Raw genomic sequence first — 55,377 nt, 5'->3', positions numbered from 1 at the left:
GGCGGACGGCGCAGCGCCTGCAGCCGGCGCGGCGACGCCGCCCGCCAACCGCGGCCCCGCCCAGGGCACGACGACCCGCTTCGACTGACGGCAACGGGCAGGAGCGGCGCAGCTCCTGCCCGTTGATCCATCGCGATCTTCCACGTCACGCCAGGGCACGACGCACCGCCAGAACAAGGAACCGCGGGGCATTCGATGCCCCGCGGTTTTTCAGTCGATCGGCACCACCACGAAGCGGACGTCGCCGTTCGATGCGGTCAGAAGCAGCAGCGCGTTGCGCCGACCTTCCTCCTTCAGCTCGTCGATCTTTTCCTTCACCTCGGCAGCGCTCGCCACGGGCTCCTGCGCGACCTCGGTGATGAGCATGCCGGCCTCGACGCCCTTTTCCGCCGCAGCCGAATTCGCCGACACCGCCGTCACCACGGCTCCGGAGGCATCCTCCGCAAGGTCGAACTTCTTGCGTGCTTCCGCGTCGACGTCGCCGAGCGTCAGGCCGAGCGTCTCGACAGCCCCGGTATCCTCTGCCGGTTGCGCCGCGTCTGGCGACTGGGTGGTGTCGGTCTCGGCCATCATCTTCTCGCCGTCCTCGAGCCGTCCGAGCGTGATTTCGACAGTCTCCGGCTCGGCAGCGGCCGACACCGACTCCTTGCGCAGGATGCCGATCTGAACCTTCTTGCCGACCTTCGTCTCGGCGACCATGCGCGGCAGATCGTTGGAGCCCTCGACCTTGCGCCCGTCGAAGGAAACGATGACGTCGCCGACCTTCAGGCTGCCATTGTCCGACGGCCCGCCGGGGACGATGCCCATGACGACGGCACCGTCGCTCTGCTCGACGCCGAGCCCCTTGGCGATGTCCTCGTTCAGCGCCTGCAGGCGGATGCCGAGCCAGCCCCGGCGCGTCTCGCCATATTCGCGCAGCTGGTCGATGACGTTGACGGCGAGATTGGAGGGGATCGAGAAGCCGATGCCGATCGAGCCGCCGGTGGGCGAGATGATCGCCGTGTTGATGCCGACCACGTTGCCGAACATGTCGAACAGCGGGCCGCCGGAATTGCCGCGGTTGATCGCCGCATCGGTCTGGATGAAGTTGTCGTAGGGGCCGGCATTGATGTTGCGTCCCCTGGCCGAGACGATGCCGATCGAGACCGAGCCGCCGAGGCCGAAGGGATTGCCGATCGCCATCACCCAGTCGCCGATCCGAAGGTCTTCCGAATCACCCAGCTTGACGAAGGGTAGCGGCTTGCCCGCATCGACTTTCAAGACGGCGATGTCGGTCTTGGCATCCTTGCCGATCAGTTCGGCGTCGAGCTGGTCGCCATTGGGGAAGTTCACGGTGATCGTATCGGCGTCGCCGATGACGTGGTTGTTGGTGACGATGATGCCGGTCGGATCGATGACGAAGCCCGAGCCGAGCGACTGGACGCTCCTTTCGCCCGGCCCCTCGCGGTTGCGCAGGAGATCGTCGAAGAAATCCTGCAGCGGCGAGCCTTCCGGCGCCTGGAGCGGCGGAACGCCGCGCCCCGGCCGATCCACCCCTTGCGAGGTCGAGACGTTGACGACGGCATCGAGCAGCAGGTCGGCCAGATCGGCCACCGACAATGGGCCATACCGGGTCGGCCGCGAGGCTTCGTCCTGCGTCTGCGGAGCGGTCGTCGATGCGCCGGGCAGCGCATTGCCGTTGGCGGGAGCCCTCTCGGTGGCCCCGTTGTCGGTGGGCGGAACCGGGAGCGCCGGCACGCGCTCCTCGTTGCCGGCCGGAGGCTCCGGCGCCGCCGGTGCTTCGGGCGCTGCCTGAGCCGGCTCTGCCCCGCCCGGCGTCTGGGCGCCCGCCATGCGAGGCGGCGCCACACTCGAAAGGAGCACCGCCAACAGAACGGGAAGAAGAGCTTGAACGCGCATCGAAGTCATCGCGGGGGCCTCAAAAGTCTGGCGTCACGTCGGGGAACCGGACGGGTCGCACTTCACGACTGCGAGCGGACCGGAGAATTTCGACTTAATCAAGGGGACGGGCGACAGTTGGAGAAATGGTGATCGAAGCGGGAGCTTCGCACCCGACATCGTCATCCCACGTCGGGCGTCACTCGCATCCGCAATGCCGGGCAGAGCTTTCCCGTCAATGTCGGGCGATCCAGACGACCCCCACGCCGAGACAGGCGACGACGAGCCCGCCATAGCGCAGCCTTTCGGCCGAAACCTCGAGCGCCGACTTGGCCATGCGCTTGGCAAAGCCCGGAAACAGGCAATAGACGATGCCCTCGATCACCAGAAGGAGACCGAGGGCATCGAAGAAATCGGTCATCGCCGGGCCGTACGCTACTGAACGGTGGTCGGGGCGGCCCCTTGCGGATCGCCGGCAGTCGCGGGCTCGGCGAGTTCTTGCGGAGATGCCGCATCCGTGTCTGACGGATCGGACGGCGCGGTCGTTCCCGCATCCGCCGCCGGCAGAGCCGGCGTCGCAGCCGAGGCAGAGGCGGCATCGTCGGCGCCCGCCGGCGCCGCCGTCCCCTGTTCGGCACCATCGCCGCTGGCGCCGCCGGAAGGCGACACGACCCCCGCAGGTGTCGTTCCGCCCGAAGGCTGAACCGCGCTCGACTGGTCGTCCGGCGGGGTGGGGCTTTCCGGCGCCGAGCTTTGCGGCGAAGCGTCTTCCCTCTCGCTGGGTGCTGCCCGCGGCGAGTTCTGAATCCCGCCTCGTCCGCCTTCACCGTTGAAATAGCGGAAGAACTCCGAATCCGGGGATAGAACCATCGTCGTGCCGGAATTCTCCAGCGACGTGCGATAGGCCTGCATGGATCGATAGAAGTCGAAGAATTCCGGGTCGTTCTGATATACGTTGGCGAAGATGCCGCTGCGCTCGGCCTCGCCCTGACCCTTGATGATCTCGGACTCCTTGCGGGCGGTCGCAACCGTCTCCGTCACTTCGCGGTCGGCAGCGGCCCTGATCTCGCGCGCGGCGACCTGACCCCTTGCCCTCAGCCGCTCGGCCTCGGCGAGACGTTCGGCCTTCATGCGCTCATAGGTCTGCTGCGAGACTTCCTGCGTGAGATCGGTGCGCCGGATCCTGACGTCGTCGATCGTCACGCCGAGGCTGGCCGCGTCCTGGCGGATCTCGTCGCGCACCTGGCGCATCATCTCGCCGCGCTCGTCAGACAGCGCCGCCTCGAAGCCGCGCAGGCCGTAGACCCGGCGCAGCGCCGCATCGAGGCGGGTGCGCAGGCGCTGCTCGGCCTGCAGCATCGATCCCGACACGGTCTGGCGGAATTTCGCGGCGTCGGAGATGTTGTAGACCAGGAACGCGTCGACTTCGTAGAACTTGCCGCCCGAGACCTGGACGCGGATGTCCTCGAGATCGAAACGCAGCAATCGATCCGGCAGCATCTGCACGTTGTCCGCCCCGATGAAGGAGAAGGGCGACTTGAAGTAGAGGCCGGGCTCGTCGACGACGCGGCGGATCTCGCCGAAGCGAAGGACGATCGCCTGCTCCCTCTCGTTGACGACGAAGACCGAGTTCCACAAGAGGAGCGCGCCGACGGCCAGAACGATCAGAACGGCATAAAAACGGTTGGCCATCAGTTGTTCGTGCCCCTCTCGACGGTCCCGCCCGTGCGGGGGGAGCTGTTGCGGGTGATCTCGTTGAGCGGCAGATAGGGAACGACCCCCTGCCCGCCGCCCGGAGCGTTCTGATCCAGTATGATCTTCGAGGAGTCCTTCAACACGCCTTCCATCGTCTCCAGGAAGAGCCGCTTGCGGGTGACGTCGGGCGCCTTGCGGTATTCTTCGAGCACCGAGAAGAAGCGCTGGGCCTCACCGGTCGCTTCCTGGGTCACCCGGCTCTTGTAGGCGGCAGCATCCTCGCGGATCTGCGCCGCTTCTCCGCGTGCCTGGCCGAGCTGCTTGTTGCGGTAGAGATTGGCCTCTTCGACGAAGCGGTCCTCGTCCTGCTCTGCGCGCTGCACCTCGTCGAACGCGTCCGCGACCTGCGAGGGCGGCGCGGCGTCCTCGATCGAGATGGCGTTGATCCGGATACCCGCCTGATAGGTGTTCAGCGTGTCCTGGGTGATCTGGCGGACCTCGTCGGCGATTCCGGCGCGATCGTCGCGGAAGACGTCCTGAACCGGCCGGCGACCGACCACTTCACGGATCGCGCTCTCGGAGACCTGCTGCACCATCGAGATGGGATCGTCGACGTTGAACAGGAAGTTCTTCGGGTCGTCGACCTGATAGAGAACCGCGAACTGCACGTCGACGATGTTCTGATCGCCGGAGAGCATCAACCCCGAATTATCGCCCCGTTGGCCCGAACCGAGGGTGATCTGGCTTTCGACCACGGGCACGGTATCGACCGTTTCGAACGGCCAGAGGAGAAAGTGCAGGCCCGGCTCGGAGAGCTCGGCCTTCGGCTTGCCGAACAGCATCTCGACGCCGACCTCGTCCGGCTGGACGGTGTAGACGCTCTTGAACAACCACAACACACCACCGACGACGAGAACCAGGAGCACCCAGCCGAAGGCGGACTTACCGCCGCCGCCGCCGCCCCCGGGCATCGCCCGGCGCAAGCGATCCTGACCGCGACGCAGGATGTCCTCCAGATCCGGCGAATTCGCACCGCCGCCCGTGGGCCGCGGTCCCTGCGGACGCTGGCCCCAAGGACCACCGGTTCCGCCGCCTTTCCAGCCCCCGTTGCCGGTCTGATTGCTCCAGGGCATCGATATCCTTTCAACGTAACGGGAAAATCGGGTATCGATCTCCTCGAAACCCGCGCGTGACGCGTGCTCAGCCCTTATAAGTACTGCAAAATCTGCTTTCAACGCATCGACGGTGTTTTCGGCCCCGGCAATGGTCGCAACGTTACGATTCCATGAGCGCCCGGCCGCTGGCTGCGCAGCTTCAGCGTGTGGCGGCGATCCGACGATAGATGGTGAAGCGCGTCGCCGCGCTGTCTCGCCCGTGCCTAACCGGCCCCTCGCTGTGGACGGGCTCGAAGGTCGCCGGATCGATCGTCGGGAAGCGTGCGTCGCCTTCCGGTGCGGCCGCCACCTCGGAGACATAGAGCCTTTCGAGCTTGTCGAAGAAAAGGCGATAGATTTCCTCGCCGCCTGCGATCACGATTTCGTCCGCGCCACGTGATGCCGCACATGACGCCGCGATTTCGAGCGCCGCCTGGGGCGTCGCGGCAAGACGCGCCCCTTCGAACGGCGCATGGTCCTGTCGGGTCAGGACGATCGTGTCGCGGCCGTCGAGGACGCGGCCGATCGACTGCAGGGTCTTACGGCCCATGATCATCGGCTTGCCCATGGTCAGGCGGCGATAGCGCTTGAGATCGCTCGGGATCGACCAGGGCATCGAACCGTTTCGTCCGATGACGCGGTTCTCGGCCATCGCGACGACGGCGACGAGGGGGATGGAGCCGCTCACACCGCAACCCTCGCCGCGATGTGCGGATGGGCCTCGTATCCCTCGATCTCGATGTCCTCGAATCGGAAGGCGAAGAGATCGCCGATCTCGGGATTGAGTTTCAGGCGCGGCAGCGGCAGCGGCTCGCGGGAAAGCTGCAGCCGGGCCTGGTCGAGATGGTTGCTGTAGAGATGAGCGTCACCCAGCGTGTGAACGAAATCCCCGGGCTTCAGCCCGCTCACCTGCGCGACCATCGCGGTGAGCAGCGCATAGGAGGCGATGTTGAACGGCACGCCCAGGAATACGTCGGCCGAACGCTGGTAGAGCAGGCAGGACAGCCGGCCGTCGGCGACGTAGAACTGGAACAGGCAATGGCAGGGCGGCAGGGCCATCTCGTCGACCAGCGCCGGGTTCCAGGCCGAGACGATCAGCCGGCGCGAATCGGGCGTCTTCTTTATCGCGGCGAGAAGGTTGGCGATCTGGTCGATATGGCCGCCGTGATAGTCCGGCCAGGAACGCCACTGTGCCCCATAGACCGGGCCGAGTTCGCCGTCCTTGTCGGCCCATTCGTCCCAGATGCGGACCCCGTTCTCCTTCAGATAGGCGATGTTGGTCTCGCCCTTCAGGAACCACAGGAGCTCATGGACGATCGAGCGAATGTGCAGCTTCTTGGTGGTCAGCAGCGGAAACCCGGCGGAAAGATCGAATCGCATCTGATGGCCGAAGACCGAACGCGTCCCGGTGCCGGTGCGGTCGCTCTTTTCCACGCCTTCGGTGAGGACGCGATCGAGAAGGTCGAGATACTGGCGCATCGTCTCCCCATGGCGGGACGAGGTTAACCGGCCACACGGTCCGGACGAGATCGGGTGGGACGGCTGCCATTCGTCGGCATTTCACCGTCCCACACCTCAGGAAGTGGCGAAATCTCGCTCCGGAGTCGACTCCGGCGGGCCAAGTTTCCCCGAATTCTTCGCCCGGCCACCCTTCCTTTCGCATCCGCGCGGCATCGAGGCCGATCCTCCTCTTTTCACAGGGACGTAATATCCTTATATTCGGCTCGCCGGGCATTCGTCCGGCTATGGCGATAAACGTTCGTTGGAATAAGCCTTTCGGACCCGGGGGCGGTACCCGGCGCCTCCACCACATGCCAGCTTGGCGATTCAGGCTGGCATGTGGCGGGGGCGAAATAGGATCGACGAGGGTGTAAAGAGCGAATTTTTGCTCGGCATGGTTCCGCCGTTATCGGGCCGTATCAATAGTTGCCAACGACAACTATGCGGAAGCACGTCTCGCAGCGTAAGCTGTGCGATAGCTTCAATTCAAGTCCTGGGGGTTCGCACTTCTAGGCGGGGCTCGGAGGCGCCTGGCAACAGAAGCCTCCACTTTTTATGGTCCGGCATGCGGAAGAAATCCGTGCTCGGAAAGGGGACTGAGGGGATCGGAACGCCGGAATGGGCCAGGATCTTATTCGTTACGACGTTCTTGCGCAGGAGGCGCTTCGCGGCGTCATCCGCAAGGTTCTCAGCGAGGTGGCCAAGACGGGTCTGCCCGGAGAACATCATTTCTTCATCACGTTCCTGACCTCGGCTCCGGGGGTGCGAATCTCGTCGCGCCTGCGGGAGAAATATCCCGAGTTGATGACCATCGTGGTCCAGCATCAGTTCTGGGACCTGCAGGTCACGGAAGCGTCCTTCGAGGTCGGTCTGTCCTTCTCCGACATTCCGGAGCGGCTGCTCGTGCCGTTCAGCGCGATCCGTGGCTTCTACGATCCCGCGGTGAATTTCGAGCTGGAATTCGACGTGCAGGGCGCGGTCGCGGCCAACGGCCAGACGGAGCCGCAGGAGCCAGCTTCCGCGCCGACGCAGTTGATGACGCCCTCGGCGATCCCGGGTCCCGCCGCCCGCAAGGGCAAGGACGCGGCCAAGGCGGAGAAATCCGCCGGCGAGGACGACGGGGACGAGGCGGACCGCAAGGACGCCGAAGTCGTCTCCCTCGACGCCTTCCGCAAGAAGACCTGAGCGCCCCTCAGATGGGCGATCTCGTCAATCTGCGGCAGGCCCGCAAGCAGCGCTCGCGCGACGAGAAGGAGCGCCTCGCCGAAGAGAACCGCAGCCGGTTCGGACGCGGCAAGCTCGAACGGACGCGCGAGGCGGCCGAGCGCCGCCGCAGCGAGGCTGTGCTCGACGGCGCCAGGATCGATCGGCCCGAAAAGCCGGGCGCCTGAGAACGGTGGCCATTGTCAAGCGATCGGTCTCGATCAGCGGCCATCCGACGTCGATCAGCATCGAGGACCGGTTCTGGCAGTGCCTGCGTGAGATCGCGGCCAGAGAGGGCGTGGCCCTGGCCCGGCTGATCGCCCGCATCGATGCCGAGCGCGATCCCGCCGCCAATCTCTCCTCGGCCATCCGGCTTCACGTGCTGGAAGACGCGCTCGCCCGCGCCGCGCCGGGCCCGGGGCTCCCGAGCCGGACATCCGGCGCGATCAGAAATCCAGAGGATTGGTGACGCCCGGCAGCGACTGGAAATCCGGCTTGTCGGCGTTGCTCGCATTCGGCAAAGGCCGGTCGAAGGTCAGCGCCGACGGGACATCGCGATTCGAGGTGCCGGCGCTCGCCGGCGGTTTTGGCTTCGGCGCCGCCTGGCGTCGCGCGGGAGCCGCAGGCTTGGCTTCGGTTTCAGCGGCCGCCTTCGCCGCAGCCTCGCGCGCCGCCCGTTCTTCCGCCGCCTCGCGCCGGGCTTCCTCTTCCTGGATGGCCCGCGCCTCTTCCTCCTCGGCCGCCTTGCGGTGCGCTTCGGCCTCCGCGGCGCGATTCTCGGCGACGGTCTTGCGCCAGCGGTAGAACCGGGCCTCGCGGCGCAGCCGCAGCTTTTCTTCCAGGCTCTCCTGCATCGCTTCGACCCGCGCCTGCTCGCGCTCCAGCGCCCGCACCGACAGATAGTTCGTCAGCGCCGCGGCATCGAGATCAAGTCTCGGCGCCGCGATCGAGCCCTCCAGGGAATAGGTCACCAGCGGTTCCGTCCCCTCGACACGGTCGAGCCCCGCATCGAGAGCCAGCCTCAGATTGCCGCCGAGATCGAGGCTGGCGAGATCGAGACTGGCATCGATGGTCAGGCGGGAGTCTTCGCCTGCGAGTTCGACCGGCGCAAGCTTGAGCGTCCCGCCCGTCACCGCGAATTCGGCGGTCGCCTGGGGAATGTCGAAGGACCTCGCCTGGCTGAGCGATCGGAAGGTCTGCGCCGTTTCCGCCTGCGGCTTGAAGTCGGGTGCGTCCGCGGCTGCCAGAAGCGGCTGCATGATCGCCTCCGGCACGCCGGGAAGCCTGCCATTGGTCAGGGTCAGTTCGCCGGCACCCGACAATGCCGCAATCAGCGCCCGATAGGACTGGCCGCTCGAATCCAGCCGGATTTCGCCATCGAGCCGGGCCGGCCCCTCGCCGCCGGACACCGCCGGAGCAAGCGCCGAGAGATCGATGCCGTCGGCATAAGCCGCCAGGGAGAAGCCGGCGAGCCCGTCGGCATTGCGCATGACGAGGCTACCGGCGGTCTCGGCCCCATTGAATTCGGCGCGGATGTTCTTCAGCGAAGCGGATGTCGGCGTGAGGTCGAGGCTGGTAGAAACGTTCGACAGTGCCAGCCCGCCCGCCAGTTCCAGCCGGCCGGCCGACAGGTCGACGGCCACGTCGAGCTTCGGCAGGAGGCCCGGCGTGAACGCGTCCGACGACCAGGAAACCTCGCCCGAAGCTCCAAGCGGCGACCGCCCGTAGACGAGATTGGCGAGCCAGGGAAGCGACAGTTCCGACAGCTGGAGCTTGCCGCCGAGCGGCTTGCCGGCCGGCTCGACCAGATCGCCCGAAACGTCGACGCCGGCGACCTTGCCGTTGAGCCCGGCGATCTGCCATGCTCCCTGGCCGAAGATGACGCCGGCATTCAGCTGCACCGGAACCGCGTCGAAGGACTGGCCGAGATCGATCGCCAGCGTCCTCAGCCACGGCCCGGCGTCCTCGCTGTCGACGTAGAAGGCGAGATCCACCCCGTTGACGCCCTCCGGCGTCACGTCGACGCTGCCGTCGAGGCTGACTTCGCTGCCCGGCGCGCGCATCGTCGCGCTGGCGACGACCGGACCGGTCTCGGCGGCCGAAACCGACAGCTCGACTTCGAGCGGCGACGGCGGCGCAGCCTCTGCCGCCGCGATCCCCAACTGGCCCAGCAGAACCGTCGGCCGATCGTTTTCCAGCCGCAGATCGAGGCCGAAGCGGCCGCTTTCGACGGCGGCATAGATGCCGTTCTCGACCGCCGATTCGAGGTCGATATTGGTGCCGTCCGCCGTGCCGTCGAGCCGGACGAGCAGTGTCGGCTTCTTGCCGGGCTGACCTTCGGTCGCCTCGACCTCGCCGGAGAGCTTGAGCGGCGCCAGCTTGGCGGCGCGCGGCGCCAGCACCTCGATCAGCGGAATGCCCGGGAAGATCCGTTGCAGGAAGGCGAAGAAGCGCTGCGGCTCCTCGGATTCGAGCGAGACGTCGAGCTTGCCCTTGGCGTCGCCGCCGGAAAGATCGGTCAGACTGCCCGAGGAGGTCAGCCGTGCCCCGGCGAGGCCGTCGATCCGCAGGCGATCGACCGCCAGGGAATCGCCGTCGAAGCGGAGATCGGCATCGACCGCGTCGGCGCTCGCACCGGCATAGGTGATCGGTCCGGCCTTCAGCGCCAAATCGAAGCGATCGGCCTCGGCAAGCGAGTGCTCGCGGCCGGTGAACAGCCGGGAGAGCGCGAGGACGGCGTCGAGATCGACGGTTCCGCCGGTCAGATCGGCGCTCAACGTGGTCGCGCCCTCCGCCTCCTCCCGGGCGATCCGGCCCTTGATCGGGTTGCCGCCGACGTCGATCTCGAGCGCGTCGAAGACCTGGCGGCTGGCCGTCAGCGTCGTCCTGGCGGAAAACCCTGCGCGGGGCAGCGCCCGGACGGCCGGATCGACGTTGCCGGACAGCCAGTCCGAAAAGCCCGAAGGCTGCTGCGAGGCGACCAGCAGATCGCCTTCGAAGGTGAGCGCCCGGTCGATACCGAGGTCGCCGGAGGCCTCGATGCGCGTGCGGCCGGGAACTTCCGCGACGAAGCTGTCGAGCCTCCAGCCGGCCGGACGCGGCCGTGCCACGACGGCGACGTCGCGGATCGTCGTGTCCCCGGCCGTCACAACGGGCAGCGAGATCTCGACCGTCCCGTCGATCTTCGGGCGCGGCACCTCGGCGAGGACGGCGCGCATCGCCTCGACGCGCCGCGCCAGGCTCTGCTCCGGCGCTTCGGCAGGCGGTTCGGCGCCCCGCAAGGACCAGTCCGGCACTGCGCCGCCCGCCGCGCCGTTGCCGCCAAGCGCGTCGACATTGACCTGCTCGCCCTTCAGGGCGACGTCGAACCGGGACTCGTCGCCATAGTCCAGGCTGCCGCTGCCCGTGAGGACATAGGGCTGCGGCCCGCCGCCCGCCTCGACCCGCATGTCCGTGACCGCCGCCTTTTCGGGGGTCAGGGTGATGGCGCCGCTGACGCGGAGCGGGGCAACTGCGGGCTTCTCATCAGCCGGCGCGGCGTCTTCGTCGCCTGCGCCGAGGGACTCGAACGGGCTTGCAGCATCCGCCGTATCCAGCGGCGCCGGCGCCGGGCGGATCAGGCTGACGCTGCCGGCAAATTGCGGCACGGCGCCGGAGGCGCTGGCGCTGCCGTCGAGAACGATCTGCGCGTCGAGGGTTCGGTTGCTGGCGGTGAGGCGCACCGGCATCGCGCCGTCCTCGCCGGGGATGCCGGTCGAGACATCGAAGGTGACGACGTCGCCGTCCACACTGAACGAGCCGCTGCCGACCACCGGGCCGGCGAGCGATTCTGCGGACAGTGTCGCATCGATGTCGAGGAGGGTCTTCGTGCGCCCCCGCGCCTCGTCCTCGATCACCACCATACCGTCATTGACGGCGACGTTCTGCAGAACGACCCTCGCCCCGGTCGGGATCTTCGGGTCGTCCGCCACCCACCCGATCGTATCGTCCGGGCGCAGCGGCAGCCGCACCCGCGGCCGGTCGAGGGTCATGGAATAGATGTAGATCTCGCCGGAGAGATAGGGGGCGAGTTCGGCGTCCATGCGAAAACGCTCGACCGTCATCAGCGAGGAACCGTCCTCGTCCTCGACCTCGACGTCGTTGAAGGTCACCGAGGGAAACGGCAGCAGCCGCGCCGAGGCCGAGCCCTTGACGATGACCTTGCGACCGAGAATTTGCGAGGCTTCGCGCTCGAAATCGGCGCGATAGGCCGTCCAGTCGACGAAGTAAGGCGCAACCAGCGCCGCGAGCAGCACCAGAACGAGCAGTCCACCGAACAGGACGAATGCTCTGACCAGTTGCCTTTCTCCCTATCGTCGCTCGAGACCGCTACGAAGATACGCAGGACGACCGGCCTTCATCATGTGCCGCCGTGGCTCGGCCGCTCCCCCCTCGGCCATGCTCCGGTCGACTGATGGGCGATGCGTCGTCCGTCGGACATGTCCTGCAGAATGGCGACCCCGGAGGATAGGCCAGAACAGATACGGAATGTCGAGGGGCAATTGTTGCGTCACAGCATGAAGATTTTGCCAGGGTTCATGATGTCCTTCGGATCGAGGGCCGCCTTGATCATCTTCATGAAATCCACCGTCTCGCCGAGCTCGGCGCGCAGATAGCCGCGCTTGCCCTGGCCGATGCCATGCTCGCCGGTGCAGGTGCCGTCCATCTCCACCGCCCGGGCCGCGAGCCGCGCCATGAAGGCTTCCGCCGCGTCGATCTCGCGGCCGTCCTCCATGTCGAGCAGCAGGGTGACGTGGAAGTTGCCGTCGCCGACATGGCCGATGATCGGGCCGATCAGGCCGCTCGCCTCGATGTCGGCCTGGGTGTCGCCGATGCAGTCCGCCAGCCGCGAGACCGGCACGCAGACATCCGTGGCGATCGCCCGGCTGCCGGGCCGCAGCAGCATCGAGGCCCAGTACATGTCGTGCCGAGCCTTCCACAGCCGGCTTCGTTCCTCCGGCCGGTTGGAGGCTTCGAGCGCGCCGCCGCCATGGTCCGCGGCGATCATGGAGAAGGTCTCGGCCTGCTCGGCGACGGAGGCGGGCGAGCCGTGGAACTCGACGAACAACGAAGGCTGCGGCTTCAGATCGAGCTTGGCATAGGCGATCGCCGCTTCCATCGACTGGGCGTCGAGAAGCTCGATCCGGGCGACGGGAATGCCGGTCTGCACCGTCTGGATCACCGTGTTCACCGCGTCGCGGACCGTGGGAAACGGGCAGACGCCGGCGAGCACGTCCTCGGGGATGCCGTAGAGCTTCAGGGTCAGCTGGGTGATGACACCGAGCGTTCCCTCGGAGCCGACGAGAAGCCGGGTCATGTCGTAGCCGGCAGAGGTCTTTTTCGCCCGCCGCGCGGTGCGGATGATCCGCCCGTCCGCCATCACCGCGTTGAGGGAGACGACGTTGTCGCGCATCGTGCCGTATCGCACGGCATTGGTGCCCGAGGCCCGCGTCGCCGCCATGCCGCCGAGGCTGGCATTGGCGCCGGGATCGATCGGGAAGAACAGGCCGGTGTCGCGCAAGTGGGCGTTGAGCCCCTCCCGCGTCACGCCCGGCTCGATGACGCAGTCGAGATCCTCTGCATGGACGGCGAGGACGCGGTCCATGCGCGACAGGTCGAGCGACACGCCGCCCTGCGGCGCGTTGACGTGGCCCTCGAGCGACGAGCCCGTGCCGAAGGGGATGATCGGCGTGGCGTTCGCCGCGCAGATCCGCACCACCTTTTGGACCTCGGCCTCGGTCGTGGCAAAGACCACGGCGTCCGGCGCCTGGTTGGGCAGATAGGTGGTGGTGTGGGCATGGGCGCGGCGCACGTCCTCGCCGGTGACGACGCGCTCGCCGAAGGCCTCTTTCAAGCTGGCGACGGTGGCCGCGATGCCGGTTCGAACGGCCGGTCGTTCGGCCAGAATGTCCTTGAGCGCCATGGCGCGTCTCCCCTTGCCGCCGTCGATCGGCACCGACGGACGGAATCGTCTTTCCTCGCCGACCACCATGCGCCGTGACCGGCAGAAACATCAATGCCTTGCCGAGCGCGATGAAGGTCTGACCCGCGATTGCCGCGTCCCGCCCTTCTGCCATGGCGAGCCGTTCGGGCAAAGCCCGCCCCTCGTCGGCCGGGGAGGATCTGCCGGCATGGCGATTGACATCTGCCAATACCGGCGCGAACTCGCCGGAACGGATCCGTCAGACGAAAAGGTCGACACCATGGACGATACGATCGCCGCGCCGTTCCGCTCCCGCGAGTTGTCGCTCGAACCCGGCTGGATCGACTACAACGGCCACCTCAACCTCGCCTACTACCACGTGCTGTTCGATCGCGGCATCGACGACCTGTTCGACGCGATCGGTCTCGGCGAGCGCTACCGCGAGCGAACCGGCTTCACCACCTACACGGCCGAGGCGCATGTGCGCTATCTGAAGGAAGTGCCGCCGGGCGCCAGGGTGATCGTCTCGACGATGATCGTCGGGCTCGACGAGAAGCGCCTGCACATGTTCCAGGAGATGCACCACACCGACGGCTGGCTCGCGGCGACGCTGGAGAATCTGAGCCTGTCGATCGACCAGCGCGGCGTGGCGCCGAAGGTCGCGCCGTTTCCGGCAGAGACGTTCCAGAGAGTCAAAGCCGCGTTCGAGGTTCACACCACCCTGCCTCGTCCGGCGGAGCTTTGCCGAGCGATCCGACCACTCGTCTGAGCCGGACGAAACGCTCCATCCCGGTTTCCAGCGTTCGCAGGCTCACGCGGCCTTGGCGGAGTCGCGGCGCTCCTTCGGCGGCGTTTCGCGCAGCTGGCGGGCGAGTTCCGACAGCGCCGCTTCGGCGCCGCCGGTCCTCGGCTGCGCGCCCTGCGCGCCGATGCCGAGTTCGTCCAGCACCGAAAGGGTGATCGCCTGTTCCAGCGCCCGCGCATCCTTGGCGAGGCAGTAGATCATCACGTGGAACTGCAGCTTGCCGAGTTCGCTGGTGGCGACGCTGACCTCGGTCTCCGGCCCGGCCGTATCGAAGCCGGCCTTGCGCGCGGCGAACTGATGGAAGCGGGACGCCAGTTCCCGGTCCGGCGAGAGAGCGTCCTGCGCCGCCGCCTCGATCGCCGCGATGACGCGCCCCGGCAGATACGCCTGTTCGAGGGTCAGGGTGAACCGATGCGGCGCGTAGTGGCGCGGCTGCGCCTCGACCTTGACGGCGCCGGTGAGCAGGATCGAATTCGGCAGCATCACCGTCCGCCCCGTTCCGGACGCGCCGAGATTGCGTGACGGCAGCTCGGTGATCGTCGTCGAGAACAGGCCGTGATCGATCACCTCGCCATGAATGCCGCCGATCTCGATGCGATCACCGACCTTGAACAGATGGCCCCCGAAGCGCAGCATCGAGCCCGCCGCGCACATGATCAGTTCCTTGGTCGCGACGACGACGGCGACGAGCACGGCCGTCAGCGACAGCATCATGTCCTGGATCTCGGACAGCCAGATCGCCAGAATGCCGATCGCCAGGACGACGTTGCAGATCGCCCGCAACTTGAAGCGGTGCCGCCGCACCAGGACCGGGTCCGACCGGCGCCCGATCAGCGCGTCGCCGATCATTCGGCATGCAAACAGCGCCGCGATCAGAACCAGCGTGACGGTGAGATTGTCGGCGATACGCGGCGGAATGAAGAAGGACAACGCAAAAGCTCCCGCCGGCGTCCGAGTACCCGGTGAAAGGCGACGACGCTCTGGCTCGACGAACGGTTTGAACTTGACCCGATATGACGCCGATACGGTTAAGCGTAGCTTTACCGATTGTGGTCATTTGAAGGAGTTTTCGAGGCCTGCACGCCGCCTTCTTGTCGTCCTGAGCCGGCGCGTTCAATCAGCAACAGGCGATTTCGCGATTGTCTTGCCGCGCCAAGGCAGACGCGCCGGCGGTCAGGCTGCGCCGGTCGAGACAATCCCTCCACCGGGCGCGTTAATTGAATTGGTTGCGCCAGCCGCGATTGTTGCAAAGGCGACGCGCAAATTCTATCCCAGTGCCGCTCATATGCCTTTACCCGTCAAACCAGAACGATCGAGACCACCATGGCATCGAAGACGCTCCTGCTCCTGCCCGGCGACGGCATCGGCACCGAAATCATGGCCGAGGTCGAAAAGCAGATCGCCGTCCTCAACGACGTCGCGGGTTCCGGCTTCGAGACCGAGACCGCCCTCGTCGGCGGATCGGCCTACGACGCGGAGGGCGCGCCGCTGTCCGACGCCACGATGGCGCTCGCGCAGGCGGCCGATGCGACGCTCTTCGGCGCCGTCGGCGGTCCGAAATGGGACGGCGTTTCCTACGACAAGCGCCCGGAGGCGGGCCTCCTGCGGCTGCGCAAGGAGATGGAGCTCTTCGCCAATCTGCGCCCTGCCATCTGCTATCCCGCGCTCGCCGACGCGTCATCGCTGAAGCGCGAGATCATCGAGGGCCTCGACATCCTGATCCTGCGCGAGCTCACCGGCGGCGTCTATTTCGGCGAGCCCAAGGAGATCATCGACCTTCCCAACGGCCAGAAGCGGGCGATCGACACGCAGGTCTACGACACCTACGAGATCGAGCGCATCGCCAGGGCCGCCTTCGACCTCGCCAAGACGCGGCGTGGCAAGGTCACCTCGATGGAGAAGCGCAACGTGATGAAATCCGGCGTCTTCTGGAACGAGGTGGTCACGCGGGTGCACCGGGAGGAATATCCCGAGATGACGCTCGAGCACGAGCTCGCCGACGCCGGCGGCATGAAGCTCGTCAAGGCGCCGAAACAGTTCGACGTCATCGTCACCGACAATCTCTTCGGCGACATGCTCTCCGATATCGCGGCGATGCTCACCGGCTCGCTCGGCATGCTGCCCTCGGCCTCGCTCGGCGCAGTGGACGCCAAGACCGGCAAGCGCAAGGCGCTCTACGAGCCGGTCCACGGCTCGGCGCCGGACATCGCCGGCACCGGCAAGGCCAACCCGCTGGCGATGATCGCCTCGCTCGCCATGGGTCTTCGCTATTCCTTCGAAATGGTCCGCGAGGCCGACGCGCTGGAGGCTGCCATCGCCGAGACGTTGGAAGCCGGCATCCGCACCGGCGACGTCATGGCGCCGGGCTGCACGGAGGTCGGCACGAGCCGCATGGGCGACGCGGTGGCGGAGCGGTTTCGGGCAAAGCTCGCGGGTTGAACGTCATCGCTGTCGCACTTTCGTCACGAGGCGCATAAGCGGGGCAGGCAGGCTTTCGGCCGGCGCGCCTCTGCCATAAAAGCCCCCCATGACCTATGACGCGATCATTCTCGGGGCCGGCGGCGCGGGCCTGCTTGCCGCGGCGACGGCCGGCCAGGCGGATGCCCGCGTCCTCGTCGTCGATCATGCGAGCGAGGCGGGCAAGAAGATCCTGATCTCCGGCGGCGGGCGCTGCAACTTCACCAATCTGGGGACGGAGCCAAAGTGCTTCCTCTCCGAAAACCCGCATTTCGTGAAATCCGCGCTCAAGCGCTACAGCCAGTTCGACTTCCTCGCCCTCGTCGAAGCCCATGGCATCGCCTTCCACGAAAAGACTCTCGGCCAGCTGTTCTGCGACGGCTCCGCCCGGCAGATCGTCGACATGCTTCTCGCCGAATGCCGGCGCGGCGGCGTCGAAATCCGCCTGTCCGCCCAGATCGGCGAGATCGGCCATCGGGACGGCCGCTTCACGGTCGGCGGCGACTCGGCGCCGAACCTCGTCGTCGCCACCGGCGGGCCGTCGATCCCCAAGATGGGCGCCACCGGCCGGGCCTACGCCATCGCCGAACAGTTCGGCCTGAGCGTCGTCACGCCCCGCCCGGCGCTGGTGCCCCTCACCCTCGGCGGCGAGGAGCGGCTGTTCAAGGAGATCTCCGGCGTCGCCTGCCCGGTGGTGGCCAAGGTGCGGGACGTCGCCTTCGCCGAGGCCGCGCTGTTCACCCACAAGGGGCTCTCCGGCCCAGCGATCCTGCAGATATCGTCCTACTGGTCACCGGGGGAGACGATCGCCCTCACGGTTCTCACCGATGCCACCGATCATCTGCGCGCGGCCAAGCGCAGAATGCCCCGCGCCCATCTCAAGGCAGCCCTCGCCGAACATCTGCCGAACCGCCTGGCCGAGGCCCTCGCCGCCCGCATCGGCCTCACCGCCGAACTCGGCAACCTCTCCGACAAGGCGCTGGACGCGGCGGCCGAGACCCTGACCCGCCTGACCTTCCGCCCCACCGGCACCGAAGGCTATGCGAAAGCGGAAGTGACCGCCGGCGGCATCGACACGGCGGAGCTGTCGTCGAAGACGATGGAAGCGCGCAAGGTCCCCGGCCTCTACGCCATCGGAGAGGCCGTCGACGTCACAGGCTGGCTCGGCGGGTATAATTTCCAGTGGGCGTGGTCGTCGGGCGTGGCGGCGGGGCGGGCGATCGGGGTCGCAAAAAGCGGCCGCCTCGGGTTGAGCGTCTAGACCTCGGCCTTTGTCAGGATCTCGTTGATCCTGGACTGCCACCCTTCCCCCGTCGCCTTGAACCTGGCGATCACATCCGGATCGAGCCGCAGGGAGATCTGCTGGCGCGGCTTCTCACTCTTCGGCCGGCCCCGACTGCGCTTGATGCTCGCGTCGAGCGTGGGAAACGTTGCGGCGAGGGGTTCGGCACCGGCGAAATCCTCCACGGTCCATTCCGGATTGTCGGACACCTCGTCCCAGTCGGATTTCGTGTAGCGGTTGGCAGCGGCGTGTTCGGGATCGAAGACCTTATCGCTCGAATTCGTCATGGAACCTCCTTTCGCCTGATGAGGCAGGCCGCATGCCGATGTCGGAAACGGCTTCGGAGCCAAGCGGCTGAATACGACGGCGGCAGCTGAAGTGGGCTCGAGCGGCCGATCGCCAGAAATCGCCCGTTACGGCTGACTGCAACAGCGGCGGCCTCGAAGAACTCCGTCGTCAGCGATCGAAAATCCAGCCCGTGCTTGGCAAGGTTGGCGGCGCTTCGGCTCGTCCCCCACGATCCTCATGTAATTTTTGTATCACGAAAAAAGCGGCGGCGGGAAATCCGCCACCGCTCTTCTCCATGTCACTTGGCATTCACAGGAAAGTTGGCACTCACCCGCCGCTCGCCAGCCCGGGCGGGCCCTTCAGCGCATGCTCGTCCCGATACGGATCCGGCGTGTTGACGTCGGTTTCCTTCTCCGTCTGGAACCACTGGTCGGCCCTGTAGAGCACCAGCTTGTCGCGTCCGAGGCCGCGCAGGAGCGAGTACATCATGACCAGCAGCACGAAGGCGAAGGGGAAGCCGGCGACGACGGCCGCCGCCTGCAGCGCCTTGAGACCGCCCGCGACCAGGAGCATGGCTGCGATCGCACCTTCGGTGATCGCCCAGAACAGCCGCTGGATGCGCGGCGGATCGGCGTGGCCGCCGGCGGTCAGCATGTCGATGACGAAACTGGCGCTGTCCGACGAGGTGACGAACCACACGACGATCATCACGATGATGAGGCCGCCGATCAAAGGCGTGCCGGGGAAGAACTCGATCAGCTTGAAGATCGCGTCGCCATAATCTGCCTTGGTCGCCTCGATCAGGCCGGGATTGCCGTCGAGTTCCAACTTGATGGCGGTGCCGCCGAAGGCGGTGAACCAGAAGAACAGGATCGTGGTGGGGATCAAAAGGACGCCGAGCAGGAACTCGCGGATCGTCCGGCCGCGGGAGATGCGGGCGATGAAGATGCCGACGAAGGGCGACCAGGAGATCCACCATGCCCAGTAGAACAGCGTCCAGTCGACCTGCCAGTTGGTCCCCGAATAGGCCTCCACCCAAAAGCTGAACTTGACGAGGCTGCCGATGTAGTTGCCGACGTTCTCGATGAAGCTGTCGAAGATGTAGAGCGTCGGTCCGACGATAACGAAGAAGGCGAGAAGCGCGAAGCTCAGATAGATGTTGAAGTTGGAGATGCGCTTGATGCCGCCGTCGAGCCCGAGCATCACCGAGACCGTCGCGAAGGCGGTGATCAGCGCGATCAGGCCCAATTGGACGTAGATGCTGTCCGGGACGCCGAGAAAGGTCTCGAGCCCGGAATTGATCTGCATCACCCCGAGGCCGAGCGACGTGACGACACCGAACATCGTGCCGAAGACGGCGAGAATGTCGACCGCGTGGCCCCACGGCCCGTAGATGCGCTCGCCGATCAGCGGATAGAGCACCGAGCGGATCGAGAGCGGCAGGCCCTTGCGATAGTGGAAATAGGCGAGCGACAGCGCGACGATGCAATAGATCGCCCAGCCGTGCAGGCCCCAGTCGAAGAAGGCGAGCACCATCGCCTGCTTCGCCGCCTCGACGCTTTCGGCTTCTCCCATCGGCGGCGCGAAGAAGTGGAACAGCGGCTCGGCGACGGCCCAGTAGAGAAGGCCGATGCCGATGCCGGCGGAAAACAGCATCGCGATCCAGGACATCAGCCCGTATTGCGGCGTCTCGGTCTGGGCGCCGAGCCGGATGTCCCCGTAGCGGGAAAAGGCCAGATAGACCGTCAGGACGAGTGCGAGATTGGTGACGAGGATGAGGAACCAGCCGAAATAATCGGCAATGGCCGTCTGGGCGCCTTGGAAGACGGTGTTCGCGGTTTCCGGAAATCCGGCGCCGAAGACCAGAAAGCTGATGATGAGCGCAGCGGAGGTCAGGAAGACCGGGTGGCTCACATGGGGAAACGGCCCCAGCGGCCCGGTCTTCACGCCGGTGCCATCGCTCTGCCTTCGGCCGTCGCCCGGACCCGCTCCGCGTTCGTCTCTCGTTGTCGACGTCAAATCTCGATGACCCTCTGCGTTGATCGTGGACGGCTAACTGAACCGGCTCTCCGCAACGTCAAGAGGAATGGCATCATCCGGAACGGGCGGACGAAACCCGCCGACGGTCCCGAATTCGTCGCCGACACGCAACTCATCGACATCTGCGGCGTTATCGATCCAGGAAAATCTTACGGGAGATGAAAGATGATCAGGAGTATCCTGAAGACGATCGTGGTCGGCTGGGTCGCCAAGAAATTCCTCGGCCGGGACAAGCAGTCCCGCAATGATCCGCCGCAGCGAGAGCCGCGCCGCGTCTGACGCGGCGATCCGTTCCATGCATTGCATCGGAAGGCGGTCGATCGGATGATCGGCCGCCTTTCTTCGTTCCAGAGTTCGATTTTGCCCGAATCGTTTTCAGGTTCTGGCGCGGGCGCCTTTGTCGATATCGACGATCTGCCGATCGTCGGCCGGACAACTGGATTCCGCTTCGACATACCAGCCTCGGGCCGTCCAGTTCCGCCCGGCAAAGATCTCCTCGCTCGTCGCCCCTGGCCGCAGGGCGGTATCGAGGGCATAGAAATCGAAGCAGTTGGTTCCGCGCTTCGCCACCAGGAAGCAGCCGCCATTGATGCCCTGGTTGCGATAGAACGTGCAGAAGCGCCCGTTCGAGGCACTCCAATCCCCCGCCCAGAGACCCAGCCGGTCGCGATAGGAGAGGGTCCCGTCGAGGTAGTAGGATTCCGCCCAGGGTGTGGCGTCGGCATAGACGCCCTCGAGGTCTCGCCCCGACAGGACCGCAACCAGCCCCGGTTCGTCGAGAATGACGGTATCCACGAGGCCCCGCCCGGCTTCCGGCGCCGCCGTGGCCGAAACGGGTCCGGCAATGACTGCCATGAACAAGCCCGCCAGGATCAGGTGAAGCAAGAGCCGCCCTGGCGCGCTGGACCGACCTACGAGCATCGCTTCACTCCTCACGTCCGGCGCTCGTTCATCGTCCATCATAGGACCATCGGACCGCCCCGCACCAGCATGATACCGGAACGGAAGATTGAGGTGACGAGCTCACCCCATGAAGGCGATGAAGCGGCCTGCTACGATCGCCGCGGTCCAGATTGCCAGGGAGATAGCTGCCGATATGGCGAGCGTTGCGGAGGCCGTGCCGGTGGCCTGCAGCTCCCGAAAGCCAGGGGTCGCATGCAATGCACCGGCATGGAGCAGCCCCGCGACGACCATGAGGAGCTTCGCCCGGAATGCCGGGTTCTCGGCATAGTCGAAGGGCTGGACGGAAAAGAGGATCAGCCCGGTAGCGATCGCGGCGCAAAGCGCTGCTCCCGCAACGCGCGGCACCAGGCGGGCGAGCGGCGCGAGATATTCGCCTCTCGCCTTGGTCAGGACGGCAAGGTCGAGCGTGGCTATGGAACCATAGAGCGTCGCAAACGCCAGGATGTGCGCCGCATTGACCAGCGGATAGAGGCTTCGCGAGGTCTTCAGCGCCTGCGCCGGCCAGGAATTGGCGATCAGGCCGAGAAAGTCTTCCAGCATGTCGCCGCCCTGTCATGCCGTGCCGATCAGGTGCCCGGCTTCATGCTCTTCTGCCTGCTGGGATAGACGTCGTAGGTCTTGTCGCCCACGGTGACGGTCTCGGCCTTGAAGCGTCGCTCGCCGGCGTCCTTGGAGCGATGGCCGGTGAAGCTCGCCCGGTCGCCGGGCTTGGCGACTCCCTCGACGAAGCCGGCACGCTGGGTGGCATAAGGTGGAGCGAGATCGACCTCCCAGACGCCATCGTCGGTCTCCACCTCGATATGCGCGTGCGGATTGCCGAGGGACACCTCAGTGATCGTCCCTTCGAGCCGGCTCTCCTGTTCCTCCGTCCAGGCCCAGCCATGATGGGCGACGGCGGTGACGGGGACGGCGAGCGACAGGCCGGTGCCGACGGCGAGCGCGGCGATGGTGCGCGAGATGAACGAGCTTCGCATGGATCGTGTCTCCCTTTACGGTCTCTGCGGTCCGTCGACAGGCATGATACCGGTGGCGACGAGCCCGCCTTACCAATACGCCCGCACCGGCAATGCGATCCGTCAAGCCGGCGTGATCCCTCTCGTGATCCATCGGGCCCTTGCGTTTTCCGCGGGCACGGTGTATCGCCCGCCTTCGTCAAAGCCCGGTTTTTCAGCTGGGGGCTGAACGGAAGGCTGCCGGTTCGCTGGCTTCATGGCGCTGGAATGTCGCCTGCTTCCCGTGTCTCCGCTCTCGACCGCTCTCGACATCGCCTTTCCGAAGCGGCCTTGCGGCCGACCAGGGAAGTCGCAGAGGCTTAGCCGCTGGATCGGGCTCAACATGGACGAAGTTGGAAAGGCGTTACGCGAATGGCTCTTTACGAGCACGTATTCCTATCGCGCCAGGACATCTCGAACCAGCAGGTCGATCAGCTGGTGGAGACGTTCCGGGGCATTCTGGAAACCAATGGCGGCAAGGTCGTCAAGGTCGAGAACTGGGGTCTGAAGACCCTCACCTACCGCATCAAGAAGAATCGCAAGGCGTATTACACGCTGCTCAACATCGACGCGCCTTCCGCGGCCGTCGATGAATTGGAGCGCCTGATGCGCTTCAACGAGGACGTGCTCCGGTACCTGACCATCCGCGTCGACGCGCATGAGGAAGGTCCCTCCGCGATGATGCAGAAGCGCGACGACCGGCCTCGCCGCGGCGGCGACCGCGATCGCGGCGACAGGGGTGACCGCGGCGATCGTGGTGACCGGGGCCCGCGCCGGGACCGCGACGACGATCGTCCCCGCCGCCCACGCGATAACGATTCGGAGTAAGTTCAAATGGTCGATATTGCACAGCTGCCGACTCGCCGGCCGTTCCATCGCCGCCGCAAGTCCGATCCGTTCTCGAACTCCGATTCGCCGAAGATCGACTACAAGGACGTCCGTCTCCTGCAGCGCTACATCTCCGAGCGCGGCAAGATCGTGCCCTCGCGCATCACCGCGGTGTCCCAGAAGAACCAGCGCGCCCTGGCCAAGGCCATCAAGCGCGCCCGTTTCCTCGGCCTTCTGCCCTACGTGATCAAGTAGGCCGACCACCGGGCGTCATCCCTCGCGGAGACACGCCCTGGCGCCCGAAAGGGCAAGACAACACCCAATCGCGCTCGGGGCCGACCCGGGCGCGATCTTCATGAAGATGGCTGCGGCGCAAGGCGCCGGCGGCGATCGAGTTGGGGCCCGAAATGGCCTCTAACTGCGAGACACGCAGGACAGCGACCGGACGATGAAACCCTCGAATCTCCTCATAGCCATTGCGGCAGGAGCGGCCAGCGCGCTGCTCTTCGTCGGGCTCGTCGTCCAGTCCGGTTCCGCCGTCACACTGGCGCTCGCCGCGCCGATCCCGATCTTCATCGCCAGTCTCGGCTGGGGCAGCGTCGCCGGCTTCCTCGCGGCCGTGGTCTCGGCCGGCCTCGTCGCCGCGATTTCCGGCCTCGTGTCGGGCGGCGTCCTTCTGTTCGCCGCGATGAGCCTGCCGGCGGCGATCGCCGGCCACCTCGCGGGTCTGGCGCGGCCGGTCGCCGAAGACGGCCCCGCAGAACGCGGCCCCGGACCGGTGGGCGAACGGCCGCAGCTCATGTGGTTCCCTGTGGAGCGCATCCTTTTCGCGATCGCGGCCATGGCCGCCCTCGCCTGCATTGGGCTCGGCTGGTATTTCGGCTACGACGTCGCGGCGCTGAAGCCTGAAATCGTCGACACGCTGCGCGAGAGCGGCAATGCCGGCCAGATCGACGACGCCGAGTTCGAAGCCATCGCGACGCTCCTGCTTTCGCTCATCCCCCTGGTCCAGCCGGCAGTGTTGACGCTGGTGCTCGGCCTCGGTCTCTACCTCGCCGCCTGGCTCACCCGCATCTCCGACCGGCTGCCGCGGCCGAAGGACGACCTGCCGACGGCGCTCCATCTGCCGCCCGCCGCCCTCTTCGTCTTCGCGGCAGGCCTTGCGGCGAGCTTCGTCTCCGGCCCGGTGGAACAGATCGCGCTGGTTGCCTGCGGCGCCTTCGGCATGGCCTTCACCCTGGTCGGCCTCGGCCAGCTGCATGCCCGCACCCGCGGTCGCTCGAACCGCGGTCTGCTTTTGTTCGTCTCCTATGCGGCGATCATGATCCTTTCGTTCCCGCTGTTCGTGTTCACCTGCCTCGGCATCTACGACACGATCAAGCGGATGCGCCCCGCCTCCCCGGCCTGAGCCGGAAGCGCGCCCCCTTCCCGGCCTGAGCCGGAAATTCGAAGACAAGTCCGAAACCAAGAAAGAAAAAGGAAGACAGACATGCAGGTCATTCTCCTCGAGCGCATCGCAAGACTCGGCCAGATGGGCGACACGGTCCGCGTCCGCGATGGCTATGCGCGCAACTACCTCCTGCCGACCGGCCGGGCGCTGCGCGCCAACGAGGCCAATCGTACCCGTTTCGAGGCCCAGAAGGCCCAGCTGATCCAGCGCAACGAAGAGCGCAAGACCGAGGCGCGCGGCGTTGCCGAGACGCTCAACGGCCGGTCCTTCATCGTCGTCCGCTCGGCCGGCGAAACCGGGCAGCTCTACGGTTCGGTCTCGACGCGCGACATCGCCGAGATCCTTGCCAATGACGGCTTCAAGGTCGGCCGCAACCAGGTCGAGCTCAACCAGCCGATCAAGGCGATCGGCCTGCACACCGTCGAGGTGAGCCTGCATCCGGAAGTGACGGTCGAGGTCCAGCTGAACATCGCCCGCTCGCCGGACGAAGCCGAACGGCAGGCACGCGGCGAAGATCTGAGCTCGGCCGACGCGATCTACGGTTCGGACCAGCCCGACTACGCCCTGGAGGACGAGGCGGAGGAAGACGAGAACGAGGCCGACGTCGAGGGTGAGACCGAGGTAGACGAGCCGGCTGCGTAAACGCCAGCCGCCTGATGACGATTTGATGTCAAAAATACGAGCCCCATACCAATGGGGCTCTTTTCATATTCGCTGATGGGCTTAGGATTCCCGATGTAAGTTGAACGAGCAACCAGTACCCGACGGCAGAGTCCAGCCGCCGCGGTCTCTGGAGCCTCGAGCGACCATCTGAACGCAATCCGCGGGGACATCGAAACGGGCGGGGAAGACCGCGAGCGGGGGGCTCGGCAGTCGGTGAACGCTTCGTTTGCGAGCAACCGTGGGTTAGGGCGCGCCGTCGTCAAGACGGTAGCCGGCGGACTGCAGGCCACTCGATGCTCCGACGGCTCTTGCCAGGAGATCGGCGCCAATGAACCGCATTCTCAAATACTATCTCGACACACTTATCCACACCGGCACCTTCAGCGTCATCGACGCCGATGGAAAGCTCGAGACCTGGGGCGATGGCACCGGGGAGCCGCTCGTCGTGCGCTTCAACACGCGTGCGGCGGAGCGGGCGGTGGCGCTCAATCCGAGCCTCAAGTTCGGCGAAGTCTACATGAACGGAGGCACGGACGTCGTCGAAGGCACGATGTACGACGTCCTCGCCCTGATCTTCCGTAACGCCGGCAACCACGTCACCAGCCGACCCTGGATGCGGGCGATCGAACGGATGCGCCGCGTCGCCCGTGGGATCGTCCAGTACAACACCCCCAGGCGAGCCCGCTCCAACGTCAAGCATCACTACGATCTGTCGAGCCAATTGTACGACCTGTTCCTCGACGAGGACCGGCAGTATTCCTGCGCCTATTTCGAGCGCCCGGACGCGACGCTGGAGGAGGCCCAGATCGCCAAGAAGCGACACATCGCCGCCAAGTTGCGCCTCGACCGCGACGACCTGCGGGTCCTGGACATCGGCTGCGGCTGGGGTGGCATGGGCCTTTACCTCGCCCGCAACCTGTCGGCAAACGTCGTCGGCGTGACCTTGTCCGACGAGCAGCTGGCGATCGCCCGGCAACGGGCCGAGGAGGCCGGCCTTGCCGATCGCGCCGAGTTCCGCCTGCAGGACTATCGCAAGACGGAAGGCCCGTTCGACCGGATCGTCTCGGTCGGCATGTTCGAGCATGTCGGCGTCGGCTTCTACGACGCCTATTTCTCGCACTGCTCGAAGATCCTGAAGGACGACGGCGTGATGCTGCTGCACACGATCGGCCGCTACGATCGGCCCGGCAACACCAATTCCTTCATCCAGAAGTACATCTTCCCGGGGGGGTACATACCCGCGCTTTCCGAGGTGATGGCGGCAGCCGAGCGCAGCGGCCTGATCGTCAGCGACGTCGAGGTCCTAAGGATCCACTATGCCGAAACGCTGAAGCACTGGCGGGAGCGTTTCCTGGCGCGGCGCGAGGAGGCCAAGGCGCTCTACGACGAGCGCTTCTGCCGGATGTGGGAATTCTACCTCGCGGCGTCCGAATCGGCCTTCCGCTGGCAGAATCTCGTGGTATTCCAGCTGCAGTTCACCAAGCACCTCGACGCCCTGCCGATCACCCGCGGCTATATGAGCGCCGAGGAGGACCGTCTGCGGCAGCTCGACGAGACCGGAGCCGAGAACGTCACGAAGCTGCGCGGGCGCGAGGCGGCGGAATAGCCGCAGCCCTGCCGGTCCCGCCGGACGACGAAGCCCGCGGCACGCTCCTGCCGCGGGCTTCGTCGTTCGTACGGCATCCGTCGGCGCCCCTCGGCCAGGCGCCGTTCGGCAGGCCAGTTTCGCCCGGCGGTCCTCGGAAAACCGCCTGGCGAACGAAGGTCAACCGAACAGTTCGAGATCGCCGTCGTCATCGTTGGCGGCCACGTCGTCGATTTCCGCCTTGTGGAGCCGTTGCTTCAGTTCCGAGAGCCGGATCGTCTCGAGCGCCGGGCCGATGGTGATAGACCAGCCCTCGCCCGTCTGCTCGCCGACGGCCGAGACGAAATTCGAGAGATTGTCGAGCACCTGGGTCGTATGATCAATCTTCTGCACGGCCCGGATGTAGCTGGGATCGCGCGAGAGATGTTCGTGACAGACGAGGTGGTGCATCTCTTCGGCTGTAACGGCGAGCGAGCGCAGTTCCTCGGCCAGGATCTGCAACAGGCTGGAGACGGGAAGGGAAGTCATTGGCACTCTCGACTTGTCCGGCCAACCGGCTGTTTTCTTGAAGACGGACACGAAGACCTCTGTGCCGCCGACGGTGTCGGTTAGAACAGGTCGACGTCGCCGATCGATTGCGGCGCCCTGACCGGAGCTGCCACCGGGATCTTTGGCATCGACGTCTCTTCGAAGAAGATCTGACGCGCCCGGCCCGAGTGTGGCCAGTATTCGATCCTGCGGCCGCGTGTGCCACCGAGCGATCCGCCGAGATAGCGGATGTTCTCCATCTGCAGGAAGCGTTCGGCGAAGGCGGCGTTCTTGGCGCCGACGTCGGACAGACCGTCGACGGTTCGCGCGCCGCCGAACAGCTTCGCCTCGAGATGTCCGCGCCGCGCACCCCGGTTCAAAAGGCCGTTGACCAGGACTTCCATGAGATAGAGCCCGAAGCTCTCGGCCCGCCCGGCCTCCGATCCGCCACTTCCCGGCAGAAGAAAGTGGTTCATCCCGCCGACGCCGGCATCGGGATCGCGGATGCAGGCCGCCACGCAGGAGCCCAGCAGCGTGGTCAGGATGGTATCCTCCCCGCGCTCGACCTTGGCCTCGCCCTGCATGATGTGAATGCGATTCTGCCGACCTGCCGTGATCATTGAAGCCGCCCCACGACCGCCTCGATGGTCTTCTTCAGGACCGGCACGGTGATCGGCTTGGCGAGAAAATTGTTCACGCCGAGCTGTGCCGCCTTCATGACCAGTTCGCGGTCACCCTTGCTGGTGAGGATGATGAAAGGCGTCTTCTTCGTCGCGCCATACGAGCGGATCGCCTTGAGCAGTTGGATTCCGTCGAGTTTTGGCATGTTGAAGTCGGAAATGATGATGTGACAAGGCGTCTGCATCATCGCCTTCAACGCTTCCTCGCCGTCGCAGGCGAAGACGATCTGTTTGATGCCGAGTTGCTCCAACGCGTCGCGGATCAGCATGCGACTGGTTCGGTGATCGTCGACGATCAGGACTTTGAGGTGATCTGCGATGCTCATGACGCTATTCCTTCCGAGGCCGAGTAGACGCGAATTTGATGAAAGAAGTCTCTCCTCCGGTCATAAAATCCTTGATCTGTAAGAGTTTACCCACCATTGAATATCTGCCTCGCAATGCGTCCGAGCGGCAGTTGACGTTCCACGGCACCAATTTCGTGAGCAACGCGGGGCATGCCGTAGACGAGCGAACTTTCCTCGTCCTGGCCAAACGTCTGGGCTCCGGACTTGCGCATTTGAAGAAGCCCTTGCGCACCGTCCCGGCCCATGCCCGTCAGGATCACTCCGCAGGTCGGGCCGCTGAAATTCTTGGCGATCGAGGCGAACAGCACGTCGACCGAAGGGCGATGGCCCGAGACCGTGTCGCTCTCGACGAGCGCCACCGTCGCCCGCGCTCCCTGCTTGACGATCATGTGGCGCATGCCGCCCGGCGCCAGATAGACATGGCCGGGCAGCAGTGGCTCGCCCCCCTTCGCCTCGCTGACGCGTGCCCGAGAAACCCTGTCGAGCCTGGCGGCGAAGGAGCCGGTAAAGGCGGCCGGCAAGTGCTGGACGATCACCGTCGGCGGGCAGTCGGCGGGAAATTCCGACAGAACCTGCATCAGCGCCTCGACGCCGCCCGTCGACGAGCCGATGGCGACGAGGTGCGGCAATTGCACGCGCCGATCCCTGGCCGGATCGGAGCCGGAATGATGCGGCGTGACAGAGCCCTTGCGGCGCTTCGCCATCCCCGACTTCGCTTTCGCCGCCTCCTTGATCAATCCGGGCAGCTCGCTGAACATGCTCTCGCGGGCGCTCGGCTTGGCGATGCAGTCGAACGCGCCGATCTCCAGCGCCGCCAGCGTCGCGGCGGCGCCGGGTGCCGTCAGGTTCGACACCATGATGACCGGCGTCGGCCGCAGCGTCATGATCTTTTCCAGGAACTCGATGCCGTTCATGTTCGGCATCTCGACGTCGAGGGTGACGACGTCCGGATCGAGCTGCTTCATCTTGTCACGGGCTTCGTACGGGTTCGCCGCCTCGCCCACGACGACGATGTCAGGGTCACGGCTCAAGGCATGCTTGATCAAGGCCCGCATGGTGACCGAGTCGTCGACGACGAGAACGCTGGCTGCGCACATTTCTCAGATCTCTCCCTGCTCCGAGACCCGGACGCGGACCATCGGATGGCGGTTCAGTGCGTGGGGCCTCTTTCCGAGCAGTCGTCGCGCCGCATGAGACACGGTGCCGGACTTGCACGGAACTTCGGCATGGCCCGGCATGCCGTCACCGAATCTTGCGGTAGGACGTGTTGCCGTGAAACTCCACGGCCTCGAGAGCCGGTCCGGTGACGCGTTCCGAATGCCCGATGAACAGGACGCCGTTCGGCAGAAGTCGGTCGGCGAACCGCTTCCAGACCCGTTCCCGGGTGGGCTGGTCGAAGTAGATCGTCACGTTCCGGCAGAAGATCGCGTCGAACATTCCGCGCATCGGCCATTCGCCGTTGAGGTTGAGCTCGCGGAAGGCCACGAGATCGCGCAGCGGGTCGGCCACCTCGTAGAGCATTTCCGTCGCCGCCACGCCGCGGCCGCCGCCTTCGCCAACGCTCGGCCGGAACCACTTGCGGCGCAGCTCGGCGGGAACGCTCTCGAGGGCGCTCGCCCCGTACACCCCTGCCCGCCCCGTCGCCACGACGTTCGGATCGATGTCGCTCGCCAGGATCCGCACGTCGTACTCCGCCGCGTTCGGCATCAGCGACAGGATCGTCATGGCGATCGAGTAGGGTTCGTGGCCGATCGAACAACCGGCCGACCAGATCCTGACGCGGCCGCCACGCTTGGCTTCGGCGAGGAGTGGCGGCAGAAGGACGTCGCGCAACTGATCAAAGTGATGCATCTCGCGGAAGAAATGCGTCACGTTGGTGGTGAGCGAGGCGAGCATCGTCATTCGCTCCTCGGTCCCGGCTCCGGCCTCGACGAGGGCGCAATAGTCCTTGAAGCTCTCCAGCCCGAGGGCGCGCAGACGCTTGGATAGACGGGAGTAGACGAAGGTCGCCTTGGTGTCGGCAAGATAGATGCCGGCGTCCTCGTAGAGCAGCTTCGCGATGGTCGCGAAATCGCGCTCCGTCATCGGGAACTCACCGTTGCCCAGCGTCGCGGCGCCCGCGCCCGCTCGCTTGGAAACGTGCGTTATGGACTCACGCGTTGCCGTCACCGACCTGTACTCCTGGGTGGGCGCAGCCGTATCGCTGCCCGTATTGGTTCGCGCACGCCCCGGGCGGGACGCCGCATTGGCATCGTCTCAGGCAGCCGACTGGAACTGCGGCAGGACGTTGTCCGTCGCGATCAGCGAGATCATCCGGCCCTCGATCGCCATGACCCCCCTGACGAAGGTCTTGGCGAGATCGGATGCGAGATCGGGCGTCGGCTGCAGCAGCTCGTCGGTGATGGTCAGTATGTCCGACACCGCGTCGACCAGGAGACCGAACAGCTGCAGTTCGACCCTGACGACGATGATGACGCTGCGCGCCGTCGGCACGGTACGCGGAAATCCCAGCCGGGCTGCGAGATCGACGATCGGCAGCACCGCGCCGCGCAGGTTGATGACACCGTTCACGTAGGACGGTGCATGCGGCAGGGGCGTTGCCTGCGTCCAGCCGCGGATTTCGCGGACCGACATGATGTCGACGCAGAATTCCTGCTCGCCGATGCAGAAGGCGATGAGTTCGCGCGCCGACCGCGGGTCGTTCCGATTGTCGTTGAGAGGTGGCGAAACGGTCGTCATCCTGCTTACTCCGCTGCGTGCTTCATGCCACTGTTGAAGAAATTGCCTTCGACGCGCGACGTCGCGACCACTGCGTCGACGTCGAGGATGAGAGCCACCCGTCCGTCGCCGAGGATCGTCGCCGCGGCAATTCCGGGAACCCGGCCGTAATTGGCTTCGAGGCTCTTGATCACCACCTGGCGCTGACCCTGGATGCCGTCGACGAGAAGCGCCGAGCGCGCACCGTTTTCGGCCTCGACCAGGATGGCGACGCCACCCGTGGCGCTTGCCAGATCGTGCGAATAGCCGAGCTCGCGAGCGACGTCGACCAGCGGCATGAAGGTGTCGCGGACCTGCACCAGCCGGGCATCGCCGCCAAAGCTCTTCACCTCGCTCGCCTTCGGCTGCAGCGTCTCGATGATCGCCGTCAACGGCACCACCACGGTCTGATCACCGACGGAGACGATCATCCCGTCGAGGACCGCCAGCGTCAGCGGCAGGCTCATGGTGAAGGTCGAGCCCTTGCCGGGCCGCGAGGTGATCGACACCCGGCCCCCGAGCGCCTGGATCGAGCGCTTGACGACGTCCATGCCGACGCCGCGGCCGGACAGCGAGGAGATCTTGTCGGCAGTCGAGAAGCCCGGCAGGAAGATCAGATTGTCGGTCTCCTCGTCGGACAGATTCGCCTCGGCCGGGACGAGTCCTTTCTTGATGGCGGTCTCCTTGACGCGCTTGCGGTTGATGCCCGCGCCGTCGTCGGAGATCTCGATCACGATGCGGCCGGAGCGGTGCATCGCCGCGACGCGGACGACGCCCTCCTCGGGCTTGCCGGCCGCGAGGCGGTCGGCGGGCTTTTCGAGGCCGTGGTCGATGGCGTTGCGGATCATGTGGGTGAGCGGATCGGCGAGCCGTTCGATGACGGTCTTGTCGACTTCCGTCCACTCGCCTTCCGTGACGAGACGCACCTGCTTGCCGGAGATGTCGGCGACTTCGCGGACGAGGCGCGGCAGGCGCTGGAACACCGACTTCACCGGCTGCGCGCGGATCGCCATGACCGAGTCCTGGATCTCGCGGGTGAGCTGCTCCAGCTCGTCGAAGCCGACAGCGACGTCCGAGGCCCTGGCGAGGCCGGCCTGATAAGCGCGCTGGGACAGCATGACCTGGTGGATCACCAGCTCGCCGACGAGGTCGATCAGCCGGTCGACGCGCTCGAGGTCGACGCGGATCGTCTGTGCGGCGCCGCCGGCGCTGGCGCCACCCTTGCCGTCACCACCGGCATCGGCCTTGGCTGCGGCGGGTGCGCTCGGAGCGGGCGGAGCGGCCGGCTTGGGAGCGGCCTTCGCATGCTCCGGCTCGGGCTGGCTTGCCTTGGCCGCAACCGGAGCCTCTTCGTCGGGCTCGTGCGCCGGTTCGGGAGCCGGCTCGCCGTCCGGTGCCGCCCTGATGCGGGCGAGGATTTCTGCGATGTCGGGGTCGTCGGCTTCGATGTCTCCGTCCGGCTCGTCCAGGACGGCCTCGATCGAAAGGTCGCAGTCGAACTCGACGAACTCGAAGACCTCGCGGACCTTCTCCTCCGGCTCGGCAGTCGACAGTTCGATCGTGAAGGTGAGATAGGCCCCCTCGGGATCGATCGCCGTCAGAAGCGGCACCTCGGAGGTATTGCAGGAAACCTTCGCCTCGCCGAGGGCGTAGACGTCGCGCAAGACCCGGTTGGCCTCATTCGCCTTGGCATACATGCGCGGCGACGGCTTGAAGACGATGCGGAACTTGTTGTCGCCACCGATGCCCATGAGGTCGCTGATATCGACCGCGACGGGCGTGAAGTCGAAGTCGCCCATGCCGTCGTCATAGACCGGACCGTCGGTGGAGCCACCACTGGCGGCGGCCGTCGGTGCCGGCGGCTCCTCCCCCTTGGCGAGGGCGACGAGTCCCTTCAGTTCGTCGATCAGCCCCGCATTGCGTTCGGCGTCGGCGGTGCCGCCGTCACGTGCCGCAGTCACGAGATCGGCCAGGGCATCGGCCGACCGTAGCATGATCTTGACGACCTTCTCGGAGGAGTCGAGACGGCCGGTACGCATCTCGTCGAGGGTCGTCTCGAAGACATGGGCAAAATGGACCAGATCGTCGAGGCAGAACGCGCCTGCCCCGCCCTTGATCGAGTGAACGGCGCGGAACACGGCATTGACGGTGTCGGAATCCGCCTCGCCGTTCTCGATCGCCAGAAGTCCTGCTTCGAGTTCCGCCAACTGCTCGGCGCATTCCTCGAAGAAGGTTTGCCGGATTTCGGCCATTGCGTCCATGGTCTATCTCTTTCCACCCTCGATCCGGCGCGTCGAAGCCGGCATGTTTCCTCGAGCCCTGCGCCTTCCGGCCGATCGTCGTCAGGCGGCGACGCGGTTGATCGCGTCCACCAGCTTGGTCGGATCGAACGGTTTGACGATCCAGCCCGTCGCACCGGCGAGCCGGGCACGCTGCTTCTTCTCCGCGTCGCTCTCGGTCGTCAGGACGAGGATCGGAATGGCGCGGCGGCTGGCATCGGCGCGGACTTCCTCGATGAACTGGAAGCCGTCCTTGCGAGGCATGTTGATGTCGGTGATGATGACGTCCGGCTCGATCTCCATGCCCTCGAGCACTTCGATGCCGTGCTGGCCATCCTCGGCCTGGACGACCGTGAAACCGGACGACGCCAGCGTGACCTTCAACATCTCGCGCATCGTGCGCGAGTCGTCGATGGTGAGAATGGTGCGTTTCATTGAGCTACTTCCTTCTCGAGAATGGCCTGGGGCGTGAGGCCCAGGACCTGCAGGCCGGAGGTGAACGAATCGGATGGTTCGGCGATGCTGAAGGCCGCCATCTCGTCTTTCCAGGTGGCAGCGGCAGCGATGAGGATCTGCACGCACTGGGTGCCGAGGCGCTCCACCTTGGAGGCGTCAAGGACGATGTTCTGCCCGCGCAGCGACATCAGTTTCTCGGCGAGCGGGGTCGCCGCCTTGAGGTCGAGCACTTCCGGCAAGGCGTAGACCGTGCCTTCGGCAGAGCTCGTCTTGGTCGACTTGCGGGCCATCAGAATTCCTCCCAGCTTTGAGCCGATGCGTTGGTATCGTGAGCCCGTGCGGCGCCGCCCGTTCCCGTCGACTTCATCTGCGGCACGGCGCGCGGCGCGGCCTTGGCGACCGGCCTGTGCGCCTTCGGCGCGGCGGCGTGAGGTCTGGCCGTCATCGCAGCGGCGCTCTTGCCGCCGGTCGTCCTGAACCGCGCCACCGCCTCGGCGAGGCCGTCGGTCTCCGTCGAGAGCGTCTGGGCGGCCGCGGTCGACTGTTCGACCATCGCGGCGTTCTGCTGGGTCACCTTGTCCATCTGGTCGGCGGCGCCGGAGACCTCGCGCAGGCTCGTCGCCTGTTCACGGGCCGATTCGGCGATCCTGGCGACTACCTCGGCCATGCCGGCCACCTCGGCGACGATCTCGTCCAGCGACTTGCCCGACGCCGACACCAGTTCGACACCCTTTTCCACCTGCTCGGAGGACGCGGTGATCAGACCCTTGATCTCCTTGGCGGCTTCGGCCGAACGCTGGGCCAGCGCCCGCACTTCCTGGGCGACCACGGCAAAGCCCTTGCCGGCCTCGCCGGCCCGGGCGGCTTCGACGCCGGCATTCAAGGCGAGGAGATTGGTCTGGAAGGCGATCTCGTCGATCACCCCGATGATCTGCGAAATCTGCTGGGACGAACCCTCGATCGCATTCATCGCCGAAACCGCCTCGGCGACGATCTCACCACCGCGCTCGGCTTTCTTGCGGGCCGACTCGGCGCTCTTGCGCGCTTCGCTTGCTCCGTCGGCCGTCTGATTGACCGCGCTCGACACCTGGCTCAGCGCCGCGACGGTCTCCTCGAGATTCGCCGCCTGCTGCTCGGTGCGCTGGGCAAGATCGTTGGAGGCGACGGTGATCTCGGAGAGGCCCGTGCGGATCGTGCCGACGGTGCCGATGACCCGAGCGATCGCGGCTTCCAGCTCCTCGACCGAGGCATTGAACTTCGCACGAATCGGCTCGAATTCCGGCGCCACGGTGCCCGTCATCCGCACCGTCAGGTCGCCCGAGGAGAGCCGGTCGAAACCGGCGTCGACGACGCCCATGAAGGATCTGAGATCTTCCGCCTTGGCGCTTTCAAGATCGGCCTGGCGCTGCTTGGCGGCAGCTTCGGAGATTCGGGCAGCTTCGGCTTCCCTCTCCAGCCGATCGCGTGCGATCGCCTGTTCCTTGAAGATCTGCACCGCGCCGGCCATTTCGCCGATCTCGTCGTGCCGGCCCGTGGCAGGAACCTCCACCGACTTGTCGCCGGAGGCGAGGCGGCGCATGGCCGCGGTCATGGCATTGATCGGCTGCGAGATGGAGCGGGCGAGCGGAACGGCGCAGGCGATCAGCACGACGAAGAGAAGGCCCGCCCAAAGAAGTGCCCTGTAGACCTCGTCCATGAACTGCGTCTGGAGATCGTCGACGTAGAGCCCCGCCGCAATCGTCCAATCCCACGGCGCGAAAAGCTGCGCATAGGAGAGCTTCTGCGCCAGTTCGTCCGAGCCCTGGAGACGGGGGCGATAATACGGCGTGAAGCCACCGCCCTTGTGGGCGTTCTCGACCATTTCCCGGTTATAGTAGCGGCCGGTCGGGTCCTTCGAGGTGAAGGCATCCGTGCCCATCAGCTTCGGATCGGGATGCATGACGCGCTTGCCGTCGCCGTCCATGAAGAACAGATAGTCGTTCTCGCCGAAGCGGATCGGAAGGGCTGCCTCGCGCGCTCGGTCCTGGGCCTGCTGCAGCGACAATTCGCCCGTCTCGACCCGCGCCTGGAAGCCCGAGAGCATGGAGATCGCGCTGTCCACCTGGGAGACGATCAGGGCCTTGCGGTCCTTCCAGATGGTCTGGTGCAGCGAATAGAGCTGCAGCGACATCGCAAGGCCGCTGACGAAGGCTGCCACTGCGATCAGTGCCCACAATTTCTTGGTGATCGAAAAATTCATCGAAACTCTGCCCTAACAGCCTGATTCACTCGGCATGACCGACGACCACGACATGCGGCGTGACGGCGATCCGCTGGTCCTTGACGAGGACGACGGATTCCACCGCGCCGATGCTCCACCGGATCGGAGCGCCCACGACCATCATGATCAGGATCGGCGCAGCGAACGATTGCGTCAGCGTGGGAAGATGGGCGTTTGTCCTCGATCCCCTTGACCGTCGCGTGCTTCGACTGCTCAGCACCCGTGACTGTCGACGCCAAACTAGCGACAAGCTCCTAATCAATTCTTTATCGCGCCCCCGGATGTTTGAAGGTGGATGGGACGCGCACCGGCAACCTGCAAGAACATCAAGGTCACTTACGTAATACTCGGAAGTTCATCCCTGTCGCCCGGTACGGCCACGCCTTCCGACCGGGCCGGACCGGTCGGCCGTTCGAAATGCGCATGACGACAGAAAGCCTTCCGGCCTGTGCGAGCCTTGCTCGGCCACTTGTGACCGGCAGAAGAATGATGGAGAAACGGTCGCTGCAGGATGCAGCAGAGGATGGCAGGAACGATGCCCGAGACAGGAATTGAGCGGCCGGTCGTCTTCGTTTTCGGCTCCGTGAACGTCGATCTCGTCTGCCGGGTCCCCGCCATCGCCCGGCCGGGGGAGACCGTGCTTTCGGCGCGCTACGAACAGCTCTATGGCGGCAAGGGGGCGAACCAGGCGGTCGCAGCCCGGCGTTCCTCGGCCCTTCCCGTCGCCATTGCCGGCGCGGTCGGAGATGACGATCTGGGGCGCGGCGCGCGGCGCAGCCTCGACGACGAGGGCATCGACACGACCAATCTCGCCACCGCCGGCGAGCGCACCGGCTGCGCCTTCATCGCCATCGACGACGAGGGCGAGAACGCCATCACCGTCGCGAGCGGCGCCAATCTCGAAGCGGGTGCCGCCGCCGTCGACCCCTCGCTGTTTCGAAAGGCGGCGGTTCTCGTCCTGCAGATGGAGATCCGCCGCGGCGAAAACCTGGCGGCCGCGAGGCGGATGACCGCGGCGGGCGGGCGCGTCGTGGTCAATCTCGCGCCGGTGCCGGCCGATCTGAGGCAAGATGAACTTGCCGAAATTCTTGCCGCCAGCACCGTTCTGATCGTCAACGAGAGCGAACTTTCTTCCGCCGCCAATATTTCGCGGTCTTTGGGCGATACTCCTGCCGCGACGGCCGATCAGCTGGCGCGGCGCTTCGCCATCACCGTGATCGCCACGCTTGGCGCCGAAGGCGTGCTGATCGCCGACGGCAGCGGCGAGACGACGCATGTTGCGGCGCTGCCGGTCGATGTCGTCGACACCACCGGGGCGGGCGACACCTTCGTCGGCGTCTTCGCCAGCGGCCTTGCCGAGGGACTGTCGGTCGCGGAGGCGGCGCGGCGCGCCGCGGTCGGCGCCTCGCTCGCCTGCCGGAAGGTCGGGGCCCAGACGGCCATGCCGTCCAGGGCCGAGATCGAAGCGGCGCTGGCGAACCGGTGAGCCTTCCCGCCGTCGCCCATCTGCGGCTGCGCCTCAGCCCGGACTGCAGCATCGGGCCGGGCAAGGCGCGGCTGCTCGAAACCATCGCCGAGACGGGCTCCATCGCCGCCGCCGGCCGCCGCCTCAAGATGAGCTACAAGCGCGCCTGGAGCTTGGTGGAGGAGATGAACCGCGGCTTCCGCGAGCCGCTCGTCGCCTCCGCGCGGGGCGGCAGCAGCGGCGGCGGCGCCTGTCTGACGCCGGCCGGAGAAGCCGTGCTCGCGAGCTATCGGCGGGTGGAGAGCCGCGCCGAGGCCGCCGTCGCCGGCGAGATCACGGCGCTGCGAGCTCTTTTGGCGACGCCCGATGCGGTCTCCGAAAGCCCACTCGACGAAGCCGGTAGAAAATAGTGGCCGGCACTTGACCGACGCGACGAAGCGATATGTTCTGAGAAACATATCGGAGATCTCCCATGCAACGCCCCCTCCCACTGCTGGCTCTCGCCGCCGCCCTCGGCTTCCTCGCATCCGCCGGCCATGCAGCAGCGGCGACGACCGTCGTGGCGGTTGCCGCCAACTTCACCGAACCGGCCAAGGCGATCGCCGCGGCCTTTGCCGAGAAGACCGGCGACACGGCGGAACTCAGCTTCGGCTCGACGGGCGCGCTCTACGCCCAGATCGGCCAGGGCGCCCCTTACGAAGTGCTGCTCGCGGCCGACGACGAGCGACCGCGCCGCGCCGTGACGGAAGGCTTGGCGGTGGAGGGTAGCGTCTTCACCTATGCGATCGGAACGCTGGTCCTCTACAGCGCCGATCCGAACCTCGTCACCGGCCCCGACGCCCTGACGGCCGGCGGCTTCGACAAGATCGCCATCGCCAATCCGAAGACGGCGCCCTATGGCGCGGCGGCGGTCGAGACCATGCGGAATCTCGGCGTCTACGACGATCTCGCCAGCCGCATCGTGCAGGGCAACAGCATCGCCCAGACCTTCCAGTTCGTGGCGACGGGCAATGCCGAACTCGGCTTCGTCGCATTGTCGCAGATCGCCACGACGAAGGGCGGCTCCCGCTGGGTCGTTCCGCCCGAGGACCATGCCCCCATCCGCCAGGATGCCGTCCTCCTGAACACCGGGGCATCCAGCGCCGCAGCCAAGGCGTTCCTCGACTTCCTCAAGGGTCCGGAGGCCGGGAAGATCATCGAGAAATACGGCTACGCGGCCGGTGGATGAAACGGCCTCGATGATCGACACGGGCGACATCTTCTCCGCGCTGACACTAACCCTGGAACTCGCCACCGTCACGACGCTGGTGCTGCTCGTCCTCGGAACGCCGCTTGCCTGGTGGCTCGCCCGCTCCCGCTCGCTCTTCTCCGACATGGTCGGCACCATCGTCGCCTTGCCGCTGGTCATGCCGCCGACTGTGCTGGGCTTCTATTTGTTGATCGGCCTCGGCCCATCCGGGCTCGGTGGCCTGTTCGGTCTGCGGTCCCTCGCCTTCTCGTTTCAAGGCCTCGTCATCGGCTCCGTCGTCTATTCCCTGCCCTTCGTCGTCCAGCCGATCCGCAATGCCTTCGAGATGGTCGGCGACCGGCCCCTCGAGGTCGCGGCGACGCTGCGGGCCTCGCCGCTCGATCGCTTCTTCACCGTCGCCATTCCGCTCGCCCGCTCCGGTTTTCTCACCGGCACGGTGCTGGGCTTCGCCCATACCGTCGGCGAATTCGGGGTGGTCCTGATGATCGGCGGCAACATTTCCGGCGAGACGCGGGTCCTGTCCATCGCGATCTTCGACTATGTCGAGCAGCTGCGCTTCGCCGACGCCCATATCGTCGCCGGCGGCATGCTGGTCTTCTCCTTCCTGGTGATCCTGGCGATGTCGCGGATCGGCCGCCGGCTCGGGGAGATCCGCCCATGACGAGGGGCAAGAGCCTTTCGGCGGACGCAGAGCCGGGCGGTCTCGACGTCGCGCTGGCGGGCCGGCGCGGCGACTTCACCATCGATGCCGCCTTCGCCGCGCCCGCCCGCGGGGTCACGGCGCTCTTCGGCCCGTCGGGTTCCGGCAAGACCTCGATCCTCAGGGCGATCGCCGGCCTCACCCGCCTTGATGGCCGGGTTCTCGTCGCCGGCCAGACCTGGCAGGACGGATCGCACTTCCTGCCGACCCACCGCCGCGCGCTCGGCTACGTCTTCCAGGAGGCGAGCCTGTTTTCGCATCTGACGGTGGACTGCAATCTGGTCTATGGGGCGCGGCGCAGCACCGGCGGCGTCGATGCCGCGATGCGCCGGCAGGTGATCGACCTTCTGTCCCTCGACAGGCTGATGTCCCGGGCCATCGCCGACCTTTCCGGCGGCGAGCGACAGCGCGTCGCGATCGGCCGCGCGATCCTGTCGCGACCGCGGCTTTTGTTGATGGACGAGCCGCTTTCCGGCCTCGATCACCGGGCAAAGGACGAGATCCTTCCCTTCCTCGAACGGCTCGCGGCCAGCCTCGACCTGCCGATCCTCTATGTCAGCCACGACCTTGCGGAGATCGAGCGCCTTGCCGATCGGATCGTCGTCATCGCAGACGGACACGTTCGGGCGAGCGGCCCGCTCAACGCCGCTTTGACCGACATCGGCCTCGGCCTCGTGCGCGATCCGCGCGCGGCGGCCGTCCTGCCGGCGCGGGTGGTGAGCTTTTCCGAAGAGGACGGGCTCGCCGAACTCGATCTCGGCGGCCAGCGGGTCTTCGTCGACGGCAGCGGGCCGGAGGAGATCGGGCTCGAACGCCGGCTGAGAATCGTCGCCAGCGACGTCAGCCTCGCCCGTGCTCCGCTCGCCGTTTCGACCATCCTCAACATCCTGCGTGTCGAGATTCTCGCCATCGAGCCGGGCGGCCGCGCCGACCTCGCCATCCTCCTCGCCGTCGACGGAGCGCCGGACCTGACCTTCATGGCAAAGGTCACCCGAAGATCCGCGGCCCGGCTCTCCCTCGCCCCCGGCGACCGGCTGCATGCCCAGATCAAGTCGGTTTCGCTCGCAACCTCGGCGATGCCGCGATCACGCTGAGGTCATCAGGGCTTTGCCGCTGCGGCAATTGCCGCTATTGGCGGGCACGACGCGTCGATGGAGGTTGTCCCATGTCGAGCCTGACCGAAAGTCATGTTACCGACGTTCCGCGATACCGGCCGGTGGCGCGTGTCTTGCATTGGCTCGTCGCGCTCCTCGTCCTCGTCGTCTGGCCGGTCGGCTTCGTCATCCACTTCGTCAAGGACGAGGCGAAGATGGGCTTTTACCTCGTCCACGAATCCTTCGGCTTCGTGATCCTCTGGATGATGCTGGCGCGGCTCGCAGTGCGGCTGATCGTTCCGCCGCCGCCCGAGGTCGAGATGCCCCTCCTGCAGAAGCGCGTCGCCGCCATCGTCCACTGGCTGCTTTACGGCGCGCTCCTCCTGCAGCCGATCTTCGGCTTCCTCGCCACCAACGCCTTCGGCTTCCCGCTCGACTGGTTCGGCCTCGTCACCGTCTGGAGCCCGATCGGCAAATCCGATCTCGCGCCGAACCTGATGAGCGTCCACGTCTTCCTCGGCTGGTCGATCCTCGTGCTGTTCTGCCTGCATTTCGCCGGCGTCCTGCACCACCACGTCGTCCGCCGCGACGCCACCTTGCATCGCATGCTCTGAGGCGAACCGGTCAGTCGTCAGCGGAACCGGGAAGCGCCAGGAGATCGAGGTGGCCGACCATCGCGCGGCCATCGCCGGCGGTTTCGAGCCGAAACGTCTTCCACGCGTCGAGCTCCGCCGGATCGAGGACGGCAAGTTCGCCGACCGCCTCCGCCATGCCCGTGACGTGCTCGACGGCAAGCGCACGATCGTCGGGACCAAGCAGCCACGGGCTCTCGGCGAGTTCGACGCCGTAGCCCCGCGCCTGCATCTCCTTGGCCAGCATCCGCGCGGCGCCCGGGCCGAGCGAGGGACCGGTGCCAAGCCCCTTCGGCCGCAACTGATGGCGGTTGAACCCCGCGACGACGATGCCGTCGAGGGGGTGGGACGGCTGGAACGTCGTCGAGCCGTCGTAGCTGAGGCCGGCATAAAGGGCGGCGCCGGCGCCCGCGATTGCGTCTGCGAGTGCCACGACGAAGTCGCGCGAGGCGAGGTCGAACAGGGCCGAGGCCGTCACCAGCCGGGCGTTTCCGATCGCAGCCCCGGCGGCGTCGGAAAGATCGGCACGGCATGTCTTTGCATCGGCGCCGAGCCTCGCCGCCCGTTCCGCCGCAAGGGCAAGCAGGGCCGGGTCGTCGTCGACCAGGCGCCAGTGGGCGTTGCAGCCGGCGGCGCGCAGGATGGGGTCCATCGCCGCGAGCGTCGAGCCGGCACCGCAGCCGAGATCAACGACGACGTGCACCGAACCCGATTTTGCGAGCCATTCGGCCGCCTTGTGCATCAGCCCCGCATCGCGGGCGCGACGATCGGCCGGCTCCCGCAAGGCGAGCCAGGACGGCTGAAATCCGCTCATCGCGCCACCTCCAGGCGCGACAGTGCATCCGCGACGATCCGTGCCGTCTCGTCCCAGCCGGGCAACGCCTGCCCCGCCGAACGTGCCGCCTGCGCGGCACGGGTCCGTGCCTCGCCGTCGCCGAGGAGCGAGCGGAGGGACGCGGCAAGCCCTTCGGCATCCCCCGGCTCGAAGCGCCGCCCTGCGGCCTCAGGGATGAAGTCGCGCGGCGCGCCCGCCGAGCAGAAGACGATCGGCAGGCCATGGGCCAGCGCCTCGGCGAAAACCATGCCGTAGCCCTCGTAGCGGCTGGCGAGGACGAAGAGATCGGCCTTCGGATACTCGGCGGCGACATCGGCCATGGCACCGGTGAGCTCGATCCGCCCGGAGAGGCCGAGCGTTTCGATCTGCCGGCGCAAGGCTTCCGCGGTGTCGGGATCGGCGCTCATGCTGCCGACGATCCGGCACCGCCAGGCAAGATCGGCGATCTTTGCGAGGCTCGCAACCAGCGTCGCGTGGTCCTTGCGGGGAATGAGCGTGCCGATCGACAGGATCGTCGGCGGTTCCTCGCTCCGCCTGTCGAGCGGCCGCGGCGAGGCATCCGGCTTGTCCGTCCCCGGCAGGGCGACCGTCAGCCGTTCGGCCGGCACGGCGAATGAAGACGACACGGCCTCGGCCGTCGCCGGGCTCGTCACGACGACCGCCTCGGCCGCGCCGAGCGCTCGTCGCTCGCTCGCTTCCAACGCATCGCGCGCCGCCGCATCGAGGCCGGTTTCGAGGAACAGCGGATGATGGACGAGCGCTGCAAGCCGCAGCCGCCGCGCCTGCCTCTCGGCGACCTGCGGCATGGCGCCGAAGGCCAAGCCGTCGACGAGGACGAGACCGCCATCCGGGATCCCGGCGAATGCCGCCTCGGTCTGAGCGAGTTCGGCGGGACTCGGGCGTGGAAACCCCTCCGGCAGACGCAGATGCTCGACGTCCCAGCCGAGCCGGCGCAACTCGGCCATCAGCCGCCGGTCATAGCCATAACCGCCGCTCGGCGTCGCGAGATCCCCGGGGATCGCGAAGACCAGCCGGCGTCGGCTCACAGCGCACCCTCGTACCAGCCGCGCGCGACGTGGGATTCCTCCAGGCTGACCTTCAGGCGGCAGATGCGCCCGCCGCCCACCCCCAAGGCGCCAGCCGCGATCTCTTCGGCCAGCCGGTCGAACAGATATCTAGCGAGGAATTCCGTGGTGGTGATCTTGCCGTGAAACACCGCGAGCTCGTCGAGATTCTGATAGTTCAGCGGTTCGAGCACCGCCTTTAGCAGCGCACTCGCCAGGCCGATGTCGACCGCGAGACCGTCTTCGTCGAGTTCTTCGGCAAAAAACGCCGCGTCGACCACGAAGGTCGCGCCGTGCATCTTCTGCGCGGGCCCGAAGACCGGCCGCGGCAGACTGTGGGCGATCATCATGTGGTCGCGGACCTCGACGGCATACATCGGCATTCCTCTCGTCGGTCTTCGTCAGTCGTAGCGGATCCGATGGCAGAGAGTTGCCGGATCTGCGAGAATGTCGACATAGCGCACAGCGAGTTCCGCGAAACCCGTCTCGGCCGAGAACAACGCGTCGAGCCGCGGATCGGCGAGCAGGCGGAGCGCCGTCTCGAGCCGCCGCCGGTTGGTCCAACGCCCGGCCCGGCTCGCCGGAACGCTGCCGACCTGCGAGGCGACGAGCGACAGGCGCCGGCTGTGGAAGGCACCGCCAAGGGGGATCTTCGGCGTCCTTTCGCCATACCAACTGGCCTCGACGATCCGCGCCTCGAAGCCGGCGGCGGCGATGGCGCTGGCAAGCCCCGCCTCGCTTGCAGAAGCGTGCACCACCACGTCGCATTCCACCGGCGCGTCGCCGGGCGCCGCAAAGACGATCCCGAGCGCCGCGGCAACGGCCGCCCGCTCCGCATTGACGTCGACCGCCGTCGTCTCCGTGCCGGGGATCGATCCCGCGAGATAGGCGACGAGAAGCCCGACGACCCCGCCACCGATCACCGCCACCTTGTCGCCCGGCAGGATGCCGGCGTCCCAGACGACGTTGAGCGCGGTTTCCATGTTGGCCGCCAGGACCGCGCGGGCTACGGGCACATCCGCCGGCACCGGCACCGCCGCTTCACCGGGGACGACGAAGCGATCCTGATGGGGATGCAGACAGAACACCCACGCGCCGTGCCGCGCGACATCTCCGCCGACGATCCGCCCGACCGTGGCGTAGCCATACTTTACCGGGAAGGGGAACGCCCCCTCCTGGAACGGCGCGCGCATCCGCTCCCATTCGCTCCGCGGCACGGCGCCGGCGGCAACGAGGGCCTCCGTGCCCCGGCTGATCGCCCCGAAAGCGGAAGCGACCGTCACCTCGCCCGGCCCGGCGGGCAGAGACGCCTCGGCACGCCGCTCGGCCCGGTTCTCCCCGACGATCCAAAGCGCTTGCGCCGGGGTGCGCCCGTCCTCTCCCGCCATGCGCAGGCTCCTTACGATGGCAACATGCCGATCCGGCACCTGCAGAAAGCTTCCCTGCGAACGCCCGATACGCTCGCACCCGGGTCTACTTGGCTCGACCCGCCGTTCCGGGCCGGGGCCGCGTCGATCCTCTACCTGCCTTCCTCTTCGTTCCCTTCAAGGCCAATGCCGATCGTTCGACCGTGGCATGGAGAAAGCCGCACGACAAGCGCTTTTTGTTCGTCGAAAGTTCTTGTTTTATCCTGAATGATATGGTGAGATGCATCTTCAGTGACGACAACCTCTGAACGTCGGCGATCCGATCGTCATAGGAGGCAGGCCCATGGTATCCCGCGTCAAGACGGTCGCCTTCCACGGCATCGAGGCGGTGCCGGTCGACGTCCAGGTCATGGTGGCGCCGGGCAAGGTCGGGATCCAGATCGTCGGCCTGCCGGACAAGGCGGTGGCCGAAAGCCGGGAGCGGGTGCAGGCGGCCCTCCACGCCTCCGGCCTGTCGATGCCGCCGAAGAAGGTGACGGTCAATCTCGCGCCGGCGGACCTGCCGAAGGAGGGCAGTCATTACGACCTGCCGATCGCCCTCGGGCTGATGGTGGCGCTCGGTGCGGTCCCGTCCGACACGCTGGCCGGTTACTGCGTTCTCGGCGAACTCTCGCTCGACGGGATGATTACGCCGGTGGCCGGCGTGCTGCCGGCGGCGATGCGCGCCAACACGCTCGAAATGGGGCTGATCTGTCCGGCCGAATGCGGGCCCGAAGCGGCCTGGGCGAGCGCCGAGATGCCGATCGTCGCCGCCCGCAGCCTGATCCAGATCGCCAATCACTTCCGCGGCACCCAGGTGATCGCGCGTCCCGAGCCGGCGATCCGTTCGGCGCCGGCCAATCTGGCGGACATGGCGGAGATCAAGGGCCAGATCGTCGCCAAGCGGGCGCTCGAGATCGCCGCGGCCGGCGGCCACAACCTGTTGATGGTCGGCCCTCCCGGTTCGGGCAAGTCGATGCTCGCCCAGCGGCTTCCCTCCATCCTGCCGCCCCTTGCGCCGCGCGAACTCCTGGAGGTGTCGATGATCGCCTCGATCGCCGGCGAGTTGAGCGGCGGCAAGCTTTCCGACCGCCGGCCGTTCCGCAGCCCGCATCATTCGGCCTCGATGGCGGCGATGGTCGGCGGTGGGTTGCGTGCGCGGCCGGGCGAAGTCTCGCTCGCCCATCGCGGCGTTCTGTTTCTCGACGAATTGCCGGAATTTTCGCCGATCGTGCTCGATTCCCTCCGCCAACCGCTGGAAGGCGGCGAGAGCGTCATCGCCCGGGCCAATCACCGCGTCACATATCCCGCCAAATTCCAGCTGATTGCGGCGATGAACCCCTGTCGCTGCGGCATGGCCGGTGAGCCGGGCTACCTCTGTCCCCGCGGCGCGCGCTGCGCAGGGGAATACCAGTCGCGCATCTCCGGCCCCTTGCTCGACCGGATCGATCTGCGGGTGGAGGTTCCCGCTGTGACGGCGTCGGACCTGATCCGACCCGCCCCGGCCGAGCCGTCCTCGGCGGTGCTTGCCCGCGTCGTCGCGGCTCGCCAGCGACAGGCCGAGCGATTTTCCGCCCTCGGCCTGCCGGCCGAAACGTTGAACGCCCATTGTTCGGCCAGCATGATCGAGGACGTTGCCTCGGTCGACCGGCCGGGGACCCAGCTTCTTCATGACGCGGCCGAACAGATGAAGTTCTCGGCGAGAGCCTATCACCGCATTCTCAAGGTGGCCCGCACCCTCGCCGATCTCGATCAGGCCGGCAGCGTCCAGCGCGTCCATCTTGCCGAGGCGATCTCCTACCGGGTGGCGGGCGAACGGCTCGCCGCGGCCGCCTGAATGGGACGGATGGGCAAGGGCACCGACGCGTCCGCCCATCGAAGCGACCGCGATGCTCGGTGCCAAAGCCGGAGGCTCCACGAGAATCGCCGTGCGGATCCGAGACTCAATTTCGGGGACCTTCTCCGATGCCTCTCAGCATCCGGTCTGTTCCGCCGCGGTGTCGACTGACCTCGAAAGCTCGATAGCGCCCGCTCGTCGTCTCAATCCAGGTCCCGGTGCATGGTCGCCATGCCGTTGGAGCGGCCGAGTTCCTCGTATCCGGCGGCCTCGTAGAGGGCCAGCGCCGGCTCATTGTCGAGTTCGACCTTGAGCGTGACGGATATCGCGCCAAGCTGCTTCGCCGCCGCTTCCGCATGGGCCGCGAGTTGCTTGCCGGCACCGCCGCGCGCAGCCTCTTCGACGAAGACGTAGACGAGGTGGCGCACCTCGGGTCCGATGCCGATCCGCAGTGCGAAGAAGCCGACCTCCCGACCGGACGCGTCGACCAGGTAGAACGACATGTCGTCCGGCTCGTTCAGCCATTTCTCTTGCCATTCCAGGGGATCGAACGGATGCTTGGCGCTCGGATTGACCAATGCCAGATCGGCCTTCTCGGCCAGGAGCCGCTCGAGCGGCCGGAGATCGAATGGCGTGTTGGGGCGGAGCGAGAGGTCGGACAAAGCGTATTTCCCATCAGGCTGTGGCAAGGGGCCTTTCTGGTTGCTCTGTCTCGCATGGCCGGGCGAAGGTCTTCAACCGCCAGGCCGAAAAGCCTCACTGAAAAAGCGAATTGTCGACCATCTCGGCCTGCTTGGCCCATTTTCGACCGGGATCGTTGACCGGCTTGGAAGCACAGGCGGAAACGAGAACGAGAAGCGCCAGGGCGGCGGCGAGGGGAATGCGACGGTTCAAGGCGGGAAATTCCTGGTTTGAGGACGAAGGCAACGGCACCCTGGAGAAGTGCTGGCCCATCACCAGCACCCAACTCCGGCGGAACGGTGGCCGCGGCCTAAGTCGCTTGGCTCAGCCCGGCCGGGGCGGATGAAAGGCGCGGCCTCGGCCATCTTCGCCCCGCGAAAGCGGCGACGAGGCGCGCCGCCCACCTCGCCGGCACGCCGCATCCTTCGCGATCTCCTGCGCCCTGCACCGTGGCATGGCCGAGCAATCGCAGCCGAGAAGAGCGACTAAACGCCTGCACCAGGCCGCGGCCGCGAGCATTTCGCGTCGTCAACGCGGTTCCTGTCCCGGCACGATTCCCCCCGACGGCGTCGATGCGAGGACGGAGGGCGTCGCGCCGTTGACAAGTGGCGCGGCCGAAGGCTGGCCATAGACGTCCCCGAGGCCGAAGAGCCAGGGGATGCCGCCGCTTCCGGCCCGTTGGACAACCCGCCCGTCGGGCAGGCGCACGGGATAGGCGACGCGTCGCTCACGGTTCGAAAGGATGATGCCCGGCCGGTCGGCACGGGATCCATAGTCCTGGGCAAGGACCGAGGACGTCTGCGGCAGCATCGAAGCGCCCAAGGCGGCCGCCAGTCCTGCAATCTTCCAGATCATGTCGTGGCTCCTTCTCTTTGCTCCGCGTTCCGCGCCAAACGCGATGAAACACGCGAAGGGCGTTGGCGCACAGTGCGGTTCAATCCGGCAACTGGCCGGGCACGAGACCGCTGGATGGCGTATCGCGATCTGCGAGGGAGGCCCGCTCACGCACTGCCGTCCCCTCCGTTCCGACGCACCCGCCGAGGATCGGCGCGAGTCCGGCCGCCACGATCACGAGTTTGAGCTTCATCCACCGCATCTGCATCTCGTCCCTTCTGCACTTGGCCTGTCACGGCGAACGAGAGAAGGGGCGGAGAGTTGCTACAGAAAGACGTGATCGGTCACGGGGCGCGGGAAACCTGCTCGCTCTTCCGATTGGAACTGCGGCGACGTCCGTGGGGAATGCGGCCGCAGCCCCGGCCCGCCGAACGATCCGACAGCCGCGTCGTCGGCAGAGGAAAAGGCCGCGACCGCCATGCGGCTCGTTCGCAGGGAACAGGCGACGGGCTGACCGGAGAGCCCTGGGTGACAGGCGATCCGCTGCCTACTGGCTGCCCTCCTGCGCATCCTTCCGCCGCAGATCGGCGAGCAGCGCCTCGACCGCCGGCGCTGTCGGGCGCAGGGAGGCCTCTGCTGCCGGACGAAGGCAGAAAGTGATCCGAAGGCGCCCCTTGACGCTCCACATATAGGTGGTGAGATCGAGGCTCCCGCGCTTGGCCAGGAAGCGATAGTCGCGGACCACGTACTCCCCGCCCTGCAGTTCGACGGCCTTTGGTTCCGTGCGCGCCGTGAAGTTGCTGGGGCGCACCAGCGGGTCGTAGGCGAGGTTCGGCCGCAGGGCCTTGGCCTTCTCGAACAGCCACCCCTCGACGTCCGCCCAGGGCATGCGTTCCTTGTCGAGCATGAAGGCGGTGTCGATCGGCCAGGAGCCCGGTGGGCGCGTCGGCGTCAGCGCATAGAGGCAGGAAAGGTCTTCCGGGCAACCGGGACCGGCGCAGTCGAAGCGCTGGCCGATCTCGATCACCGCGTCTTCTTCCGGCCCCGCGGCCCAGCCACGCGGCGCTTCGGCCTGGGCGCCAGCGGCGACGATGCCTGCCGCGACGGCCAGAACCGCCACCAGCAAACCCAGCACGATCCGTTTGAACGCGCCTGTCATCAGTCTCCTCCCGTCTTCTGCCGTGCGAACTGGCGTCGCGGATAGCCCGCTCGCTGCCGCATGCCGCGCCGCGCCGTGCCCCGCAATCCACCGATCAGCGCCGCCCGATCGGCTCGCTTTGGCGGCGATGCGACCGCAATATGGGAAGCTTCGCTTGAGAGGGGCTGACCATCGCTGCCGCCCCGGACCAGGCGCCGCATCCTCTCCTTGCCGCCAGGGCAGATGCAGCCTACCTCCAGGCGATGGAACACACCGATGAACGACGTGCGAGACTGATCGCCGACGAGTTGGAACGGGTGGACGGCGTCCGCCCCGGCCGGGACACGCCGGGACGCAAGCATCGCAAGATGGCGTCGAACCCGTTTCACTTCTATCGCGGTTCCGCCCAGATCTTCTACACCGACCTGAAGGAGGGCGTTCTCCTTTTGCCCGCCGGCATTACCGAGTGGGTCAAGCCGACCGCCGTCGTCGGCGACTGCCACATGGCAAATTTCGGCTTCGTCACCGAAAAGGGGTCCCACGGCAATCTCGTCGTTTTCGTGCCGAACGATTTCGACGATGCGTGCATCGGCCACGCCGCCTGGGATCTGACGCGCTTTCTGGCCAGCATCTTCCTCGCCTCGGACTTCGCCCATGGCATTCTCGACGGCCGATACGAGACCAGCGAGATCGACGATCTCTCCGGCCTGAAGGCCCCGTCCGAAGAAGAGCAGGAGACGGCGGCCCGCGCCTTCCTGGAGGCTTACCGCGAAATGGCGGAGGCGGTCGCCGAGGATCCGGCACGGCGGCGCACGGTGAAATCAGGCTTCCCGAAGGATCACGTGCTGCACAAGGGCTTGAAGAAGGCCCGCAAGCGATCGATCGGTGGCAAGAACTTTCAGACCAAGAGCACCCTCGGCAAGGCCGTCGCCGTGGCGGAGGACGGGCTGCGCTTTCGCGATCGTCCCGGCCGCTACCGCCGCCTCGACGCGTCCAGCGCAGCGAGCATCCGCTCCGAGTTCCGCCCCTATGTCGACGACGAGATCCTCGACATCGTCGAACGCCTCGGCGCCGGGACCGGCTCGGTCAATGTCGAGCGCTACTATCTGCTGGTCGGGCCGACCGGCGCCTCGACCTTTGCGGAATTGCCGATGTGCCACATCGTCGAAGTCAAGCAGCAGCGTCCCGCCGCCCCGCTCCGACACTTTGCCGACATCGACCCGCGCAACCGGCTGTCGCCCGCCCACCTCACCGTCGACCTGCAGCGGCTGATGCAGCGCGAGCCGGATCTCCTGCTCGACGAGGTCGCCTGGAACGGCTCGCAATGGCTGGTCCGCTCGCGCCACCATGCCCGCTACAGTCTCGATCCCGAGGAGATCTGCCTCGCCGACGCGCCGGGCAAGCGGCTACGCCAGTATGTCGAGGCCTGCGGCCAAGCCCTCGCCCTTGCCCATTGCCGCACCGACCATCGCTCCAACGCCTTCGAAACGGCGATTGCCGCGCGGATCGAGGATTCCGGTGATGTCTTGATCGAGACGTCCCGGGCCTATTCGCGGCAGGTCGTCGCCGACCACGCGCTGCTGCGGTCCATGCTGGACGCCTGACCGATCCGCCGCCGCGCCGCCACCCGGTCGCCCGGGAGCGGTCGTTCAGGCGGCGAGCGGATCGCGCCGGTGCGGGATACCCGCCGCACCGAAGGTGTGATCGAGGAAGATCTCGGCGCAGGCTTCCCAATTATAGGCGAAGGACCGCCGGAATGCCGTCTCCCGATCGATCGAAAGGGCCGCGAGGCACGCCTCGCGCAGGTCCCTCGAAATCGCGCCGGCGCCGGAATCGGCGATGACGTCGTTCGGGCCGGGCTCGGGAAAGGCAGCGATGGGCACGCCGCAGGCGAGCGCCTCGATGATGACGTTGCCGAAGGTGTCGGTCTTGGAGGGAAAGACGAAGACGTCGGCCGAGGAATAGTAGCGCGCCAAAGCGTCGCCGGTCTGCAGGCCGGCGAAATGGACCTCCGGATAGCGGGCGAGGAGACCCGCCATCGACGGGCCGTCGCCGACCACGAGCTTCGAGCCGGGCAGGTCGAGGTCGAGGAAACCTTCGACGTTCTTCTCCGGCGCAAGCCGCGACACGGTCAGGAAGATCGGCCGCGGCAGATCGAGACGGATCGGCTCGCTCGGCCGGAAGATGTGGCGATCGATGCCGCGGGTCCAGGTGACGAGATTGTTGAAGCCCATCGGCTCCAGTTGGCGGCGCATCGATTCCGTCGGCACGAGGCAGTAGCTCGCTGCATTGTGGAACCATCGCAGCACGTTGTAGGTCCAGCGCTCGGGGATCGGCGCGCGCTTGCGCAGATACTCGGGAAAGCGGGTGTGGAGGCTCGTCGTGAAGCCGAGGCCGCGCCGCAGGCAGACCCGGCGGGCGGCAAATCCGAGCGGGCCTTCCGTCGCGATGTGGACCGCGTCCGGCCGGAAGGCGTCCATCAGCCGCGCCATGGCGTCGGTGCCCGTCAGCGCCAGCCGGATCTCCGGATAGGTCGGGCAGGGAATGGTGCGGAAGTCCTGCGGCGTCACGACCTTGACGTCGAAGCCACGGTCCGAGAGTTCGCCGACGAGGCTGGCGATCGTTCGGACCACGCCGTTCACCTGTGGGTGCCAGGCGTCGGTGACGATCAGGATTCGCTGCATTCAGGCTGCCTCCGTCGGGCGGACCACCGGTCGCTGCTCCGAGACGATGCGCGGCTGGGCCGCTTTCGCATGGGCGCGCGCCCTGACGACTTCGCTCCAGCGAATGAGCTCGAAGGAACCGTCGTGGCGCTCGGCGACTGCGGTGCAGCTTTCGACCCAGTCGCCCGTGTTGATATAGGCGATGTCCGCGTAGTCGGCCAGTTGGGCGTGATGGATGTGGCCGCAGATGACGCCGTCGCAGCCCATCCGGTTGGCTTCCTCGGCCAGCGCGGATTCGAACGCGCCGATGAAGTTGACGGCGTTCTTCACCTTCAGCTTCGCCCAGGACGAGAACGACCAGTAGGGAAAGCCCAGCCGCCGGCGGATCTTGTTGAAGACCAGATTGACGGCGATCGCCGCGTCGTAGGCCCAGTCGCCGAGATAGGCGATGATCCTTGCGTTGCGCACCACGACGTCGAACTCGTCGCCATGCATGACGAGAAACCGCCGGCCGTCTGCGGTGACATGGACGTCGTTGAGTTTCACCTCGACGCCGCCGAAATGCCTGCCGGTGAAATCGCGCAGGAATTCGTCGTGATTGCCGGGGATGTAGATCACCGTCGCGCCCTTGCGGGCCTTGCGCAGAAGCTTCTGGACGACGTCGTTGTGGCTCTGCGGCCAGTTCCAGGATCGCTTCAGCCGCCAGCCATCGACGATGTCACCGACGAGATAGATCTTCTCCGCATCGTGGAAGCGCAGGAAATCGATCAGCATTTCCGCCTGGGCCGACTTGGCGCCGAGGTGAATGTCGGAAATGAACAACGTCCGGAAATGCCGCGTTGCTGCTTCGTCCGTCATGATTGCCGCCTCGCGCAACGTCTGTCCGCCTCTCCGTTTGGTCAGCAATGGCTGATTCGCATTGCAGGCGTGTGACGCGGGAGGCCGGAAACCGGAGCGACACGATTGGCGCCGCTTGCCAATTGCGGTTTGCCGGACGGTCGAAGGAGGGGCTAAGAGGGCGGCAGAGAGCGGCGCGGGCCCATCGCGCGACAGACCACCGAGGCTGAGATGAGCACCAACCAATCCCCGGAAGGCGATCCCAAGAAGAGCGATCTGGACGAGCAGGCGCTGTTCTTCCACCGCTATCCGAAACCCGGCAAGCTCGCCATCCAGGCCACCAAGCCGCTCGGCAATCAGCGCGACCTGGCGCTGGCCTATTCGCCCGGCGTCGCCGCTCCCTGCCTCGAAATCGCCCGGGATCCGTCGCTCGCGGCGGACTACACCAGCCGCGCCAATCTCGTCGCGGTGATCTCCAACGGCACCGCCGTCCTCGGCCTCGGCAATATCGGGCCGCTCGCCTCCAAGCCGGTGATGGAGGGCAAGGCGGTCCTGTTCAAGAAGTTCGCCGACATCGACGTCTTCGACATTGAGGTCGACGCCTACGAGATCGACCATTTCTGCAAGGTGGTCGCGGCACTGGAGCCGACCTTCGGCGGCATCAACCTGGAAGACATCAAGTCGCCGGAGTGCTTCGAGATCGAGGCGCGGCTGCGCGAGGAAATGGCGATCCCGGTCTTCCACGACGACCAGCACGGCACGGCGATCATCGCCGCGGCCGCGGTTCGCAACGCGCTCCGCCTCGGCGGCAAGAAGCTCGAAGAGGTAAAGATCGTCGCCTCGGGCGCCGGCGCCGCAGCGCTCGCCTGCCTCAATCTCCTCGTCTCCCTCGGTGCGAAGCTCGAAAACATCCTCGTCACCGACAAGGACGGCCTCGTCTACAAGGGCCGGACCGTCACCATGGACCGCTGGAAGGACGTCTATGCCCGCGACACCGAGATGCGGACGCTGGAAGAGGCGCTGGACGGCGCCGACATCTTCCTCGGCCTCTCGGCGGCGGGCGTCCTGAAGCCCGACTATCTGAAGAAGATGGCCGACAAGCCGCTGATCCTGGCGCTCGCCAATCCCGTGCCCGAGATCATGCCGGACCTCGCCAGAGAGGTTCGCCCCGACGCGATGATCTGCACCGGCCGGTCGGATTTCCCCAACCAGGTCAACAACGTCCTGTGCTTCCCCTTCATTTTCCGCGGCGCGCTCGACTGCGGCGCGACGGGCATCACGGAGGGCATGAAGCAGGCGGCGACCGACGCCATCGCCGAGCTCGCCCGCGAAGAGGTCTCGGAAGTCGCGGCGAAGGCCTATGGCTCCGAGACGCCGGTCTTCGGGCCGGACTATCTGATCCCCTCCCCCTTCGATCCGCGGCTGATCCTGAAGATCGCGCCGGCCGTCGCGCGGGCCGCCGAAAAGGACGGCGTCGCCTCGCGGCCGATCGAGGACATGCAGGCCTATGTCGAAAAGCTGAGCCGCTTCGTCTTCCGCTCCGGCATGATCATGAAGCCGATCTTCCAGATCGCCCGGAACTCGGCCAAGCGGGTGATCTTCGCCGATGGCGAGGACGAGCGGGTGCTGCGGGCCGCGCAGGTGCTGATGGAGGACGAGGTCTGCGTGCCGATCCTGATCGGCCGTCCGGCCGTCCTCGAAACCCGGCTCGAACGCTACGGCCTCAAGATCCGCCCGGGCAAGGACTTCGAGGTGATCAACCCCGAGGACGACCCGCGTTACCGCGACTATGTCGACCACTATTTCCAAAGGGTCGGGCGCAAGGGCGTCAGCCCCGACACCGCCCGCACGGTGGTGCGCACCAACACCACCGTCATCGGCGCGGTCGCGGTCTCGCGCGGCGAGGCCGACTCGCTGATCTGCGGGCTGGAGGGCCGCTTCCCCCATCATGTCCGCGACATCAGCCAGGTCATCGGCATGCGGCGGGACGTGAAGAAGCTCGCGGCCATGAGCCTGTTGATCACCCAAGGGGCGACGAAGTTCTTCCTCGACACCTATGTCCAGCGCGATCCGAACACCGAGGAACTCGCCGAGATGACCCGCCTCGCCGCCGCCGAACTGCGCCGCTTCGGCATCGACCCGAAGGCCGCCTTCGTCTCCCACTCCAATTTCGGCACCGACGACACCGAGGACACGGTCAAGCTGCGCAAGGCGCTGAAGCTGGTGAAGGCGGCGATGCCGGATCTCGAGATCGACGGCGAGATGCATGGCGACTCTGCGCTGTCGGAAGCCATCCGCAAGCGCAACATGCCGGACTCGACGCTGACGGGGGAAGCCAATCTCCTGATCTTCCCGACCCTCGACGCGGCCAACATCACCCTCAACGTCGTCAAGCAGATGACCGACGCGCTGCATGTCGGCCCCATCCTCCTCGGCGCCGCTTCGCCGGCCCACGTGCTGACGCCCTCGGTCACCTCGCGCGGCGTGGTCAACATGGCGGCCATCGCGACGGCCCAGGCGATCGGGCTGGAGGGGTGACGCCGCTGCCCCTCTCTCCCCTTGCGGGAGAGAAAGCGATTTCATCGGCTTAGGCGCGAAGCGACTAAACGATAGAAATCGCCAGAGAGGGGTCTCTCCGCCACCGCCGCCGCAAACTTTGCAAGAGGCCCCGCAGCGCCCACCCGCCGCCGCCACGACAGCCGAACCGGTGAAACCCCTCTCTGGCCATTCTCAAGGTTTGAACCTCGCTGCGCTCGGCTCAACTGTCCTCTTAATCTTCTTTCCATGCTATTTTTGGGAAGGAGGACCGAACCATGGGACCGTCACCATCAAGGAAGTCCGCAGGGCCGCGTGATGCGGCCACCAAGGTTGCGCATCATCGCCTGAGTGT

Annotated in this window: 56 protein-coding genes, 1 other RNA gene and 1 pseudogene (1 of these 58 only partly in view); 22 read left to right on the top strand and 36 right to left on the bottom strand. The window is 66.5% G+C overall.

Annotation, left to right across the window (positions count from 1 at the left end; translation table 11 throughout):
• Window positions 1–88, top strand: the final stretch of a protein-coding gene (gene pufC, locus GTK09_RS15195) for a photosynthetic reaction center cytochrome PufC (RefSeq protein ID WP_163464024.1). The gene continues 1,541 nt to the left of window position 1, outside the view; only the last 88 of its 1,629 coding nucleotides appear in the window; its start codon lies off the left edge, out of view; it ends in the stop codon at window positions 86–88.
• Window positions 89–210: 122 nt separating this feature from the next.
• On the opposite strand, the gene GTK09_RS15190 is transcribed toward pufC, so the two are convergent.
• The 6 genes and pseudogenes from GTK09_RS15190 to GTK09_RS15165 form a co-directional block, all read right to left on the bottom strand.
• Window positions 211–1,833, bottom strand: a complete 1,623-nt coding sequence (locus tag GTK09_RS15190; protein WP_163464023.1) for a Do family serine endopeptidase — start codon at window positions 1,831–1,833, stop codon at window positions 211–213.
• A 280-nt stretch (window positions 1,834–2,113) separates the two neighbouring features.
• Entirely contained in the window at window positions 2,114–2,299 is a 186-nt protein-coding gene (locus GTK09_RS15185) for a DUF2065 domain-containing protein (RefSeq protein WP_163464022.1), read from the bottom strand.
• A 392-nt stretch (window positions 2,300–2,691) separates the two neighbouring features.
• Window positions 2,692–3,570 (bottom strand): annotated as a pseudogene (gene hflC / locus GTK09_RS15180) (protease modulator HflC); the annotation flags it as partial.
• Complete coding sequence (gene hflK / locus GTK09_RS15175) at window positions 3,570–4,706, bottom strand: FtsH protease activity modulator HflK (RefSeq protein WP_163464020.1); 1,137 nt, start codon at window positions 4,704–4,706, stop codon at window positions 3,570–3,572. The pseudogene hflC and the gene hflK, both read right to left, overlap by 1 nt.
• 181 nt (window positions 4,707–4,887) lie before the next feature.
• The gene (locus GTK09_RS15170) at window positions 4,888–5,415 is read right to left on the bottom strand and encodes a dihydrofolate reductase (RefSeq protein ID WP_163464019.1); all 528 of its coding nucleotides are present in this window, start codon (window positions 5,413–5,415) and stop codon (window positions 4,888–4,890) included.
• Entirely contained in the window at window positions 5,412–6,206 is a 795-nt protein-coding gene (locus GTK09_RS15165) for a thymidylate synthase (protein ID WP_163464018.1), read from the bottom strand. The genes GTK09_RS15170 and GTK09_RS15165 overlap by 4 nt, the downstream gene beginning before the upstream one ends.
• Window positions 6,207–6,414: 208 nt before the next feature.
• On the opposite strand from GTK09_RS15165, the gene ssrA reads away from it, so the two are divergent.
• The 4 genes from ssrA to GTK09_RS15145 all read left to right on the top strand — a co-directional run bounded on the left by ssrA (window position 6,415) and on the right by GTK09_RS15145 (window position 7,899).
• Window positions 6,415–6,778: a transfer-messenger RNA gene (gene ssrA, locus GTK09_RS15160) on the top strand.
• A gap of 67 nt (window positions 6,779–6,845) precedes the next feature.
• Complete coding sequence (locus GTK09_RS15155; protein WP_163464017.1) at window positions 6,846–7,412, top strand: SspB family protein; 567 nt, start codon at window positions 6,846–6,848, stop codon at window positions 7,410–7,412.
• 11 nt (window positions 7,413–7,423) lie between these two features.
• Window positions 7,424–7,618, top strand: coding sequence for a DUF4169 family protein (locus GTK09_RS15150; protein WP_163464016.1), 195 nt, complete (start codon window positions 7,424–7,426; stop codon window positions 7,616–7,618).
• A 5-nt stretch (window positions 7,619–7,623) separates the two neighbouring features.
• On the top strand, window positions 7,624–7,899 hold the full coding sequence (locus GTK09_RS15145) for a ribbon-helix-helix domain-containing protein (RefSeq protein ID WP_312869891.1): 276 nt from the start codon (window positions 7,624–7,626) through the stop codon (window positions 7,897–7,899).
• Here GTK09_RS15145 and GTK09_RS15140 read toward each other — a convergent pair.
• On the bottom strand, window positions 7,877–11,749 hold the full coding sequence (locus tag GTK09_RS15140; protein ID WP_281353382.1) for an AsmA family protein: 3,873 nt from the start codon (window positions 11,747–11,749) through the stop codon (window positions 7,877–7,879). The genes GTK09_RS15145 and GTK09_RS15140 overlap by 23 nt on opposite strands.
• A gap of 230 nt (window positions 11,750–11,979) precedes the next feature.
• Entirely contained in the window at window positions 11,980–13,392 is a 1,413-nt protein-coding gene (locus GTK09_RS15135) for an FAD-binding oxidoreductase (RefSeq protein WP_163464014.1), read from the bottom strand.
• Between the two features lie 208 nt (window positions 13,393–13,600).
• On the opposite strand from GTK09_RS15135, the gene GTK09_RS15130 reads away from it, so the two are divergent.
• Window positions 13,601–14,161 (top strand): thioesterase family protein, encoded by a 561-nt coding sequence (locus GTK09_RS15130; protein ID WP_246217929.1) that lies wholly within the window; start codon window positions 13,601–13,603, stop codon window positions 14,159–14,161.
• A gap of 42 nt (window positions 14,162–14,203) precedes the next feature.
• Here the strand turns inward: GTK09_RS15130 and GTK09_RS15125 are convergent, their stop codons facing one another.
• Entirely contained in the window at window positions 14,204–15,127 is a 924-nt protein-coding gene (locus GTK09_RS15125; RefSeq protein ID WP_246217928.1) for a mechanosensitive ion channel domain-containing protein, read from the bottom strand.
• Window positions 15,128–15,520: 393 nt separating this feature from the next.
• Here GTK09_RS15125 and leuB point away from each other — a divergent pair, with 393 nt between their 5' ends.
• On the top strand, window positions 15,521–16,636 hold the full coding sequence (gene leuB, locus GTK09_RS15120) for a 3-isopropylmalate dehydrogenase (RefSeq protein ID WP_163464013.1): 1,116 nt from the start codon (window positions 15,521–15,523) through the stop codon (window positions 16,634–16,636).
• Between the two features lie 88 nt (window positions 16,637–16,724).
• A complete protein-coding gene (locus tag GTK09_RS15115) occupies window positions 16,725–17,915 on the top strand; it encodes a BaiN/RdsA family NAD(P)/FAD-dependent oxidoreductase (protein WP_163464012.1) in 1,191 nt (396 codons plus the stop codon).
• Here GTK09_RS15115 and GTK09_RS15110 read toward each other — a convergent pair.
• The 6 genes from GTK09_RS15110 to GTK09_RS15085 form a co-directional block, all read right to left on the bottom strand.
• Complete coding sequence (locus GTK09_RS15110) at window positions 17,912–18,223, bottom strand: BrnA antitoxin family protein (RefSeq protein WP_163464011.1); 312 nt, start codon at window positions 18,221–18,223, stop codon at window positions 17,912–17,914. The two genes, GTK09_RS15115 and GTK09_RS15110, sit on opposite strands and share 4 nt — an antisense overlap.
• 328 nt (window positions 18,224–18,551) lie before the next feature.
• Window positions 18,552–20,171 (bottom strand): BCCT family transporter, encoded by a 1,620-nt coding sequence (locus tag GTK09_RS15105; protein ID WP_312869890.1) that lies wholly within the window; start codon window positions 20,169–20,171, stop codon window positions 18,552–18,554.
• Between the two features lie 105 nt (window positions 20,172–20,276).
• Entirely contained in the window at window positions 20,277–20,561 is a 285-nt protein-coding gene (locus GTK09_RS15100) for a hypothetical protein (protein WP_163464010.1), read from the bottom strand.
• Between the two features lie 78 nt (window positions 20,562–20,639).
• A complete protein-coding gene (locus tag GTK09_RS15095) occupies window positions 20,640–21,185 on the bottom strand; it encodes a hypothetical protein (protein WP_163464009.1) in 546 nt (181 codons plus the stop codon).
• A gap of 102 nt (window positions 21,186–21,287) precedes the next feature.
• The gene (locus GTK09_RS15090; RefSeq protein WP_163464008.1) at window positions 21,288–21,767 is read right to left on the bottom strand and encodes a DUF2214 domain-containing protein; all 480 of its coding nucleotides are present in this window, start codon (window positions 21,765–21,767) and stop codon (window positions 21,288–21,290) included.
• Window positions 21,768–21,793: 26 nt separating this feature from the next.
• Window positions 21,794–22,201 carry a DUF6152 family protein gene (locus tag GTK09_RS15085; protein WP_163464007.1) on the bottom strand — a complete coding sequence of 136 codons (408 nt, stop codon included), beginning with the start codon at window positions 22,199–22,201 and terminating at the stop codon, window positions 21,794–21,796.
• Window positions 22,202–22,591: 390 nt separating this feature from the next.
• On the opposite strand from GTK09_RS15085, the gene rpsF reads away from it, so the two are divergent.
• The 5 genes from rpsF (at window position 22,592) to GTK09_RS15060 (ending at window position 26,766) form a co-directional block, all read left to right on the top strand.
• Window positions 22,592–23,047, top strand: a complete 456-nt coding sequence (gene rpsF / locus GTK09_RS15080; protein WP_163464006.1) for a 30S ribosomal protein S6 — start codon at window positions 22,592–22,594, stop codon at window positions 23,045–23,047.
• A 6-nt stretch (window positions 23,048–23,053) separates the two neighbouring features.
• The gene (gene rpsR, locus GTK09_RS15075; RefSeq protein WP_163464005.1) at window positions 23,054–23,302 is read left to right on the top strand and encodes a 30S ribosomal protein S18; all 249 of its coding nucleotides are present in this window, start codon (window positions 23,054–23,056) and stop codon (window positions 23,300–23,302) included.
• 193 nt (window positions 23,303–23,495) lie between these two features.
• The gene (locus GTK09_RS15070; RefSeq protein ID WP_163464004.1) at window positions 23,496–24,455 is read left to right on the top strand and encodes a hypothetical protein; all 960 of its coding nucleotides are present in this window, start codon (window positions 23,496–23,498) and stop codon (window positions 24,453–24,455) included.
• 81 nt (window positions 24,456–24,536) lie between these two features.
• On the top strand, window positions 24,537–25,139 hold the full coding sequence (gene rplI, locus GTK09_RS15065; RefSeq protein ID WP_163464003.1) for a 50S ribosomal protein L9: 603 nt from the start codon (window positions 24,537–24,539) through the stop codon (window positions 25,137–25,139).
• Window positions 25,140–25,488: 349 nt separating this feature from the next.
• A complete protein-coding gene (locus GTK09_RS15060; RefSeq protein ID WP_163464002.1) occupies window positions 25,489–26,766 on the top strand; it encodes a cyclopropane fatty acid synthase in 1,278 nt (425 codons plus the stop codon).
• A gap of 159 nt (window positions 26,767–26,925) precedes the next feature.
• Here GTK09_RS15060 and GTK09_RS15055 read toward each other — a convergent pair whose 3' ends face one another.
• The 10 genes from GTK09_RS15055 to GTK09_RS15010 all read right to left on the bottom strand — a co-directional run bounded on the left by GTK09_RS15055 (window position 26,926) and on the right by GTK09_RS15010 (window position 36,031).
• Complete coding sequence (locus GTK09_RS15055; RefSeq protein WP_163464001.1) at window positions 26,926–27,273, bottom strand: DUF8776 family protein; 348 nt, start codon at window positions 27,271–27,273, stop codon at window positions 26,926–26,928.
• Window positions 27,274–27,353: 80 nt separating this feature from the next.
• Window positions 27,354–27,893, bottom strand: coding sequence for a chemotaxis protein CheD (locus GTK09_RS15050; RefSeq protein WP_163464000.1), 540 nt, complete (start codon window positions 27,891–27,893; stop codon window positions 27,354–27,356).
• Window positions 27,890–28,279: a response regulator gene (locus GTK09_RS15045; protein WP_163463999.1), complete on the bottom strand. Its 390-nt coding sequence runs from the start codon at window positions 28,277–28,279 to the stop codon at window positions 27,890–27,892. The genes GTK09_RS15050 and GTK09_RS15045 overlap by 4 nt, the downstream gene beginning before the upstream one ends.
• Before the next feature lie 86 nt (window positions 28,280–28,365).
• Complete coding sequence (locus GTK09_RS15040) at window positions 28,366–29,397, bottom strand: protein-glutamate methylesterase/protein-glutamine glutaminase (protein ID WP_163463998.1); 1,032 nt, start codon at window positions 29,395–29,397, stop codon at window positions 28,366–28,368.
• A gap of 145 nt (window positions 29,398–29,542) precedes the next feature.
• Window positions 29,543–30,385 (bottom strand): CheR family methyltransferase, encoded by an 843-nt coding sequence (locus GTK09_RS15035; protein ID WP_163463997.1) that lies wholly within the window; start codon window positions 30,383–30,385, stop codon window positions 29,543–29,545.
• Window positions 30,386–30,556: 171 nt separating this feature from the next.
• Window positions 30,557–31,039 carry a chemotaxis protein CheW gene (locus tag GTK09_RS15030; RefSeq protein ID WP_163463996.1) on the bottom strand — a complete coding sequence of 161 codons (483 nt, stop codon included), beginning with the start codon at window positions 31,037–31,039 and terminating at the stop codon, window positions 30,557–30,559.
• 5 nt (window positions 31,040–31,044) lie between these two features.
• Entirely contained in the window at window positions 31,045–33,318 is a 2,274-nt protein-coding gene (locus GTK09_RS15025; protein WP_163463995.1) for a chemotaxis protein CheA, read from the bottom strand.
• A gap of 81 nt (window positions 33,319–33,399) precedes the next feature.
• The gene (locus tag GTK09_RS15020) at window positions 33,400–33,771 is read right to left on the bottom strand and encodes a response regulator (protein WP_163463994.1); all 372 of its coding nucleotides are present in this window, start codon (window positions 33,769–33,771) and stop codon (window positions 33,400–33,402) included.
• On the bottom strand, window positions 33,768–34,082 hold the full coding sequence (locus GTK09_RS15015; RefSeq protein WP_163463993.1) for an STAS domain-containing protein: 315 nt from the start codon (window positions 34,080–34,082) through the stop codon (window positions 33,768–33,770). Before GTK09_RS15015 ends, GTK09_RS15020 begins: the two co-directional genes overlap by 4 nt.
• Window positions 34,082–36,031 (bottom strand): methyl-accepting chemotaxis protein, encoded by a 1,950-nt coding sequence (locus GTK09_RS15010; RefSeq protein ID WP_163463992.1) that lies wholly within the window; start codon window positions 36,029–36,031, stop codon window positions 34,082–34,084. The genes GTK09_RS15015 and GTK09_RS15010 overlap by 1 nt, the downstream gene beginning before the upstream one ends.
• A gap of 556 nt (window positions 36,032–36,587) precedes the next feature.
• Between GTK09_RS15010 and GTK09_RS15005 the strand changes: the two genes are divergently transcribed.
• The 6 genes from GTK09_RS15005 (at window position 36,588) to GTK09_RS14980 (ending at window position 41,174) form a co-directional block, all read left to right on the top strand.
• Window positions 36,588–37,538, top strand: a complete 951-nt coding sequence (locus GTK09_RS15005) for a ribokinase (RefSeq protein ID WP_163463991.1) — start codon at window positions 36,588–36,590, stop codon at window positions 37,536–37,538.
• Window positions 37,535–37,927, top strand: coding sequence for a winged helix-turn-helix domain-containing protein (locus GTK09_RS15000; RefSeq protein ID WP_163463990.1), 393 nt, complete (start codon window positions 37,535–37,537; stop codon window positions 37,925–37,927). Before GTK09_RS15005 ends, GTK09_RS15000 begins: the two co-directional genes overlap by 4 nt.
• Before the next feature lie 62 nt (window positions 37,928–37,989).
• The gene (gene modA / locus GTK09_RS14995; protein WP_163463989.1) at window positions 37,990–38,745 is read left to right on the top strand and encodes a molybdate ABC transporter substrate-binding protein; all 756 of its coding nucleotides are present in this window, start codon (window positions 37,990–37,992) and stop codon (window positions 38,743–38,745) included.
• Between the two features lie 10 nt (window positions 38,746–38,755).
• Entirely contained in the window at window positions 38,756–39,427 is a 672-nt protein-coding gene (gene modB, locus GTK09_RS14990; RefSeq protein WP_163463988.1) for a molybdate ABC transporter permease subunit, read from the top strand.
• A complete protein-coding gene (gene modC, locus GTK09_RS14985) occupies window positions 39,424–40,560 on the top strand; it encodes a molybdenum ABC transporter ATP-binding protein (RefSeq protein ID WP_163463987.1) in 1,137 nt (378 codons plus the stop codon). Before modB ends, modC begins: the two co-directional genes overlap by 4 nt.
• A gap of 71 nt (window positions 40,561–40,631) precedes the next feature.
• A complete protein-coding gene (locus GTK09_RS14980) occupies window positions 40,632–41,174 on the top strand; it encodes a cytochrome b (RefSeq protein ID WP_163463986.1) in 543 nt (180 codons plus the stop codon).
• Between the two features lie 10 nt (window positions 41,175–41,184).
• Here GTK09_RS14980 and GTK09_RS14975 read toward each other — a convergent pair whose 3' ends face one another.
• Genes GTK09_RS14975 through GTK09_RS14960 form a run of 4 tightly spaced genes read right to left on the bottom strand, consistent with a single transcriptional unit; the run spans window position 41,185 to window position 44,479 of the window.
• On the bottom strand, window positions 41,185–42,006 hold the full coding sequence (locus GTK09_RS14975) for a class I SAM-dependent methyltransferase (RefSeq protein ID WP_163463985.1): 822 nt from the start codon (window positions 42,004–42,006) through the stop codon (window positions 41,185–41,187).
• Window positions 42,003–43,073, bottom strand: a complete 1,071-nt coding sequence (locus GTK09_RS14970; protein WP_312869888.1) for a glycosyltransferase — start codon at window positions 43,071–43,073, stop codon at window positions 42,003–42,005. The genes GTK09_RS14975 and GTK09_RS14970 overlap by 4 nt, the downstream gene beginning before the upstream one ends.
• Entirely contained in the window at window positions 43,070–43,468 is a 399-nt protein-coding gene (locus GTK09_RS14965; protein WP_163463984.1) for a 6-pyruvoyl trahydropterin synthase family protein, read from the bottom strand. The genes GTK09_RS14970 and GTK09_RS14965 overlap by 4 nt, the downstream gene beginning before the upstream one ends.
• Window positions 43,469–43,492: 24 nt before the next feature.
• The gene (locus GTK09_RS14960) at window positions 43,493–44,479 is read right to left on the bottom strand and encodes a zinc-dependent alcohol dehydrogenase (RefSeq protein WP_163463983.1); all 987 of its coding nucleotides are present in this window, start codon (window positions 44,477–44,479) and stop codon (window positions 43,493–43,495) included.
• Between the two features lie 322 nt (window positions 44,480–44,801).
• Between GTK09_RS14960 and GTK09_RS14955 the strand changes: the two genes are divergently transcribed.
• A complete protein-coding gene (locus GTK09_RS14955) occupies window positions 44,802–46,334 on the top strand; it encodes a YifB family Mg chelatase-like AAA ATPase (RefSeq protein ID WP_163463982.1) in 1,533 nt (510 codons plus the stop codon).
• A gap of 203 nt (window positions 46,335–46,537) precedes the next feature.
• Here the strand turns inward: GTK09_RS14955 and GTK09_RS14950 are convergent, their stop codons facing one another.
• From GTK09_RS14950 to GTK09_RS14930, 5 genes are all read right to left on the bottom strand, one after another.
• Window positions 46,538–47,023 (bottom strand): GNAT family N-acetyltransferase, encoded by a 486-nt coding sequence (locus GTK09_RS14950; RefSeq protein WP_246217927.1) that lies wholly within the window; start codon window positions 47,021–47,023, stop codon window positions 46,538–46,540.
• Between the two features lie 67 nt (window positions 47,024–47,090).
• Window positions 47,091–47,228: a hypothetical protein gene (locus GTK09_RS14945; protein ID WP_163463981.1), complete on the bottom strand. Its 138-nt coding sequence runs from the start codon at window positions 47,226–47,228 to the stop codon at window positions 47,091–47,093.
• 315 nt (window positions 47,229–47,543) lie between these two features.
• The gene (locus GTK09_RS14940; RefSeq protein WP_163463980.1) at window positions 47,544–47,870 is read right to left on the bottom strand and encodes a hypothetical protein; all 327 of its coding nucleotides are present in this window, start codon (window positions 47,868–47,870) and stop codon (window positions 47,544–47,546) included.
• Between the two features lie 79 nt (window positions 47,871–47,949).
• Window positions 47,950–48,102 (bottom strand): hypothetical protein, encoded by a 153-nt coding sequence (locus tag GTK09_RS14935; RefSeq protein WP_163463979.1) that lies wholly within the window; start codon window positions 48,100–48,102, stop codon window positions 47,950–47,952.
• Window positions 48,103–48,396: 294 nt separating this feature from the next.
• Window positions 48,397–49,008, bottom strand: coding sequence for a hypothetical protein (locus tag GTK09_RS14930; protein WP_163463978.1), 612 nt, complete (start codon window positions 49,006–49,008; stop codon window positions 48,397–48,399).
• Between the two features lie 242 nt (window positions 49,009–49,250).
• Between GTK09_RS14930 and GTK09_RS14925 the strand changes: the two genes are divergently transcribed.
• A complete protein-coding gene (locus tag GTK09_RS14925) occupies window positions 49,251–50,591 on the top strand; it encodes a DUF2252 family protein (RefSeq protein WP_163463977.1) in 1,341 nt (446 codons plus the stop codon).
• 45 nt (window positions 50,592–50,636) lie between these two features.
• On the opposite strand, the gene GTK09_RS14920 is transcribed toward GTK09_RS14925, so the two are convergent.
• On the bottom strand, window positions 50,637–51,671 hold the full coding sequence (locus GTK09_RS14920; protein ID WP_163463976.1) for a glycosyltransferase family 4 protein: 1,035 nt from the start codon (window positions 51,669–51,671) through the stop codon (window positions 50,637–50,639).
• Window positions 51,672–52,508: a UDP-2,3-diacylglucosamine diphosphatase gene (locus GTK09_RS14915; RefSeq protein WP_163463975.1), complete on the bottom strand. Its 837-nt coding sequence runs from the start codon at window positions 52,506–52,508 to the stop codon at window positions 51,672–51,674. It abuts the gene before it with no gap.
• 210 nt (window positions 52,509–52,718) lie between these two features.
• Here GTK09_RS14915 and GTK09_RS14910 point away from each other — a divergent pair, with 210 nt between their 5' ends.
• Complete coding sequence (locus tag GTK09_RS14910) at window positions 52,719–55,025, top strand: NADP-dependent malic enzyme (RefSeq protein WP_163463974.1); 2,307 nt, start codon at window positions 52,719–52,721, stop codon at window positions 55,023–55,025.
• The last annotated feature ends 352 nt before the right edge of the window (window positions 55,026–55,377 follow it).

It is taken from the genome of Jiella pacifica (assembly GCF_010500815.1).
Classification (GTDB): domain Bacteria; phylum Pseudomonadota; class Alphaproteobacteria; order Rhizobiales; family Rhizobiaceae; genus Jiella; species Jiella pacifica.
This window is presented reverse-complemented; position numbering and strand designations above follow the sequence as displayed.

Excerpts from the sequence above, each read along its gene's own strand:
- GTK09_RS15190 (WP_163464023.1), bottom strand. The coding sequence starts at position 1,833 with ATGGCGGGCGCCCAGACGCCGGGCGGGGCAGAGCCGGCTCAGGCAGCG.
- GTK09_RS15185 (WP_163464022.1), bottom strand. The coding sequence starts at position 2,299 with ATGACCGATTTCTTCGATGCCCTCGGTCTCCTTCTGGTGATCGAGGGC.
- hflK (WP_163464020.1), bottom strand. The coding sequence starts at position 4,706 with ATGCCCTGGAGCAATCAGACCGGCAACGGGGGCTGGAAAGGCGGCGGA.
- GTK09_RS15165 (WP_163464018.1), bottom strand. The coding sequence starts at position 6,206 with ATGCGCCAGTATCTCGACCTTCTCGATCGCGTCCTCACCGAAGGCGTG.
- GTK09_RS15155 (WP_163464017.1), top strand. The coding sequence starts at position 6,846 with ATGGGCCAGGATCTTATTCGTTACGACGTTCTTGCGCAGGAGGCGCTT.
- GTK09_RS15150 (WP_163464016.1), top strand. The coding sequence starts at position 7,424 with ATGGGCGATCTCGTCAATCTGCGGCAGGCCCGCAAGCAGCGCTCGCGC.
- GTK09_RS15135 (WP_163464014.1), bottom strand. The coding sequence starts at position 13,392 with ATGGCGCTCAAGGACATTCTGGCCGAACGACCGGCCGTTCGAACCGGC.
- GTK09_RS15130 (WP_246217929.1), top strand. The coding sequence starts at position 13,601 with ATGGCGATTGACATCTGCCAATACCGGCGCGAACTCGCCGGAACGGAT.
- leuB (WP_163464013.1), top strand. The coding sequence starts at position 15,521 with ATGGCATCGAAGACGCTCCTGCTCCTGCCCGGCGACGGCATCGGCACC.
- GTK09_RS15115 (WP_163464012.1), top strand. The coding sequence starts at position 16,725 with ATGACCTATGACGCGATCATTCTCGGGGCCGGCGGCGCGGGCCTGCTT.
- GTK09_RS15110 (WP_163464011.1), bottom strand. The coding sequence starts at position 18,223 with ATGACGAATTCGAGCGATAAGGTCTTCGATCCCGAACACGCCGCTGCC.
- GTK09_RS15100 (WP_163464010.1), bottom strand. The coding sequence starts at position 20,561 with ATGGAACGGATCGCCGCGTCAGACGCGGCGCGGCTCTCGCTGCGGCGG.
- GTK09_RS15095 (WP_163464009.1), bottom strand. The coding sequence starts at position 21,185 with ATGCTCGTAGGTCGGTCCAGCGCGCCAGGGCGGCTCTTGCTTCACCTG.
- GTK09_RS15090 (WP_163464008.1), bottom strand. The coding sequence starts at position 21,767 with ATGCTGGAAGACTTTCTCGGCCTGATCGCCAATTCCTGGCCGGCGCAG.
- GTK09_RS15085 (WP_163464007.1), bottom strand. The coding sequence starts at position 22,201 with ATGCGAAGCTCGTTCATCTCGCGCACCATCGCCGCGCTCGCCGTCGGC.
- rpsF (WP_163464006.1), top strand. The coding sequence starts at position 22,592 with ATGGCTCTTTACGAGCACGTATTCCTATCGCGCCAGGACATCTCGAAC.
- rpsR (WP_163464005.1), top strand. The coding sequence starts at position 23,054 with ATGGTCGATATTGCACAGCTGCCGACTCGCCGGCCGTTCCATCGCCGC.
- GTK09_RS15070 (WP_163464004.1), top strand. The coding sequence starts at position 23,496 with ATGAAACCCTCGAATCTCCTCATAGCCATTGCGGCAGGAGCGGCCAGC.
- rplI (WP_163464003.1), top strand. The coding sequence starts at position 24,537 with ATGCAGGTCATTCTCCTCGAGCGCATCGCAAGACTCGGCCAGATGGGC.
- GTK09_RS15060 (WP_163464002.1), top strand. The coding sequence starts at position 25,489 with ATGAACCGCATTCTCAAATACTATCTCGACACACTTATCCACACCGGC.
- GTK09_RS15055 (WP_163464001.1), bottom strand. The coding sequence starts at position 27,273 with ATGACTTCCCTTCCCGTCTCCAGCCTGTTGCAGATCCTGGCCGAGGAA.
- GTK09_RS15050 (WP_163464000.1), bottom strand. The coding sequence starts at position 27,893 with ATGATCACGGCAGGTCGGCAGAATCGCATTCACATCATGCAGGGCGAG.
- GTK09_RS15045 (WP_163463999.1), bottom strand. The coding sequence starts at position 28,279 with ATGAGCATCGCAGATCACCTCAAAGTCCTGATCGTCGACGATCACCGA.
- GTK09_RS15040 (WP_163463998.1), bottom strand. The coding sequence starts at position 29,397 with ATGTGCGCAGCCAGCGTTCTCGTCGTCGACGACTCGGTCACCATGCGG.
- GTK09_RS15035 (WP_163463997.1), bottom strand. The coding sequence starts at position 30,385 with ATGACGGAGCGCGATTTCGCGACCATCGCGAAGCTGCTCTACGAGGAC.
- GTK09_RS15030 (WP_163463996.1), bottom strand. The coding sequence starts at position 31,039 with ATGACGACCGTTTCGCCACCTCTCAACGACAATCGGAACGACCCGCGG.
- GTK09_RS15025 (WP_163463995.1), bottom strand. The coding sequence starts at position 33,318 with ATGGACGCAATGGCCGAAATCCGGCAAACCTTCTTCGAGGAATGCGCC.
- GTK09_RS15020 (WP_163463994.1), bottom strand. The coding sequence starts at position 33,771 with ATGAAACGCACCATTCTCACCATCGACGACTCGCGCACGATGCGCGAG.
- GTK09_RS15015 (WP_163463993.1), bottom strand. The coding sequence starts at position 34,082 with ATGGCCCGCAAGTCGACCAAGACGAGCTCTGCCGAAGGCACGGTCTAC.
- GTK09_RS15010 (WP_163463992.1), bottom strand. The coding sequence starts at position 36,031 with ATGAATTTTTCGATCACCAAGAAATTGTGGGCACTGATCGCAGTGGCA.
- GTK09_RS15005 (WP_163463991.1), top strand. The coding sequence starts at position 36,588 with ATGCCCGAGACAGGAATTGAGCGGCCGGTCGTCTTCGTTTTCGGCTCC.
- modA (WP_163463989.1), top strand. The coding sequence starts at position 37,990 with ATGCAACGCCCCCTCCCACTGCTGGCTCTCGCCGCCGCCCTCGGCTTC.
- modB (WP_163463988.1), top strand. The coding sequence starts at position 38,756 with ATGATCGACACGGGCGACATCTTCTCCGCGCTGACACTAACCCTGGAA.
- modC (WP_163463987.1), top strand. The coding sequence starts at position 39,424 with ATGACGAGGGGCAAGAGCCTTTCGGCGGACGCAGAGCCGGGCGGTCTC.
- GTK09_RS14980 (WP_163463986.1), top strand. The coding sequence starts at position 40,632 with ATGTCGAGCCTGACCGAAAGTCATGTTACCGACGTTCCGCGATACCGG.
- GTK09_RS14975 (WP_163463985.1), bottom strand. The coding sequence starts at position 42,006 with ATGAGCGGATTTCAGCCGTCCTGGCTCGCCTTGCGGGAGCCGGCCGAT.
- GTK09_RS14965 (WP_163463984.1), bottom strand. The coding sequence starts at position 43,468 with ATGTATGCCGTCGAGGTCCGCGACCACATGATGATCGCCCACAGTCTG.
- GTK09_RS14960 (WP_163463983.1), bottom strand. The coding sequence starts at position 44,479 with ATGGCGGGAGAGGACGGGCGCACCCCGGCGCAAGCGCTTTGGATCGTC.
- GTK09_RS14955 (WP_163463982.1), top strand. The coding sequence starts at position 44,802 with ATGGTATCCCGCGTCAAGACGGTCGCCTTCCACGGCATCGAGGCGGTG.
- GTK09_RS14940 (WP_163463980.1), bottom strand. The coding sequence starts at position 47,870 with ATGATCTGGAAGATTGCAGGACTGGCGGCCGCCTTGGGCGCTTCGATG.
- GTK09_RS14935 (WP_163463979.1), bottom strand. The coding sequence starts at position 48,102 with ATGAAGCTCAAACTCGTGATCGTGGCGGCCGGACTCGCGCCGATCCTC.
- GTK09_RS14930 (WP_163463978.1), bottom strand. The coding sequence starts at position 49,008 with ATGACAGGCGCGTTCAAACGGATCGTGCTGGGTTTGCTGGTGGCGGTT.
- GTK09_RS14925 (WP_163463977.1), top strand. The coding sequence starts at position 49,251 with ATGGAACACACCGATGAACGACGTGCGAGACTGATCGCCGACGAGTTG.
- GTK09_RS14920 (WP_163463976.1), bottom strand. The coding sequence starts at position 51,671 with ATGCAGCGAATCCTGATCGTCACCGACGCCTGGCACCCACAGGTGAAC.
- GTK09_RS14915 (WP_163463975.1), bottom strand. The coding sequence starts at position 52,508 with ATGACGGACGAAGCAGCAACGCGGCATTTCCGGACGTTGTTCATTTCC.
- GTK09_RS14910 (WP_163463974.1), top strand. The coding sequence starts at position 52,719 with ATGAGCACCAACCAATCCCCGGAAGGCGATCCCAAGAAGAGCGATCTG.